Source organism: Mesorhizobium sp. Primo-A (genome assembly GCF_003997175.1).
Classification (GTDB): Bacteria; Pseudomonadota; Alphaproteobacteria; order Rhizobiales; family Rhizobiaceae; genus Mesorhizobium; species Mesorhizobium ciceri.
In genome coordinates, this window is record NZ_RZTG01000015.1 from 54,997 (window position 1) to 112,667 (window position 57,671).

Sequence of the window (57,671 nt, forward strand, 5' to 3'; positions counted from 1 at the left end):
TAATGTCGAGATCGACGGCGTCGAGCCCGACGATGCCGCCAGGAAAAATCTTCGAGACCGCCTGCAGCCGGACGAGTGGATCAGGCGCCATCGCGAACCTCGGACGGCTTCGTGGTGTTGACCCAGAGAATCTGGCACCGCTCGGCGCCCGGATTGCGGAAGGCATGCAAAAGCGTGCTCTTGAAGGCAAAGCTGTCGCCGGCCTTCAGCACGTACTTTGTCGAATCCACCACCAGTTCGACCTCACCAGCCAGCACGAAGCCGAATTCATGGCCGGCATGCGCATAGGCCTCGGCCGTGCCGCCGCCGGCTTCCACCGTCACCAGCATGCCGGTCAGCGTCGCGCCCGGGGGTGACAGCAGCGCCTTGGCAATGCCTTCCGATTTCACCGGGATTTGCCGCCGCTTGTCGGCACGCACGCAATAGAGGTCGTTCGCCGTATCGCTGCCGTCGGCGATCAGCGCCGACGGCTCGATGTCGAGGGCGGCGGCGAGCGGCCAGATCCCCTTGACGCGCAGCGAGGACATGCCGCGCTCGATCTGGCTCAATGCACCGATCGACACGCCGGCCTTTGCCGCAAGATCGGCCAGCGACAGCTTGCGCTCCAGCCGCAGCGCCCGCACCCGCCTGCCGACCCGCACATCGGCATCGTCCTTCGGCTTTTCAGCCGTTTCGTCCAGCATGTCCATGCGTTAGTCCTCGTTTGCTTTCCCTTCTCCCCTTGTGGGAGAAGGTGGATCGGCGCGCAGCGCCGAGACGGTTGAGGGGTGTTCCAGCGGAGTGAGACGCTGGTGTTCCCTGGAGCACCCCTCATCCGTCGCCTTCGGCGACACCTTCTCCCACAAGGGGAGAAGGGGGAGCTTTATCCCCCCGCCTTCACCTTCTCAAACATCTTGGCGAGGTCGTCATTCTGTTTCATCGGTCCGGTGAAGATGGTGGTCTTCAGCATCACCTCCGGGTCGGACGGCAGCTGCAATTTCTCCAGCTCCTCCTTCGGCACCGCCGCGAAGGCCGAACTGGTCGAGCTGCCATAGCCGTAGGCCTCGATCAGGTATTTGCCGGAATCCGTCTCCAGCCGGCTGTTGATGAAATCATAGGCGAGGTCGACATTCTTGGCGTCCTTGAGCATCACGAAGCCGCAGGCCCAGGTCAGCATGCCCTCCTTGGGCTTCATGAACTCGACCGGCACGCCCTGCTTCTTGAGCGAGGTGGCCGACGCGTTCCAGGTCATGGCGGCGACCAATTGGCCGCTGGCCAGCGCCTGTTCGACGGAGGTCATGTCGGTGGTGTAGTTGGAGAGCAGCGGGCGCTGCTCGCGCAGCTTCTCGGCCACCTTGTCCATTTGCTCCGGCGTCATGTCGAACGGATTGACGCCGGCGAGCAGCGCCGCCACGACAGGCGTGTCATGCACCGCGTCGATCGTCGCCATGCGACCGGCATACTGCTTGTCCCACAAAAGGTTCCAGCTCGCTTCCGGGTTCTTCACCAGATCGGTGCGGTAGAGGATCGAGGTGTTGCCCCAGTCCCACGGCACCATCCAGACCTTGCCGTCGCCAGCCTGCAGGTCTGGCAGGTTCTTGAACACCGGGAAGATCGAGTCCCAGTTCTTGATGCGCTTGGTGTCGATCGGCTGCAGCAGGCCTTCCTTGTTCCAGCGCGCCACCTTGTCATAGCAGGGATGCGCAATGTCGGGTCGGAAGCCGGCCTTGACCTTGGTGAAGGCGTCATCGTCGTCACCGAAGATCGAGGCCTCGACGCCATCGGGATGCGCGGCAAGGAAGCTCTTGTTGAAGTCGGGCAGTTCATAGCCCGACCAGGTGAAATATTGCAGTTTGTCGCCGGCGAAAGCGACGGTCGACGACAGCGCCAGCGCGAACGCCGTCAATCCAGCGCAAACAGTCTTTGCAGAGATCGATTTCAGGTCGAATGCCATTGCAGTTCTCCTCTCTTGGTTTGTTTTGGTTGTGATGGATCCGCAGGCTTTGGCGCCGTGGCGGACAAGCCGCGATGGCGCAGGATTTCAGCTGCTGCAGCGATGACGAAGGACACCGCCAGGATCGAAGTGCCCAGTGCCATCACCGTCGGCAGCGACCGGGGAAAACGCAGCTGGCTCCAGATGTAGAGCGGCAGCGTCGGCTCGGTGCCGGCCAGGAAGAACACGACGATGAATTCATCGAAGGAGATCAGGAAGGCCAGCATGAATGCCGAGACGATGGCCGGCAGGCTGAGCGGCAGCATGACCCGCCGGAAGGTCGTCCAGTCGGAGGCGCCGAGATCGAGTGCCGCCTCGCGAATGGTTTTCGGGATGGCGGCGAAGCGGCTGCGCATGATCACCACGGTCGTCGGCAGCGCCACCAATATATGGCCGAGAACGATGGCGACGCGCGATGGCCCCAGACCAACGAGGTTGATGAGGATCAGCAGCGATATGCCGACGATGACGCCCGGGATCAGGATCGGCAGCCTTGCGATGGCGCTGATGGTGGCGGCCAGCGGCGAGCGGCCGTAGAGGTCCATGTAGGATACGGTTATGCCGCACAGCGTCGCACCCGTGGCGGCGAAGGCGCCGATGGCGAGGCTGTTCAAGAGTGCACCGGTCAGCGCCGAATTGCCGAACAGCGTCGCGTACCATTGCAAGGTAAAACCTTGCAGCGGAAACGCTGCCTGGATCGAGTTGTTGAAGGAAAACAGCGGGATCAGCAGCACCGGCAGATAGAGAAAGACCAGATAGGCGGCGATATACATGCCGAGCCAGCGGCCACCTCCGTGCGTGCGTGCAGTGCTCATGTGCGGCTGCCAAATCTGCGGTCGGCGAAGCGCGCGACCAGCACCACGCACAGGATGACCAGCATGACGGCGACGGAGAGTGCTGCGCCAAACGGCCAGTCATTGGCCTTGCCGAATTGCGCCTGGATCAGCGTGCCGATCATGGTGCTGGCCGGGCCGCCGACGAGCGCCGGCGTGACATAGTCGCCGACCGTCGGCACGAAGACGACGAGGGCTGCCGCCAGCACGCCCGGCATCGAATTGGGCAGCACGATCCGGCGGAAAGAGGTGAATGGCCGCGCGCCGAGATCGGAAGCGGCCTCGATCAGCGATTTCGGGATGGTGTCCAGCGCCACGTAGATCGGCAGGATGGCGAAAGGCGCATAGGCGTGCGCCAGCGTGACGACGACGGCGGCCGGCGTGTTGAGAAAGGCCAATGTCGGCTCGGACCAGATGCCGCTTTCGATCAGCGCCGAGTTCAAAACGCCATTGTAGGCGAGCACGATCTTCCAGGCGAAGACGCGCAGGAGATAGCTGGTCCAGAACGGCAGCGTCACCAGGAACAGCAGCAGGCCGCGCCGCCGGCCGGTATGGAAGGCAAGGTAGTAGGCGACGGGATAGGCAGTGACGACCGTCGCCAGCGTGACCAGAGCGGCAATGATCAGCGAGCGCAGCGTCACCGTCCAGTACAGCGGATCGGACACCACGGTGACGAAGTTCGCGACGGTGAAACCGGCGCCGAGCAGCGAACCGTCATTGCCGCGGAAGGCGAGGAAAAGCACGAGGCCAAGCGCAAACAGGATCAGCAGGAAGGTGACCAGCGCGCCCGGCAGCAGCATGGCGACCCGGAAGCCCTGGGAAGACCGGGCCTCTGGCGCTGATGTTGCAACTAGGGTCGACATCGACCTGCCTATTGGAAATTTGAAATTGGCCTAGAGTTTTTCATATCCATGAAACTGTCAAGCAGAATCCCCTAACGGAACTCCAAGGAGATAAAGCGCCCTGGTCAGCGCTCCAACGCATCGAGCAGGCGATACCAGGCGATGGTCGCGGCGACGCCGACCTGGCGGAAGGCGTGAAACGGGATCGGCCGGATCGGCGAGACCGGGAAAGGCAATTGCCTGGCGTCGCCACTTTGGAGGTAGCCGGCGATGCGCTCGCCAAGCGCAGTCATCAGGCCGACACCACGACCCTGGCAGCCGACCACGGCGAGCAGGCCTTTCTCCGGCTCGTGGATGTGCGGCAGGTGGTCCGGCGTCATCGCAACCCGGCCGAACCAGCGCTTCTCGATGGGAACGCCGGACAGCGAGGGATAGAGCCGTACCAGCGCACGCTCGAGATGCGCCCAGTCGCCGGCGCTCGTCGGCAGCGCCATGCGGCCCCGTCCGCCAAGCACCAGCCGGCCGTCGGCGCTCTTGCGGTAGTAGACGAGGATGCGCCTGGAGTCCGACACCGCCTGCCCTTCCGGCAGGATCGTGGCCGCCAGATTGGACGGCAGCGGCGCTGTGGCGATCTGAAAGGAATGCAGCGGCACGATCGTCTGGGCGAGACCGGGGATCAGACCGTCCGTATAGGCGTTTGTCGCCAGCACGACCGCCTTTGCCTGCAATTCCAGGCCATTTTCGATCAAAATACGCCAAACACCGGCGGCATTGGCGAGCCGCACGACCCTTTGGCGCTCTGCTATCCTCACGCCAGTCGCGGTCCCGACCCGGGCAAGTTCAGACGTGTAGGCGAGCGGATCGATCACACCGGCGCGGCGGTCGAGCCAGCCGCCGAGATAACCCTGTGCGCCAGTCCTGGCTGCGGTCTCCGCTGCGTTCAGCAACCGGACGTCGGCACCGCGCGCGTGCCATTGCCGGTCGCGGTTCGTCGCCGCCTTCAGCGCGGCCTCGGTGTGCGCCGCCTGGATCCAGCCATTTCGAACGAACGGCACCGCCAGATTCTCGTCGCGGATCAGCTCGAACACCGCGTTGGCGGTCGACGCCGCGAAATTGACAAGCGCCTCGCCGCGCTCCGGGCCAAAATGCTCCAGCAACCATTCCGGATCGTATTTCAGGCCGGGAATGACCTGGCCGCCATTCAAGCCTGATGCGCCCTGGCCGATCTCGCCGGCGTCCAGCACCTGCACCGACAGGCCAAGCCGGGCGGCATGCAAGGCAGTCGACAAGCCCATGATGCCACCGCCAATGATGGCGAGATCGACCCGTTCGCCATTGGGAAGCGATTGAAACGTGGAAGCTGCCTGCGGCCTGCGCCAGATGGGATCGGAGAATGCTGTCGCCAAGGGTCACCTGAATGCGCTGCGATTGGTGAAAATCCTAGTCAGAATTTCACAATTTTGAAAGAGCACCATGGCTTTCGCCTGTGGACTGCCGCCGAGACGACCGGAGACCCAGAGTTCCGATCGCCTGCGACGGGATAGACCTTTGACGGGAATCCGGTGAAAGTGCCACGCCGATCCGGCTAGCCCACATTGTCGATCACTTCACCACATTGCCGATCACTAAGAGGACAGAGCGCCATGACGAACCCGACCCACCTGCCCAGCGAGGGCCTTTTTGTCGGACGCGCCAGAAGCAGCGGTGCTGCATACCCGCTGGTCGTCACGGTTCGCGATGGCACGGTCTTCGACATCACCTCGCGTACGGCACCGACCATGCGCGACCTTTGCGAGATGGCCGACCCGGCTGGGCATGTCCGCTCGGCCGAAGGCAGACCGATCGGTTCGCTCGATGACATCGCCGCCAACAGTTTTGAAACCGGGCGCGATCCAGCAAAACCCTACCTGCTCTCCCCGGTCGACCTGCAGGCGGTCAAGGCATCGGGCGTCACCTTCGTCGTCAGCCTGCTGGAACGGGTGATCGAGGAACAGGCGCGTGGTTCGGCTGAAAAAGCCGATGCCATCCGCGCCGACATTGCCGGACTGATCGGCCACGACCTGTCGAAGCTGAAGCCCGGTTCGCCCGAAGCGATGGAGATCAAGGCCAAGCTGATTTCGCGCGGCGCCTGGTCGCAATATCTGGAAGTGGGCATCGGCCCCGATGCCGAGATCTTCACCAAGTGCCAGCCGATGGCCTCGGTGGGCTTCGGCGCCGATGTCGGGCTGCACCCGGTGTCGACCTGGAACAATCCGGAACCCGAGATCGCCATGATCGCCGCCTCCAGCGGCAGGATCGTCGGCGCCACTATCGGCAACGACGTCAATCTGCGCGACGTCGAAGGGCGTTCGGCGCTGCTGCTCGGCAAGGCCAAGGATAACAATGCCTCGGCCTCACTTGGCCCCTTCATCCGCCTGTTCGACGAGAAATTCTCCATCGATGACGTCAAGCGTGCCGTCGTGCGCCTGAAAGTCGAGGGCGAGGACGGGTTCTCGCTGGAGGGCGCAAGCTCGATGGCCGAGATCAGCCGCTCGCCGGAGGAACTGGTCGCCGCGGCCATGGGGCCGCACCACCAGTATCCGGACGGGCTGGCGCTCTATCTCGGCACCATGTTCGTTCCGTCCAAGGATCGCGGCGAGAAGGGCAAGGGTTTTACCCACAAGGTCGGCGACATCGTCACCATCTCGTCGGAAAAATTCGGCGCGCTGGTCAACCGCGTGCAGCTGTCGCCAGACTGCCCGCACTGGACCTACGGCGCCAGCCATCTGATGCGGGAGCTGGCGAAGGCCGATCTTATTTAGCCAAGCCTTGGCCCAGGGCCACCATCAACGCAATGTTGGCGCCTTATTACTCGTGACCTCGTCGGACTGGAATCCAATGACGATACTTGATGTTCGCCGGCACACCATGAGGCGCAAGCCTGGCGCGCACCTTTCTCGAGAAGGAATCGAACTAGCGCGGTTTGTAGCCCAAGGGGCTGACTCTTATGAACTTGTTGTCACAAGCGAAATTCCACGGGCAATCGAAACCGCAATTGCGATGGGTTTCGAAGTAAATGAGTTGATTGCCGAACTTGGAATTCTTCCCAAAAATATACTCGAAACGATCTCGTGGCCGAGCCCGTTGGCGGAGGTAGAACGTGTACTCCGATCGGACGTAGACTGCATTGCATTTGCTAACACCCAAGTGCGACTGTGGACGAGCATAGCTGCCCGAGTTCCCAACGAAGCGACGGGCTTATTGGTGACGCACGGTGGGATCATCGATCTCGGCGTTGTCGCGTTCCTGATGGCCAGCAAACGTCCTATCGAGGGAGAAGCCATCGGATACTGCGAGGGGCTCCGACTAGAGTTCACCAGCGGAAGACTCACCAATGCCGAAATGCTGCGAGTGCCCGAGCATCTGCATTTGTCGGATACCTAACGGAACAAATCGCCTTGCTCGCCTGGCGGCCGATCGGCTGTGGAGCAACCTGCGCGCCGACCATGACGAGGACTATCTGCTCGGCTAGCCTCGACACCAATTATCCGACAGTCGGAAAATCACCTCAACTGATGCAATCTGATGGGACGGCTGATGACGCCCCGTCAGGCGCCCACTACACCTGCAGATGGAGGCCTGGCAGATGGAGGCTTGCCATCCGTCGAAAAAGGGGATGCTCTGACGCATCCGATCGGCGCTGGCAAAAGACGCAAAACAAGGGACGGATTTTGAACTGACGATCTACAAACGGGAGGAAATCAAATGCTGACACGGCTAAGACGCGTTCTATACGGCCTGTTGGTGGCGCTGATGGTGGTACCAGCAGCGGCACAGGCCAAGACGTTCTACTGGATTTCGCATGGCGGTCCGGCCGATCCGGTCTGGACCTACTTCCTGGCCGGCGCCAAGCAGTGGGCCAAGGACACCGGCAACACGGTCAACACCTCGTTCCACAACGGCGATGTCGCCTCGCAGCAGGAAGCGGTTCGCGCCGCCCTCTCCGCCAAGGCCGATGGCATCGTCACCACGAGCCCCGATCCGGGCAGCCTGATCGAGATCGTCAAGGAAGCGCGTGCGGCGAAAGTGCCGATCATCAATTTCAACACGCCTGATCCGAAAGCCGATTTCAACGCCTATGTCGGCGGCGACAATGTCACCTTCGGCAAGCATTGGGCACAGTATCTGGTCGACAAGGGCCTGGTGAAGAAGGGCGACTTCGTCTGGATGCCGGTCGAAATCCCCGGCGCCACCTATGGCGTGCAGGAAGAGGAAGGCATCAAGAGCGTCTTCGAGCCGCTCGGCATCACGTATGAAATCACGGAAGCGACGCTTGATCAGGCTGAAGTGATCAACCGCATGGTCGACTACCTCACGGCGAACAAGGCCAAGGTCAAGGCGATCATCGGCCTAGGCGACCTCGTCACCGGCTCGATCAAGCGGGTGTTCGACCAGGTCGGCATCAAGCCGGGCGAAATCCCGGTCGTCGGCTGGGGCAATTCGCTCGACACCACCCAGGAAGTGCTGAACGGCTATGTCAATGCCGGCCAGTGGCAGGACCCGCAGGCGACCAGCTATGTCGCGCTTTCGCTGGCCAATATGGCCGCCGGCGGCATTCCTCCGGGCTTCAACGTCATCACCGGCGCGCTCTATGAAAAAGACACCGCGCAGATCTACGACGACATCCTGTCCGGCAAGTAACATCCAATCTCAACAGTCGCGGCCGCCCAACGGTCGCGACTGGCTCTCCATTTCGCCGAGCCCTTCGCACGCGATGTGCAACGCTCAGCCTTCCACTCATGTCGCGGATTGCCTGTGGAAAATCATTCGCTCGTCCCACGCCTGATCGCACGGCCGGAATTCGGCCCTTTCGTGCTGCTCGTCGTCGAGATCGCCGTTTTCTGGAGTTTCAACCACGACTTCCTGTCGCCGCAGAACATCTCCAACACGCTGGCTTTCACGGTCGAGCTCGGCCTGATCGCGCTGGCGATGACGCTGTTGATGACGTCCGGCGAGTTCGACCTCTCGGTCGGCTCCCTGTTCGGCTTCTCGCCGGTCTTGATGTGGACCCTGTTCAACAGCGGCCTGACCTCGCTCGAAGCCGGCTTTGTCGCCGCGCTGCTGGTCGCCGCCTTCATCGGGCTGGTCAATGGCTGGTTCGTGACGCAGCTCAAGATCCCATCCTTCCTGGTGACGCTCGGCATGCTGCTGGTGGTGCGCGGCACCGCCCTTTTCGTCACCGACGGTTTTCCCCAGCGCACCTGGAGTGCGGAGGGCAGTTGGCTGGCGGAAGCGCTGGTCGGCGACTTCTTCATCGGCCCGTTCCGCATCTACATGTCACTGTTCTGGTTCATCGCCGCGGCGATCGCGCTCGGCTACGTACTGACGCAAAGCCGCACCGGCAACTGGATCCAGGCGGCCGGCGGCAACCCGAGCGCGGCGCGGGCGCGCGGCGTCAATGTCAGCGGGGTCAAGATCGGCCTGTTCGTGCTGTCGTCGGTCATGGCCTCGCTTGCCGGCGTCATCTCTTCGTTGCGCACGTCCGCCGCCAACCCCAACAGCGGTACCGGCTATGAGTTGGAAGTCATCGCCATGGTGGTGATCGGCGGTACCGCACTTACCGGCGGGCGCGGCACGATCATCGGCACCGTGCTCGGCATCCTGATCCTGCGTGTGATGCGCAACGGCATCGTGCTGATCGGCGTGCCTGGTCTTGCCTATAACATCTTCATCGGTGCCATCATCCTCGGCATGATGGCACTGCATTCATGGCTGGAACGCCGGCATCAGGCGGGGACTTGAACCATGGCCGAGCCACTGATCCGCATGACGAACATCCGCAAGTCCTACGGCCGCGTGCAGGCGCTGGAGGATGCCAATTTCCATGTCAATGAACGGGAGATCGTCGGCTTGCTTGGCGACAATGGCGCCGGCAAGTCGACGCTGATCAAGGTGCTTTCGGGTGCCGTTCCGCTGACCAGCGGCGATATCTTCATCCGTGGCAAGAAGGTGAGCCTGCGCAGCACCAGCGACGCCATCGCCCATGGCATCGAGACGATCTACCAGGACTCCGCACTGGTCACGCAACTGTCGATCGCCCGCAATCTGTTCCTCGGGCGCGAGCCGATCAAGCCGCCGCGCTTCCTCAACCGGATGGACCAGGAGGCGATGAACACGGTTGCCCGCGATTTGCTCAAGCAGGTCGGCATCACGAAGAACATCCCGCCGACGACGCCGATCGGTTCGCTTTCCGGCGGCGAGCGTCAGGCGGTGGCGATCGCGCGCGCCATGCATTTCGACAGCGACCTGATCATCCTCGACGAGCCGACCAACAATCTCGGCGTCGCCGAAACACAGGGCGTGCTGAGTTTCGTGCGCAGCGCCCGCGATTCCGGTCACTCCTGCATTTTCATCGCCCACAACATCCACCATGTCTTCCAGGTGGTCGACCGCATCGTCGTCATGCGCCGGGGCAAGGTGGTCGCCGACGACATCGACCCGAAGACGACCAGCGTGGCGGAGGTAGAGCGGATCATCACCGGCATGTCGGACAAGGAAATCCGCGATGCCATCACCGATGGCAAGCCGTCGCACTGACTGTCGGGTGATGGCGGCAATCACCGCTGCCTCAGATCGCATCGCTTGTCTGGCGCGGCATCGCAGGGCGCATAGGTAGCGGCATGAAAGCCACCGTCTCGGATATTGCCCGCAATGCGGGCTGTGGGTAGCGGCATGAAAGCCACCGTCTCGGATATCGCCCGCAATTGCGGGCTGTCGACCGCAACGGTCGACAGGGTGCTGAACAACCGGCCGGGTGCGAGTGCGGCCAACCGCCAGCGCGTCATGGAGGCGGCCAAGCAACTCGGCTACCTGCCGGTCGCCGATCAGGTGACGCTGCCCTCGCGGCCCGCCCACCTCGAATTCCTGCTGCCGATCGGCAGCAATGCCTTCATGCGCGATCTCGCCGGGCATATCGAGGACTACGCCGCGCGTCTGCCGCTTGTCGCCTCGTGCCGGATCCACAATCTCGCCGGTATCTCGCCGAACGCGCTGCAGAGCGCTGTCGAAAACCTGTCGCTCAGGGCCAATGGCGTTGGCGTGATCGCTGTCGATCATCCGCGTACGCGCAACATCCTGCGCGACATCGTCGAAGCCGGCATGCGTGTGGTGACGCTGGTGTCCGATGTTCCGACGGCACCGCGCGCGGCCTATGTCGGCATCGACAACCGGGTGGCGGGACGAACGGCGGCGCTGCTGATGGGACGCTTCCTTGGCGGCCGCACCGGCCATCTGGCGATGGTCGTCGGCTCACGTTCCTATCGCGGCCACGAGGAACGCGAGATGGGTTTCCGCTCGGTGCTCAATGAGGAGTTTCCCAATCTGACCGTCAGCAGCGCCGTCGAGATCAACGACGAGCCCGATGCCAGCTACACCGAGACCATGAAGGCACTGCACGACGAGCCAGAGTTGCTCGGCATCTATTGCGTCGGAGCTGGACATTCGGGCGTTGCAAAGGCGATCCGCGAGGCCAGGCCGAACCGCAAGCCGGTGTTCATCTGCCACGACCTGACCAAGGACACGCGCGGTCATCTCGTCGACGATCTCGCCGATGTCGTCATCGACCAGAATGCGCGGCTGATCGCCGAGCAGTCGGTCATTCGCCTGCTCGGCTCGATTGCCTCCTCCGCACCCTATCTGACGCGCAAGTTCATCGAACCGCGCTTGATCTTCAGGGAAAACGTGCCGGTGCAGTGAAGCAGGCGGCCTGCAAAAATGCCTGTTGCCGGATTTGTATGATAATTGGCACGGCAAATCTGCACAGCAGCTATGCAAGTTTCTTTGTTGCCGAATCGTTGGGCAACTCGTAGGTTCTGGTTGTCGGCCATCTACTCCTCCCAGATGCGATGCCGACGCTGAATGGGGTGCACCTCCTCCCGCGCCACATTCGAAAATCGAGCCCGCTGCCACCTCCTCCCGGCAGCGGGCTTTTTTCGTTTGGCCGCCGGAGTTTCCATACCGCCTGGGTCAACGGCGTACGCGGCCCTCCGTCATAGAGCCGTAACCCGCCAACAATCGTGGCGAATCTCAACCGGCGGCAGCGCCCCGGAACGAAACGATCAGCCCTTCGGCCATGCGCACGAACTGGGTGCTCGGACCTTCGGTACCCACGGTCTGCACGCTGACACGCGCGCCCTCGAACAACAGCGACAGCGTATCGGCGAGCAGTTCGGCCTGACCAATGCCGGCATCCCGACATAGCGTCACAAGGCGCGCGCGCTGGGCTTCCTTGAGCTCCTTGATCACCAGCCTGGCCGGATGGTCCGGCTCGGTCAGCTCAGCGGCGGCGTTGGCCATGTCGCAGCCGCGGCCGTCCGCATTGAGCATGGCAGCCGCCTTGCGAACCCAGGCATGCAGTTGGGCAAGCTTGTCACCAGGGAATTCGGCCTCGAATGCTTCCCACATAGCGCCGGCCTTGGCCGCATTGGCGCGCAGGCATTCGACGATCAGTTCGTCCTTGGATTCGAAGTGACGATAGAGCGTCATCTTGTTCGTGCCGGCAGCTTCGGTGATGGCGTCGACGCCGACGCCCTTGATGCCATGCTTGTGGAACATGTCGCGTGCCGTCTCCAGGATCCGATCCCGGGGACGAGAGCGCTCCACGATGCCGTCTGCCATCATGATCTCCTTTCGTTTCCAAAAAACCCTCGGCCACCTCTTGACTAGGGTGTTACCGGTCTGTAACTTCCAGAATGTTACTTACTGGTAACACCTATATCGTCCACCGTCAATAACAAGGCCGTGAACGGCCCTGCCAGACGAGAGGGGCGAGAAACTGCCAATCATGCGGCCTCGGCCGGTGAAGAGATGAAAACGGTTCGCGAGCACGGGCTGCGAATCGACAGACAAGGAGCCGGCCATGCCACAGCGCCGCGATCTTACCATAGATGAAGCCGTCCGGGATCCGATGATCCGGCTGGTCATGAAAGCCGATGGCGTCGACCCGCGCGCCTTCGAGACGATGTTGCGCTCGCTCGCCGATACGCAGCGTGGCGAGGTGCCGTTGCTGCGTTCGCGGGACGGCCTCGGTGACAAGCGCGGCCAAAGGCTGTCCAGGGTTGCCAGCGCCTTCGGGCGGGCAACAGCAGCCGGAGAGGCGTGCGTGTCGTGGTAAACTTTTTCATTCACCGTCCGATCTTCGCCTCGGCGATCGCCATCATCATGGTGCTCGCCGGGTCGATTTGTTATTTCCTGCTGCCCGTCTCGCAGTTTCCCGACATCACGCCGCCGCAGGTCGTGGTCAGCGCCCATTATCCGGGCGCCAGCGCACAAGTGGTGGCCGACACGGTGACGACGCCGCTGGAGCAGCAGATCAACGGCGTGCAGGGCATGACCTACATGTCGTCGACGAGTTCCAATGACGGCTCCTCGACCATCACCATCACCTTCGATGTCGGCTATTCGCTGAGCACCGCCGCCGTCGACGTGCAGAACCGCGTCTCGCAGGCCGCCTCGTCGCTGCCGGCGATCGTCAACCAGGGCGGCGTGACGATCAAGAAGCAGAATCCGAACTTCGTCCTGATCGTCAACCTGACTTCGCCCGACAGTTCGGTCGATCCGGTGGCGCTGAGCAACCTTGCCTATCTGCAGGTGGTCGACCCGCTGAAGCGGCTGCCCGGCGTCGGCGACGTGCAGATCTTCGGCGAGCGGCGCTATTCGATGCGCGTCTGGCTCGATCCCGACAAGCTCGCCAATCTCGGCATCACCGCCGTCGATGTGCAAAACGCCATCGCCGAACAGAACGTCCAGGTGGCGGCCGGCAAGATCGGCCAGTCGCCGGCACCCGCCGGCACCGCCTTCGAGATGCAGGTCAACGCCGTCGGCCGCTTGAGCGATCCCAAGGAATTCGGCGACATCGTCGTGCGCGCCAACACCGATACCGGCTCGCTGGTCAGGCTGCGCGACGTCGCCCGCATCGAACTCGGCGCGCTGCAATATTCGTCGTCTGCCTTCTTCGGTAAAGACCCGACCGTGGTGCTTGCCGTTTACCAGATGCCCGGCTCCAACGCGCTCGATCTGCAGCAGCGCGTCAAGGACAAGATGCAGGAGCTGTCGGGCCGTTTCCCGAAGGGCGTGTCCTATGCGATGCACTACGACACCACCCGTTTCGTCTCGGCGTCGATGCATGACGTGCTGATCACGCTCGGCGAAGCGCTGGTGCTGGTCGTCGCCGTGGTGTTCCTCTTCCTGCAAAGCTGGCGCACGACGATCATCCCGACCATCGCCATTCCGGTGTCGCTGGTGGCGACGCTGGTCGTCATGGAGATGCTCGGCTTCTCGCTCAACATGCTCTCCCTGCTCGGCATGGTGCTGGCGATCGGCCTCGTCGTCGACGACGCCATCGTCGTGGTCGAGAATGTCGAACGACAGCTGGAGGCCGGGCTCAAACCGCTTGCGGCGACCAAGGCCGCAATGACCGAGGTCACCGGCCCGATCATCGCCACCACCGCGGTGCTGATGGCGGTGTTCGTGCCGGTCGCCTTCATTCCCGGCGTCTCCGGCAAGCTCTACAACCAGTTCGCACTGACGGTGGCGATCTCCGTCGGCATCTCCGCCTTCAACTCGCTGACGCTGAGCCCCGCGCTCAGTGCCGCCTTCCTGCGGCATCGCGGCGAAACGCAGTTCGCCCCGTTCCGCTGGTTCAACACCGGCTTCGACAGGCTGTCGCACGCCTATGCCAATGGTGTGCGCATCCTCATCCGTTTGCGCTGGATCATGCTCGGCCTGTTCGCGGCGGGGCTGGTCGCCACCTACTTCGTCTGGCAGCGCCTGCCCTCGACCTTCCTTCCGGTCGAGGACCAGGGCTATTTCTTCGTCGTCATCCAGTTGCCCGACGGCGCATCGCTGGAACGCACCGACGCGGTGGCGCAGAAGGCACGCGACATCCTGCAGGCGACGCCCGGCGTCGACATCGTCGGCTCGATCAGCGGCCTGAACTTCCTGACCAGTGCCGCGCAATCGAATTCGGCGGTCGAATTCGCCATCCTGAAGCCATGGGAGGAGCGGGGCCCCGACCAGAGCGCATCGAAGCTCGTCGCCGATGTGCGCGGCAAGCTGATGCAGATCCCGGAAGCCTTCGCGCTGAGCTTCGATCCGCCGTCGATCCCCGGTATCGGCACGACGGGCGGCTTCGAATTCGTCGTCGAGGATCTGACCGGCCGCGGCAGTTCAGCCCTCAACGATGCGACGCAAGCCGTGATCGCCGAGGCGCGCAAGCAGCCGGAAATCAACCCGCAGCAGCTGTTCTCGCCGTTCTCGACCTCGACGCCACAGTTCAACTACGACCTCGACCGCAGCAAGGCCAAACTGCTCGGCCTCAACCTGCCCGATGTCTTCAACACGCTGCAGATCTATCTCGGCTCGCTCTACGTCAACGACTTCAACCTGTTTGGCCGCACCTTCCGGGTGACCATCCAGGCCGACAAGGATGCACGTGCAGGTGCCGCCGACATTTCGCGGCTCTATGTGCGCAATGCCTCCGGCGGCATGGTGCCGCTCTCGACGCTGGGCAAACTCGTGCCCTTCGTCGGCCCGGAGACCGTGCCGCACTACAACAACAATGCCTCGGCCTCGATCAATGGCGGCGCCGCACCGGGCTTTTCCTCCGGCCAGGCGGTTGCCGCCATGGAACGGGCCGCTGCAACCGCGCTGCCAAGGGATTTCGGTTTCGAATGGACCGGCATCACCTTCCAGGAGCTCAAGGCAGGATCGATCGCGTCCGTCGTCTTCGGCCTCGCCATTGTCTTCGTCTTCCTGATCCTGGCGATGCAGTATGAGAGCTGGGCGATGCCGTTCATGGTGCTGTTGGCGGTGCCACTGGCCCTGTTCGGCGCCTTCGCAGCGTTGTTGCTGCGTGGCATGCAGATCGACGTCTACTCGCAGATCGGCTTCGTCATGCTGATCGGCCTGGCGGCCAAGAATGCGATCCTGATCGTCGAATTCGCAAGGCGACGGCGCGAGGAAGGCCTCAGCATCGTCGACGCGGCGATGGAGGCGGCACGGCTCAGGCTGCGGCCGATCCTGATGACGGCCTTCGCCTTCATCCTCGGCGTGCTGCCGCTGATGTTTGCGACCGGCGCCGGTGCGGCAAGCCGGCAGTCGATCGGCACCACCGTGTTCGGCGGCATGGTCGCGGCGACCATCCTGTCGCTGGTGTTCGTGCCGGTGTTCTACGCGGTCATCGAACAGCTGCGTGAACGCCGCGGCAAAGACGAGCCCACCTCTCAAGACAATGAACCAACTGCTGAGCACGCTTTACCGCCCCTGGCGGAAGCGGCCGAATAAGATTGGAGACTGATCATGCGTAAATGGAAAATCGCGTTGGGAACGGCTGTCGCGCTGGGTGCGATCTCGGTGGCCAGCGTCCACCTGCTCGATATGGGCAATCTCAGCCTCAATGCCGGCACGGCAGGTGCGGCGCCCGCCCCGGCGGCGTTCGTCATGCCGGTGCCGGTGGTCAGCGTCGTCAAGAAGACGATCCCGATCTACCTCGACTATGCCGCGCGGACAGAGCCGATCCGCAGCATCACCTTACAGGCGAGGATTCCCGGCTATCTGCAGGAGCAGACCGCAGCCGACGGCGTCGACGTCCGGCAAGGCGATCTTCTCTACAAGATCTCGCCTGACGACTTCCAGGCGGCGCTCGACCAGGCCAAGGCCCAAGTGCAGCGCGACACGGCGACGCTCGACTATGCCCGCTCGAATCTTGGTCGCGGCACCGAGCTCGCCAAGAGCGGCTACCTCGCCAAGGACGGCTTCGACCAGCGCACCAGCACCTTGCGCGAAGCGCAGGCATCGCTGGCGCTGAACCAGGCGGCGGTCCGCACGGCAGAGCTCAATCTGAGCTACGCTGAAATCCGGGCGCCGTTTGCCGGGCGCCTTGGCCGCAACCAGGCCTCGGTCGGAACGCTGGTCAGCGTCGCCGGCACCGTGCTCAACACGCTGGTGCAGCTCGACCCGATCTACGTCACCTTCAACCCGAGCGAGACGGATCTGACCGAGATCGAGCAAGCCCGTGCGAACGGCCCGATCGAAGTGGATGTCCTGCTCCCCGGCCAGACCGAGGCAAGCCAGAAGGGCGAGCTTACCTTCATCGACAATTCGGTCGACCGCTCGACCGGCACGATCACGGCGCGCGCGACGATCGGCAATGGCAAGTTCACGCTGCTGCCGGGCCAATATGTCCGTGTCCGGCTGCATGTGAGAGAGCAGGCCGATGCGCTGATGGTGCCACAGACGGCGCTGGGCTCAAGCCAGCTCGGCAAATATCTCTATGTCGTCGGCAAGGGCAATACGGTCGACCAGCGGCTGGTTTCGCTCGGACCGACGAGCGGCGATCAGGTCGCCATCCTCAGCGGCGTCGCCGAGGGCGACCAGGTGATTACGGGCAATCTGCAGAAGATCGGCCCCGGAGCGCCCGTATCGCCGATACCGGAAAAGCCGGCCACCTGAACACCCCCGTCAGGATCCGGCTTCAGCGCGGCGCCCCGGCCTTCCCACAGGTCGCGGGCGCCGCTCGACTGAGCAGTTCCACCAGACCGGCAACATCGGCCCGGTCGGCCTTGGCCGGCGGCATGAATGCACAATAGGGGTGCCCGAGGTGCACCGAGACGAGGAGAGCGCAATCAGCCGACCGGCCTCCAGATCGGCGTGCGCCATGACCCGCTGGCCAAGCGCGATGCCCAGGCCGAGCCTTGCCGAGGCGATCGGCGTCGGTGAGCGCGATGCGGTTGCCGCTGCGCACGAACAGCTGCTTGCCGAACCAGGTTTCGAGATTGCGTATCTGCTGGCTGACCGCCGCCGACGAAACGCCGAGTTCAGAGGCGGCCAAAGTGAAGCCGCCGGCACGGGCGGCAACTTCAAAAGCCTTGATCGCATTCAGCGGCGGCAACCGTTCCACAGCGGCTCCATATGACTCGCCAGAGGGAATTTCGAAACGGTCTCTGCAGCGTTGGCCAATCAATTGAGATAGCCTCTTGTTAGATTGTCGACAATCTGCTTGTCTTGCTTTCGGTTTCCTGGGAGTGGCCGAATGGCGAAAGCGGATTTCAGTCCTATCGCGGATACGACGCGACGCGCCGAGATCGTTGCGCTGTTGCGGCGCGCGATCCTGACCGGCCAGCTCGCGCCCGGCCAGAAGCTCAACGAGCTCCGTATCTCCGAACAGATGCGGGTCAGCCGCGCGCCGCTGCGCGAGGCGATGCGCGAGCTGGTCCAGGAAGGGATCCTGACCAGCATCCCCTATGCCGGCACCTTCGTCATCGAGGTCACAGCCAAGGACATCGACGATGCCTATTCGTTCAACAAGGTGATGGACGAGCTGGCCATCGAGCGGGCGTGGCCGCTGCGTGACCAGCGCTTCTTCGACGAGCTCGACCGGCGCCACGAAGCCGTGAAGCAGGCGACCCGCGCATTGGACACGACACGCCAGATCGAAACCGCGCTGCAACTGCATGGCCTGATCTACGAATGGGCCGACAATTCGGTGCTGCTGGAAACCTGGCAGCGGCTGACCAGCCGGCTGCAGATGTATTTCGCGCTCCACCAGCATGCCCGCAACGAGCCGGTGCCGGCCGAAGACGTTCACGAAACCTATGTGCGGTTGCTGAAGGGCAAGGACATGCGTGCGGCCCAGCGCCATGCCAGGGAGCATATCGATCTCGACTTCGAGGAGTTGCTTGCCTACGCGCGCAGCCTCGAACAACGCCCATCGAGGGGCGCCTGACCCGTTCCCAACACCACAGACAGCGGACAAGACACGTGCAGATCGAGACCATCAAGGCCTACCACGTCATGCAGCCCTTCGTTGACGGGCTATACCGCATGTCGAAGGGGCGCGAGGCCGACGCCTTCGACGCCGTGATCGTGTCCATGACATCAGACAGCGGCATCACCGGCTGGGGCGAGATGGCGCCGCTCGGCAATTTTTACTCGGCCGCCTTCCCCGCCGGCGTTCGCGCCGGCGTGGTCGAGATCGCGCCGCATCTGATCGGCCGCGATCCGCGCGGGCTGGCCAGCATCGGGCGGCTGATGGACACGGTGTTCAAGGGCCATCCCTACATCAAGTCGGCGCTCGACATGGCCTGCTGGGATCTGGCGGCGCGCGCAGCCGACGTGCCGCTGGTCACGCTGCTCGGCGGCAAGGAAAGCGACACCGCGGAACTCTACAAGGTCGTCACGCACGGGAGCGTCGACGCCATGGCCGCGCTGGCCAAGCGCATCGTCAAGGACGGCTTCCACCGGCTGCAGGTCAAGGTCGGCGGCAATGTCCATGACGACATCGAACGCGTCATCGCGGTTGCCTCCTCGGTGCCGAAAGGCACGGTCATCTTCTGCGACGCCAATGCCGGCTGGACTCCCTATCAGGCGCGCCAATTCGCCGATGCCACGCGCGCCATCGACTACACGTTCGAGCAGCCCTGCACCACGATCGATGAAAACATGTCGGTGCGCCGCATGCTCGACAAGCCGATGGTGCTCGACGAATCCGTCACCTCGCTCGAGGCGATGCTGGAAATTCATCGCCTGGGCGCGGCCGACGGGCTGACGCTGAAGATCTCGCGCCTTGGCGGCGTGACGAAGACACGCCAGATCCGCGACATTGCCGTCGACCTCGGCTTCATGATCACGGTCGAGGACACGGGCGGCGCCGAGATCGACACCGCGGCGATGGCGCATCTGTCGCTGTCGACGCCGGAAGAGCGCCGGCTGCACGCCATCGCCTTCCATGAATGGGTGACGGTGCGCACGGCATCGAACATGCCACCGGTCACCGGCAGCCGCATGGGCATTCCAGACGGGCCGGGTCTCGGCATAGACGTCGTTCCCGATCTGCTCGGCGCGCCGTTCTTCGAGGTCGGGCGCTGAGATGAAAATCCGCAGCATCAAAGCCACGCCGATCAATTTGCGCCTCGAAGCGCCCTATGCCTGGGTGTTCGGCGAACTCGACGGATTTTCACCGACCGTCGTCGAAGTCGAGACCGAGGATGGCCTGGTCGGCCTCGGCGAAGCGCCGACGCCAGCGGCGGCCGCGATCATCAATGATGTCCTGGCGCCGCGGCTGGTCGGGCGCGATGCCTTCGACATCGCCGGCGCCGAGCATGTCTGCCTGCCCTTTTGGACCGGCGTGCAGTCGATCAACGACCGCACACGCATCATGGCTTTCGGCGCCATCGAGATGGCTTTGTGGGACCTGCGCGGCAAGGCGTGGAACCAGCCGCTCTACCAGTTGCTCGGCGGCGCCGTACGCAAGGATATCCCGTTCACCGACTATTTTTCGCTGCGCGGTGATGGGCCAAAGGTGAAGGGCGAGACGACGCCCCAGGAAGTCGCCGACTATTGCGTCGAATTGCATGAGACGCATGGAACGACTTTCTTCGAAGGCAAGTTCTCGACCGAAGATCCGAAAATCTCGCTCAGGATGGTCGAGCTGATCCGCAGGAAACTCGGCGACGATGCGATGATCCGTATCGATTCCAACCAGGCCTATTCGCTCAGCACCGCGCGGCGGCTGGCGCGCCCGCTGGAAGAATTGGGCGTGCGCAACTGGGAGGATCCGGTGGCGACCATCGAGGAGATGCGCGAGTTGCGGCGCCATTGCTCGATCCCGTTCTCGACCCACAACATCGACATTGCGCGCGCCATGGAAACCAAAGTGCCGGACGCGTTCGTCGGCAACCCGACGACGCATGGCGGCATCGGCCGGCTGTTGCGCTTCGTCGGCGCCTGCGAGCATGCCGGGATCGATTTCTGGTGCTACAGCGGCGACAGCGGCATCGGCAGCGCCGCCTATCTGCATCTGTGCGCGGCACTCGGCTGGATCAGGGAGCCGAACCAGTCGCTGTTTCGCATGCTGCCGATGGATGTCACCGAGGAAGGACCGTTTTCGCCGAAAAACAATGTCGTGCGCGTTCCGGAAGGTCCCGGTCTCGGCGTCACCTTGTCGCGCGAAAACCTCGCTGCCTGTCACAGAGACTTTACCGAGAAAGGACCGTGCAACAAGTATCATGACCCGGCAAAGCCCGGAACCTATCGCCGTTTGCCGCTGAACTAGATGACGGCTAGCGGCCAAGACCGACGGCCAGACACGAGAAGCCAACCGCCGCGATTTCGGTCGGGAAGGTTGGACAAAGACGGTGGAAGCCGTGCAACCAACAACCCCGAGCGTCCACGCCACGACTGGATGGACCGGACAAAACCGCATGCTAAAGTTCCGGTAGACAGGCCTCCGGTGCCGGGAAAATGGAGCAATCCACGAAAATTTCGTCAACCATAAGAAATAGGGGAAAGGGTAAAAACCCATGAGCAAGAACCACAGCATTCTCGACCTTATCCGGCGCAATCGCACGCCGCTTGAAAATCACCTGATCGACGGCCTCGTCGACGGCCGTGTCAGCCGCCGCGACTTCGTCCGTCACGGCAGCCTGCTCGGCCTGTCGCTGCCGCTGCTGGGCCGCATCGGCATGGCCGCCGGCCTTGGCGGCATGCCGTCGCTGGCGCGCGCCCAGGGCGCGCCGGGCGCCACCATCCGCGTCGCCAGCAGTGTGCCGGCGGCGACGATCGACCCGGTCAGCATTGCAGACGCCGGCGGCCTGCTGATCATGCAGCAGGTTGCCGAATTCCTTTGCGTCGACGGCCCCGATCTGGTGCTGCAGCCGGCCTTGGCCGAAAGCTGGAAGCCGAACGACAACGGCACGGTGTGGACCTTCAAGCTGCGCAAGGGCGTAAAATTCCACAGCGGCGGCGAGATGAAGGCCGACGACGTCGTGGCCAGCATCGACCGCCTTGCCGACCCGGCCAACTCGTCCAATGCGCTGTCGGTGTTCACCGGCATCCTGCAGAAAGGCGCTTCAAAGAAGGTCGACGACTACACGGTGGAATTCCACCTCGATGCGCCGAACGGCAACTTCCCCTACATGCTGTCGTCCGACAACTACAACGCCGTCATCATCCCGGCGAGCTACAAGGGCGACTACGAAAAGAGCTTCGACGGCACCGGGCCGTTCAGAATTGAGAAATACACGGCAAAGGTCGGCGCGTCCTTCGTCCGCAACGAGGACTATTGGGGGCCGAAGGCCTTGCCCGAGCGCACCGAATTCACCTTCTTCACCGACATGCAGCCGCAGATCCTGGCGCTGCAGGGCGGACAGGTCGACATCATCAACCAGATGCCGGTGCTGGCCGGCGTCGCTCTGCTCAACGATCCGAACATCGACATCATCAGCCTGAAGTCGTCGGCCCATCAGCAACTGCACATGCGCTGCGACGAGGGTCCGTTGAAGGATGCGCGCGTGCGCCGAGCCATTGCGCTCTGCCTCGATCGCGACAAGCTGGCCGCCGGCCTGATGAAGGGACGCTCCGCCCTGGGCAATGACAGCCCGTTCGCCGCCGTCTATCCTTCGACCGATACGAGCGTGCCGCAACGCAAGCAGGATATCGCCCAGGCCAAGCAGCTCATGGAAGCAGCCGGCCTTGGCCAGGGCTTCAAGATAACCCTGACCACCGAACGCTACCTGGAAATCCCCGAATACGCCCAGCTCATCCAGAACTGGGTCAAGGAGATCGGCGTCGAGCTCGACCTCAACATCCTCGACCAGAGCGGCTATTACGGAGACGCGGTGTTCGGCAAGTCGAACTGGCTGGATTCGGTGATGGGCATCACCGACTACGGCCACCGCGGCGTGCCGAACGTCTATCTTGCGGCACCGCTGAAGAGCGAAGGCACCTGGAATGCGGCGCATTTCAAGAACAAGGACTATGACGCGCTGGCGACCAGCTACATCGCAGCACTCGACCTCGAGGCGCAGAAGGCCGACGCCGGCAAGATCCAGAAGCTGTTGCTCGAGGAAACGCCTGTTATTTTCGGCTATTTCTACGACTATCTGACGGCGACGGCGAAGGGCGTGGCCGGCGTACAGCCGACCGCCATGTCGCAGCTGTTCCTCGACAAGGCATCGAAAGCCTGAACTAACTCTTTGTTGGAGCATGACCTTTTCCGAAAACCGGTCCCCACTTTTCGGGATCATGCTCAAAGGGAAAGCCAATCCTCTAACAGCCAGCTCCCGCATGGGGCTGGCTCCACAAGGAGTCTTAGCCATTCTCTCCTTCCTTGCCCGGCGTGTCTCGCTGTCGCTGGTGACGCTGTTCCTGCTCAGCATCATGGTGTTCCTGGGCGGCCAGGTGCTGCCCGGCAACGTCGGGCGCGCCATATTGGGTCCATTCGCCGACCAGCGCGCGGTCGACGCGCTCAATCACACGCTCGGCGTCGATCGCCCGCTGCTGGCACAGTACTGGGGCTGGATCTCCAATTTCGTCCAGGGCGACATGGGCACGTCCTACATCTTCCGCTCGCCGGTCGCGCCTTTCGTCATCGATGCGCTCGGCAATTCGATGAAGCTGGCGGCGGTCGCCTTCGTGCTGGTGGTACCGATCGGCATCCTCGGCGGCGTCGTCGCCGCGCTCAACCTCAACCGCCCGCTCGACCGCATCATCAGCCTCGGCGGTCTGTCGGTGACGGTGCTGCCGGAATTCGTCACCGGCATCATCCTGATCCTGATCTTTGGTGTCTGGCTGCGCTGGCTGCCGATATCGGCCGCATGGCCGCGCGACGCCGGCTTCTTCACGCAGCTCTACTACCTGATCCTGCCGTCGCTGCCGCTGTTCCTGGTGCTATTCGGCTACATCGCCCGCATGGCGCGCTCCGGCATGATCGAAGCGCTCGATTCCGACTACACGCGAACGGCCGTGCTGAAGGGCCTGCCCTGGCGCACGGTGATCTGGCGCCATGTGCTGCGCAATGCGCTGCTGCCGACCATCACCGTTATCGCCACGCAGACCGGCTACCTCATCGGCGGCCTTGTCGTCATCGAAACGCTGTTTCGCTACCAGGGCATCGGCTCGCTGATCTTCACTGCCGCGCGCGGCAAGGATTTCCCGATGCTGGAATCCGGCATCCTCACCATCGGCATCGTCTATGCCGTGGCCACTCTTGTCGCCGACTTCCTCTATTCCGTGCTCAATCCGCGCATCCGGCTGGGGTCAGACCAATGAGCACCATCCAGACCACCTCCTCGACACCCGACGACACGCGCCCGCGCGGCCCGCTGGCCGAGGTCTTCTTCTCGCTGCTGCGCTCGCGAACATTCCTTGTCGGTTTCGCCATCGTGCTGTTCTGGGTTGCCTGCGCGCTGTTCGGCGAGCACTTCGCACCCTACGACCCGCTCGCCGACGACATCATCAACGCGCTGGCGCCGCCTTCTTCCGAACACTGGTTCGGCACCGACCAGATCGGCCGCGACGTCTTCTCGCGCGTCATCGTCGGCTCGCGCGACATCCTGACCGTCGCCCCGCTGGCGACCTTGCTGGCGACAGTGGCCGGCACGGCGCTCGGCCTCGTCACCGGCTATTTTCGCGGCCTCGTCGACGATGTCGTCAGCCGAATCCTGGAAGCCTTCATGGCGATCCCGGTGGTCATCGTTGCGTTGCTGGCGATCGTTGCGCTCGGTACCTCGAAGACGACGGTCATCGTTGTCATCGGCTTAAGCTTCGCGCCGATCATCGCGCGCACCGTGCGCTCCGCGGTGCTGGCCGAGCGTGAACTCGACTATGTCGCTGCCGCGCAGCTAAGGCATGAAAGTGCCCTGCATACGATGTTCGTCGAGATCCTGCCCAACGTCATTCCGCCGATCCTGGTCGAAACCACTGTGCGGCTCGGCTATGCCATCTTCGCCGTCGCCACGCTCTCCTTCATGGGTTTCGGCATCCAGCCGCCCTCTCCCGACTGGGGGCTGTCGATCTCCAACAATTACGGCATGATCGGCGGCGGCTTCTGGTGGACGGTGCTGTTCGATGCGCTCGCCATCGCCTCGCTGGTCATCGGCGTCAATCTGGCCGCCGACGGCGTTCACGGAGCGCTCAATGACTAACTCCGCCAAGGCCGAAAACGCACTCGAAGTCACCGATCTTTCGGTTGCCTACCGCGTCGCCGGCCGCAACCGCGCCGTGCTGCGTAACCTCAGCCTCACCATCGGCCAGGGCGAAGCCTATGGGCTGGTCGGCGAATCCGGCTGCGGCAAATCCACCGTGGCGCTTACGGTGGTGCGCTATCTGCCGAGAAACGGTTCTATCACCGGCGGCACGATATCGCTCGACGGCCAGAACGTGATGAAACTCGACGCCGAGGCGCTCAGGCGGGCGCGGGCCGAAAGCGTCTCCATGGTCTATCAGGACCCGGGCAAGGCGCTGAACCCGTCGATCCGCGTCGGCCGTCAGTTGACCGAGATTTTTGAACTCGGCGGTATTTCGGGACAAGCGGCCACCGACCGGGCGATTGCGATGCTCAATCGCGTGCGCATCTCCGATCCGATGAGCGTGATGCAGCGCTACCCGCACCAGCTTTCCGGCGGCATGCAGCAACGCGTGGCGATCGCCATGGCGCTGGCCAACGATCCCTCGATGCTGATCCTCGACGAGCCGACCACCGGCCTCGATGCGACGGTAGAGGCCGAAGTGCTCGACCTGATCGCACAGCTGCGGCAAGAACTGTCGGCCTCGATCCTGTTTATCAGCCACAACCTCGCCGTCGTCTCCAACATGTGCGACCGCGTCGGCGTGCTCTATGCCGGCATGCTGGTCGAGGAAGGGCCGACGGAGGTCGTCTTCAACGACCCGCGCCATCCCTACACCGTAGCCTTGCTGCGCTGCCTGCCGCGCGGGGGCCAGCGCAAGGACCAGGGCCGCCTCGATACCATTCCCGGCTTCCTTCCCGGCATCGGGGTCGACATCAAGGGCTGCGCCTTCGCCGATCGCTGCGCGCTCGCCGACGACCGCTGCCGCAGCGAATTGCCACCGCTCTACGATCTGGGCGGCCGGCTGTCGCGCTGCTTTCATCACGACAAGGCGCAGGCGCTGCCGCGTGCGACACCGAGCGATGTGGCGCCTGTACCAAGGGCGGCGGCAGCGCCGGTGCTGCGCGTCACCGGGCTGAACAAGACCTATGCCAGCCATGGCCATGCACTGCGCGCCGTGAAGGACGTGTCCCTCGACCTGCGGCCTGGCGAAACGCTCGGGCTGGTCGGCGAATCCGGCAGCGGCAAAACGACCTTCGCCAGGCTGCTGCTCGGCCTTGTGCCGCCGGACGCAGGCGGCACGATCGAGCTGGAAGGCAAGGCGCTGGCGCCCAGGCTGGAGAACCGCAGCGACGACCAGATCAAGGCGATGCAGATCGTCTTCCAGAACCCGGACTCCGCACTCAACCGATCGCATTCGATCCGGCATCTGATCGGACGCGCGCTAAAGCGGCTGGCGGGCCTCTCCGGCAAGGCGCTGGAGGCTCGTCTCAACGACCTTGTCCGCTCGGTGCGGCTTACGGACCGGCATCTGGCTGTAAAACCGCGCCAACTGTCCGGCGGCCTGAAGCAGCGCGTCGCCATCGCCCGCGCCTTCGCCGGCGTCCCGCGCATCGTCGTCTGCGACGAGCCGACCTCGGCGCTCGACGTCTCGGTGCAGGCGGCCATCCTCAATCTGCTCGCCGACCTGCAGTCGAAGGAAGACGTCAGCTACATCTTCATCTCGCATGATCTGGCCGTGGTGCGTTACCTCTCCGACAAGATCGCCGTGCTCTATCTCGGCCGCATCATGGAGCTCGGACCGTCGGAGCAAGTCTTTTCCGGGCCGCATCATCCCTACACAGAAGCGCTGCTGTCGGCCGTGCCCAAACTCGACCAGACCGAGACGGCGCGCATTCGTCTCGACGGCGAAATCCCGAGCGCCACCAATCCGCCGTCGGGCTGCGTGTTCCACACGCGCTGCCCGCGCAAGATCGGTCCGATCTGCGAACAGCAGGAGCCGCCGCTGAGCGAGGCCCAGCCCGGCCATTCGATCCGCTGCCACATTCCATATGCCGAACTGGCCAGGCTGCAGAGAGCGGCCGTGACCGAGCCGGCATAGCGAGCGTCACCATCACCCGCGTGGCTTGGCCGGTCAGATCTGGCCGGCCATGCTGAGAGCACGGTCGCCTTCCGAAAAGCCCTGCCCTTCGGCCCAGTCTCTGGCCAGCGTGCGCAGGCCTGTGAGCGCGACATCCAGAACATCCGACGAGGCGGGGTTCGAGGGATAGGCGAGGTAGATCGGCCGCTGGAACACCGGCGTATTGTCGATGCGCCGCATCTCGCCGCGCTCGATATGACCGCTGACGGCGCTGAGCGGCAGATAGGCGGCGGCCTGCTGTGACAGCACGTGCTGCAGCCCGATGAAGACCAGTCCGGCCGATATGGCGGGCTTGACCATGCCGGCAAAGGCGCGGTCGTGCTCGATGCGGAACTCCAGCCCCCAATCCATCAGAATGTAGTTTTCGGTCCACGGCCTGGTCTGCGCGGCATGCTGGACAAGCACGACCTGATCGACCGCCAGCGTTTCGTAGACGATGCCGGGATGCGGTCGCGGCAGGTAGAGGATGCAGATGTCGAGCAGGCCTTCCGCCAGCTGGTCGATCGCCGAGTCCGGGAAGCTGCCCTCCAGCCGCAGCGCCACGTTCGGCCGCCTGGCGCGCATCCACTCGACCCATGGCGAGGTGATGCGGTCCCACAGATAGGCAGGCGCGGTCAGCCGCAGCAAGGTCTCGTAGCCATCGGGAACGGCGATGTCCTGCCGCGATTGCTCCCAGGTGCGGGTGATGGAAGAGGCATGTGGCAGGAACTGCCGGCCGGCCGGCGTCAGCGTGACGCCATCGCGGTCGCGCACGAAAAGCCGGCGGCCCAACTGCTCCTCCAGCCCCCTGATCCGTGCGCTGACGGTGGACTGCGCGAGGTTGAGCCGGCTGGCTGCGACGGTGAAGCTGCCATGGGTGGCGACTTCGAGAAAGCTGCGCAGATTTTCAGTGTCCATGCCCACCTCTGCATCGAAAATTTCGATGACCCCTATCAAAAAATATCGCTTTCCGGCGGCAGTCAACAATGAACTAGATGGCCGAACCCCAAGACACGCGAGGAATCCAGCCATGCCCAAGCATTTCCGGATGATCGACAACGCTCGCAGAACGCTCACTGCAATCGAAAATTCCGCTGTCGACGAATTGCTGGCCGGCAGGATGGACCGCCGCGACTTCCTGCGCCATGGCAGCGTGCTTGGTCTCTCACTGCCGTTCCTGGGCAGCCTTGTCGCGGCCGCCGGCCTCGGCACGCAGCAAGCACGCGCGGAGGGCAAGCCGGGCGGCACGGTGCGCGCCGGCGTGGCGACGCCGGGCGGCGCCATCGATCCCGTCACCTATTATGACAGCGGCAGCTACCAGCTGGTTTTCCAGACCGCCGAATTTCTCTGCATCACGCAGCCGGACCTCACCTTGAAGCCGGTGCTGGCGGAGAGCTGGGCGCCGAACGAGGACGGCAGCGTCTGGACGTTCAAGCTGCGCAAGGGCGTGAAATTCCACAATGGCGAGGATTTCAAGGCCGACGACGTCGTCGCGACCTTCGACCGGCTGGCCGACCCCAAAGGCGCTTCTAATGCACTTTCCGTGTTCAAGGGGCTGCTGTCGAAAGGCGGCACCCGGAAGGTCGACGACCACACCGTCGCCTTCCATCTCGATGCGCCGAATGGCAGCTTTCCCTATTCGGTGTCGATCGACAATTACAACGCCGTCATCCTGCCGGCGAGCTACAAGGGCGACTACGAAAAGACGTTCGAAGGAACCGGGCCATTCCGGCTGGAGACCTACACGCCAAAGGTCGGCGCGACCTTCATCCGCAATACCGACTATTGGGGCGAGAAGGCGCTGCCTGACCGGCTCGAATTCAAATTCTACGGCGACGTGCAACCGCGCATCCTGGCGCTGCAGGCCGGCGAGGTCGACATCCTCGACGCCGTTCCGCTCGATGTAAGCCAGGTGGTGCTGAACAGTCCTGATATCACGGTGCTGCGTGTCGCTTCGACCGCGCACCGGCAGCTTCACATGCGCTGCGACACCGGCCCCTTCACCGACAAGCGCGTGCGCCAGGCGCTGGCGCTGTGCATCGACCGCTCCAAGCTGGTCGACGGGCTGTGCCGCGGCATGGCGGCGACCGGCAATGACAGCCCCTTCGCACCCGCTTTCCCCGCAACCGACAAGACGGTGCCGCAGCGCGTCCAGGATATCGCCAAGGCCAAGCAGTTGCTGGAGGCGGCGGGCCTTGCCAGTGGTTTCGACATCACGCTAACGACGCTGCGCTATTCCGACATTCCCCGCTACGCGCAATTGTTCCAGAATTTCGCCAAGGGAATCGGTGCCCGCATCTCGCTCAACATCGAAGACCAGGACAAATATTACGGCAAGGCGGTGTTCGGCCAGTCGGACTGGCTGGACAGCCCACTTGGCATCACCGACTACGCCCATCGCAGCGTGCCGAACGTCTTCCTGAAGAGCCCGCTGGTCAGCGACGGTCCGTGGAATGCGGCGCATTTCAAGAGCCCGGCCTATGACGGCATGGTCACCAGCTATCTCAAGGCGCTTGATGTCGGCGCGCAACGCGCTGCCGCCTCCGACATCCAGAAACTGCTGCTCGACGAGACGCCTGTCATCTTCAGCTATTTTCCCGATCTGCTGGTGCCGGTGCGCAAGAATGTCAGCGGCTTGCCGCCGATCGCCGCCGGCCTGCTGCTCGATCGCGTGTCCCTGAGCTGATCGTGCCTCAACGCCCGATGACAAAAGAAACTAAACGGGAGACTACCATTCGCAAGCCTCATCTGCGCGGCCGCGGGCCGCATTTTCCGCTGCTCGACAGCATCGTGCAGTACGACTTCGAGCCGGGCTACATAGCCTTCACCATGCCGACGCAGAAGCGCCTGCGTGTGCAGGTGGGGTCAATGACCGTGGCCGATACGACCAACGCCTTGGTGTTCTACGAATCCGATCATCTGCCGGTCTACTATTTTCCGATCGGCGACGTTCGCGAGGAGTTCCTGCTGCCGAGCAAGACCACGACAGAGGACCCATTCAAGGGCACAGCCACCCACTATTCGCTCAACACCGGCATCACGCTGGTCGAGGACGCGGCCTGGCGCTATCTCGATCCGGTCAAGGGCTGTCCGCCGATATCGGACTACATGTCGTTCACCTGGAGCAAGATGGGGCACTGGTTCGAGGAGGACGAGGAGATCTTTGTCCACGCCCGCGATCCCTTCCGCCGCGTCGACTGCCTGCCGTCGTCGCGGCGCGTGCAGGTCATCCTCGATGGTGAGCAGGTCGCCGATTCACGCCGCGGCGTGTTCCTGTTCGAGACCGGCCATCCAGTGCGCCACTATCTGCCAATCGCCGACACGCGGCTCGATATGTTCGCGCCCAGCCGCTACATCTCGCGCTGTCCTTACAAGGGCATCTCCAACTATTATCACGTGACGACCAAGGCCAAGCGTCACGAGAACCTCGTCTGGTATTATCCTGAGCCGGTGCACGAGGCGGAGCGCATCAAGGGGCTGGTCTGTTTCCACCACGAGCTGGTCGACAAGATCCTGGTCGATGGCGTCGAAATCCCGAAGGAAGCCACGGCCGCGTCGAGCGGTTATTTCTAGGCATCGACGCCGCTTGCGCGCGGGCGCTTGATCGAAGCACGGGTCAGCGCATACCCTCCCTGGGACAGGGAGGACACTCGATGGATCTTTTCAAGCTGGATGGCGATGTCGCGCTGGTCACCGGCGCCGGCAGCGGCATCGGCCAGGCCATCGCGATCGGGCTGGCCGAGGCAGGCGCCGACATCGCCTGTTTTGGTCATGCGTCGAAAGGCGGGCTGGATGAAACGGCGCACCGGATCACGGCACTCGGCCGCAAGGCGCTGGTGCTGAACGGTACAGTGACATCGCAGAGCGATCTGGCGGCGGCGATCGATCGAGTCGAGAGCGAACTCGGTGCGCTGACCGTTGCGGTCAACAATGCCGGCATTGCCGGCTCCGACCCCGCCGAGACGATGCCGCTGGAGACGTGGCAGAAGGTGCACGAGGTCAATGTCGCCGGCGTGTTCCTGTCCTGTCAGGCCGAAGCGCGCAAGATGCTGGTGCGAGGCAAGGGCTCGATCATCAACATCGCCTCGATGTCGGGCACCATCGTCAACCGGGGCCTGACGCAGGCGCACTACAATTCTTCGAAGGCCGCCGTCATCCACATGTCCAGGAGTCTCGCTATGGAGTGGGCCGATCGCGGCCTGCGCGTCAATGTCGTCAGCCCGGGCTACACACTGACGCCGATGAACAAGCGGCCTGAGGTGGCCGAAGAGGTGAAGATCTTCAAGCGCGACACGCCGATGGGGCGGATGGCGGCGCCGGAGGAAATGGTCGGACCGACGGTGTTCCTGGCCAGCCGCGCAGCGAGCTTCGTCACCGGCCTCGACCTGATTGTCGATGGCGGCTACGTCTGCTGGTAGAGGTTCAACTTCGCCTGCAGTCTGAATTTATACGCCTCGCGCGGTGTTAGTCGTTGCGCGACATGAACCTTGATATATATAATTTCATCCCATGAAACTGGCTTGGCGAGATGGCGCTTGCCGGGTCGACAGCCGAGAACATGAGACCTTGATGGCTCGCACCTTGCAAGGCGCCGCAAGACTGGCAATCGATCCGCAGATGACCGCCCCCGCAGCGATCCGTCGGCAACCATGACGCCGACACTGCAGTCCTGTTCCATCATCACTAGAATTGAGCACCATCTTGCCTGCGTCGGCCAAAGCCGGGGCAATAATCTGGCGCCGACGGCCTTGCGCAAAGACCAGCCTTTCCAACACAATCAAGAAAAGCCGCAAGAAGGGAACGAACGATAATTTTCACAGCTTGAAGGAGAACAAGCATGTCACTTCGCAGTGTGATTTCGAACTTAACAATGGGAACCTTCGCACTCGCCGCGGCGAGTGCACTGACACCTTCCGCCCAAGCCGCCGCACCAGAATCCAACGATCCGATCAAGATCGCGCTGTTCGACTGGACCAGCGTCAATCTGAACGCCAAGATCCTTGGCGGTATCCTGGAAAAGCTCGGCTATACCGTCGAGTATCCCACGGCCGACTACCTCTCCAGCCTGACCACGGGCCTCACCAATGGCGATCTTGATGTCGGCCTGGAGTTCTGGGACACGACCGCCGGCGAAGCCATGAAGGCCTCCGATGCGACCGGCCAGACCGAACGGCTGGGTAAGCTCGGACCCAAGGCCAAGGAAGAATGGTGGTTTCCGGAATACATGAAGGAGAAATGCCCGGGCCTGCCCAATTGGGAAGCGCTGAAGGACCCGAAATGCGCCGAAGCCTTCTCGACGGCGGAGACCGCACCGAAGGGACGCTATCTCGGCGGCCCGGTGACATGGGAAGGCTTTGACGACGAGCGCGTCGAGGCGCTGAAACTGCCCTTCACCGTCATCCATGCCGGCACCGACGCGGCGATGTTCGCCGAGCTCGATTCCGCCTATCAGCGCAAGGCGCCGATCATGCTGTGGATCTATTCGCCGCATTGGGCGCCTGCCAAATACAAGGGCGAGTGGGTTGAATTCCCGGAATACACGCCCGAGTGCTACAACGACCCGAAATGGGGCGTGAACCCCGACGCCAAATATGACTGCGGCAAGCCGCATGGCGAGATCTGGAAATACTCCTGGTCCGGCATGAAGGACAAATGGCCGGTCGCCTACAAGGTGGCCAAGGCCTACACGATCGACACCGATGAGCTCAACAAGATGAGCGGCGAGATCGATCTCGGCGGCAAGACACCGGAGGACGTCGCAGCTGCCTGGATCGCCGCCCACGAGGCCGACTGGAAAGCCTGGGCGCAGTGATCGTTCCGACTGGAAAAATGAGACCCGGCTGCTGACCAGCCGGGCCTCACTTGTTGATATTCCAGAGGGACGTTCGAATGACGGACAGGACTGAACAGGAGCCAAACACGGCGGGCGCGCCAAAAGACGCCCGTCCGGTAAAGCTTGCCTGCCGCAATGTCTGGAAATTGTTCGGATCGAACGCGGCCAATTTCATCCGCGAACGTGACGGCAAGGCCAGCATAGCCGACGTCACGGCTGCCGGGCTGGTCGGCGCGGTGCGCGCCGTCGACCTCGAAATCCGCCAGGGCGAGATTTTCATCATCATGGGCCTGTCGGGCTCCGGCAAGTCGACGCTGGTGCGCTGCATGTCGAGGCTGGTCGAGCCGACCCACGGCAAGGTCGAATTCGAGGGCAATGACCTGCTGAAAACCTCCGATGCAGCACTCATCGAATTGCGACGACACCGCATGGGCATGGTGTTCCAAAATTTTGCGCTGTTGCCGCATCTCAACGTGCTGGAGAACATCGCCTTCCCGCTCAGCATCCAGGGGCAGGACCGGGCGACACGCGAAGCAAGGGCGCGCGAGGTCATCGAGCTTGTCGGCTTAAGGGGTCGCGAGCATTTCTATCCGCGCGAACTGTCCGGCGGCCAGCAGCAGCGTGTCGGCATCGCCCGCAGCCTGGCGACAAAACCGGAAATCTGGTTCCTCGACGAGCCGTTCTCGGCGCTCGATCCGCTGATCCGCCGCGAGATGCAGGACGAGCTGATGCGGTTGCAGATGATGCTGCACAAGACCATCGTCTTCATCACCCATGATTTCGACGAGGCCATCCGGCTGGCCGACCGCATCGCCATCATGAAGGATGGCGAGGTCATCCAGATCGGCACGCCGGAGGAACTGGTGGTCAATCCGGCGACCGACTACGTCGCCGAGTTCACCCGCGACGTCGACCGCGCCAAGGTGATCTCGGCACGCAGCCTGATGCGCGCCTGCGACGGCTCGGAGCACGGCGGAACGGTGGCGCCGGAGGCCAAGATATCCAGCTTTTCCGCCAGCATCGTTGCCGCCAACAAGCCGTTCGCGGTCGTCAACGGCAGCGGCAAGCCGATCGGCGAGGTGACGCCGCAAGCGGTGATCGATCTGCTGGCCGGCATTGAGCGTTCCGGAGCCGGCACATGACGGTGACGGCAAGCGCCGGCGAAACACGGTCGCGCCCGGTTCAGGTCTGGCTGCTCGTCTGGGCGGTGGCACTCGCGGCCGTGCTTGTCGTGTTCCTGTTGCGAGACCGCCTGTCCTGGGCGGTCAATTATCCGGCCAGCGCCGTCGTGCCGGTCGCCGATTGGGTCAGCGCGCTGATGCGCTGGATCAAGTCGAACCTGTCGTGGCTCACCCGCTCGATCACCGCGGTGCTCGGCGTTCCGCTCGATTTCGCGCTCAATCTGCTGGCCAAGAATTTCAAGATCGGTCGGGGCGCAGAAGCCTATGTCCTGCCGCGGCTGTCCTGGGTCGGCGTCTGCGCTGCCGCCTTCATCGCGGGGCATGCCGCCGGCGGCAGAAAACTCGGCCTGCTGGTCGGCGGCTGCTTCCTCTACATCGCGCTGTTCGGCCAATGGACCAGCGCCATGCTGACGCTTGGGCTGATCTCCATCGCCGTGCCGTTCTGCATCGTCACCGGGCTGTTCGCCGGCATCTGGGCGTGGCGCAAGCCGTGGGCCGAAAGGCTCATCGTCTCCCCTGCCCTCGACCTGATGCAGACGATCCCGACCTTCGCCTATCTCATCCCAATGCTGCTGCTGTTCGGCAACAGCCCAGTCTCGGCGATGATTGCGACCGCCATCTTCGCCACCCCGCCGATGGTGCGAGCAACGATGCTCGGCCTATCGCGGGTGCCGTCGGAGATCGACGATTTCAGCGAAATGGCCGGCTGCACGGCGCAGCAGAAACTGTGGCGGGTGCTGCTGCCGTCGGCGCGGCCGACATTGATGGTCGGCGTCAACCAGGTCATCATGCTGGCGCTGAACATGGTGATCATCGCTTCGATGATCGGTGCCGGCGGCCTCGGCTACGACGTGCTCCTGGCGCTACGCGCGCTGAAGGTCGGCGAGGCGATGGAAGCCGGCCTTGCCATTGTGGCACTCGCCATCGCACTCGACCGGCTGAGCCAGGCCATCGCGCACAGCCAAGCAAAGGGCCATGTCCATCAGGAGGTAAGCCCGAGCCTCTGGCGGCGCTACCCCAACCTGACGCTGGCCATCGCCATCCTTGTCGTGACAACACTGTCCGGTCTGTTCGTGCCGGCCTTGGCAGTGGTGCCGAAAGCGATCACTTTCACCACGGCGCCGCTGTGGAAGGCGGCGGTGAACTGGGTGACCATCAATTTCTTCGACACGATCGAAGCGTTTCGCGTGGCGCTCATCCTCAATCTGCTGAACCCGCTGCGCGCCTTTTGCGAGGGCTTTCCGTGGCTCGGCGCCGTCTTCCTGCTCGGCCTTGCCGGCTATCAACTCTCCGGCCTGCGTCTCGCCGTCCTCGTCGCCGCGCTGACCGCCTTCTGCGCCATCACCGGCCTGTGGGAAAAGACCATGGCGACGGTCTATCTCTGCGGTATTTCGGCCTTCATCGCCTGCCTGATCGGCATCCCGATCGGGCTGATGGCTTCGCGCAGCGACCGGTTCGAGAAGATCGTCACGCCGGTCATCGATACGCTGCAGGTGCTGCCATCCTTCTGCTTCATCATCCCGGTGGTGATGCTGTTTCGGGTCGGCGACGTCACCGCGATGATCGCGACGATCGCCTTCGCCGTGGTGCCGGCGATCCGCTACACCAATCACGGCATCAGGCAGGTGCCGCCGGCGCTGATCGAGGCGGCCAAGGTGTCGGGCTGCACGCCGCGCCAGACCTTCTTTCGCGTGCAACTGCCGCTGGCGCTGCCGGAAATCATGCTGGGCGTCAACCAGACGATCCTGATGGCGCTGGCAATGATCATCATCTGCGCCATGGTCGGCACCCGCGATCTCGGCCAGGAAGTGTTCATCGCGCTGTCCAAGGCCGATTCCGGCCGCGGCATCGTCGCCGGTCTCGCCATCGCCTTCATCGGCATCGTCGCCGACCGGCTGTTCAACGCCTGGACGGCGAAGGCGCGCGCAAGGCTGGGTTAGGATTAGCCGCCCCGATACAGGAGAGAATGATGACTGGCCGGATCGCTCACTGCACCTGCGGCCAATTGCAGATCCGCTGCCCGCAAGAGCCGGCCAAGGTCTCGCTTTGCCATTGCCTGGACTGTCAGCGGCGGACCGGCACTCCGTTCGGGATCGCCGCTTTCTTCGATGCCGCCGAGACCGAGATCAGCGGCTCATTCCAGACATTCCAACGCGATTCCGACAGCGGCTTTCCCGTCACCTTTCATTTCTGCGGAACGTGCGGCTCAACGGTCTTCTGGTATCCGTCACGAAAACCGGCGGCGGTAGCCGTCGCAGTCGGCTGCTTCGGAGACCCGGCATTTCCGGCGCCGACGCAGTCTGTCTATGGCGAGAGTCGCCACGGTTGGGTCGAGGCGCCGGCCTGACGGCGCCCACTCGTTATTCCGCCGCAACGCCCTTCACCTCAAGATAGCTCTCCATCGAATCATCGAGCGCCTGCAGCCACGGCGTATGATGCAGCGGCGCCATGGTGCCGGTCATCAGCGAGCGGTAGGCGTGGTCGCGGAAGCTCATAATGTCTTCGCCCTTGTGGTGTTCCCATTCCATGAAGGTCTGGTTGACCGCCTCGACGTCGAAACCGGGATAATCGGTCTGGTCCATCAATTCCTTGGTGTAGTCGCCCTGGAACCAGATCATCTGCTCGGCGTCTTCCAGCGTTTCCTCACGCGCGCGCCACTTCGCGCCGTGAGCGGCCATCGCCTCGGCCGAGGGCAGCTTGATGCGGCCCATGATGACGTCGCGGGCAAACCAGGCCTGCGCGTCGAACATATTGAAGGTGTAGAACTGATCCTGCATGCCGATATAGGAAAGCTGTGGGTTCTTCTCCCAGACGACGCCTTCATAGAGATCGAGCGGCCACATGCGGTTGGCTGTCTTGAGCTTCAGATCGTCGGTCAGGAAGGGGAAGGAATGCAGGTACCCGGTGCACAGGATGATGGCGTCGACATCCTTGGTCGTGCCATCCTTGAAATGCGCGGTTTTGCCGACGACCTTCTGCAGCAGCGGCACCTCTTTCCAATTCTCCGGCCATTTGAAACCCATCGGCTTCGAGCGGTAGCTGGAGGTGATGGATTTGGCGCCGTATTTGTAGCATTGCGAGCCGATGTCCTCGGCCGAATAGGAGCGGCCGATGATCAGGATATCCTTGCCCTTGAACTCCATCGCGTCGCGGAAATCATGGCTGTGCAGGATGCGGCCATTGAAGGTGGAGAAACCCTCGAAATAGGGCACGTTGGGTACCGAGAAATGCCCGGAGGCGACGACGACATTGTCGAACTCTTCCGAGTAGGTGACGTCGTTGGTGCGGTCATGCGCGGTGACGGTGAATTTCTTCGTCTCGTCCGAAAACGTCACCATGCGCACCGGGCTGTTGAAGCGCACCCATTTGCGCAAGCCTGATTTCTCGACGCGCCCCTTGATGTAGTCCCACAGCACGGCGCGCGGCGGATAGGAGCCGATCGGCCGGCCGAAGTGCTCCTCGAAAGTATAGTCGGCGAATTCCAGGCATTCCTTTGGTCCGTTCGACCAGAGATAGCGATACATGGAACCGTGCACCGGATCGCCATGCTCGTCGAGACCGGTGCGCCAGGTGTAGTTCCACAGGCCGCCCCAGTCCGACTGCTTTTCGAAGCAGACGATCTCGGGAATGTCGGCGCCCTTGTCGGCCGCCGATTTGAAGGCCCTGAGCTGTGCCAGGCCGGATGGGCCGGCTCCGATGACGGCAACGCGACTTTTCATGGCAGGCCTCCCGATCTGGTTTCGACTTTTGCCTTGACGCAACTCCCAAGGGGAAAGCGCTATGCGCTTTTTCCGGAATTGCTCTTACGAAACAAATTTCACTCACAGGGACAGTAATTGGCCCTTTCGTGCTGTCAACAGCCCGGTGCGGAAACAACGTTCCGCCGATGTGGATTTCCCGCAAAAAACCGGACGCGGCCAAACGCCGGATCGTGCGCATGTGCTTTCAGGCGACTTGCCGTCGCAGTTGCGCTGCTGTATCGGCACCTGACATGTTCACCTAGAGTGAAATAAATCCGCAGGAGTGCCGGGGGCGACATGGCGAAGAAGGTTTCCGATTCCAAGGCTGGTCCAGCCGGTGCAAAGGCCAAGCCGCAGCCAAAGGTCTCGGCCGACGGGAAAACCATCCGCGCGCCGCTGACGCAGAACCCGCATGCCATTCGCGACACGCGCGAAAAGGTGCTGGAGGTGGCGATCGGCCGCGAGGTGCGCGCCTTCCGCAAGAAGCTCGGCATCACCGTCGCCGATCTGGCGGTCGCCACCGACATTTCGCTGGGCATGCTGTCGAAGATCGAGAATGGCATCACCTCCCCGTCACTGACCACCTTGCAGGCGCTGTCGCGGGCGCTCGGCGTCCCGGTGACAGCCTTCTTCCGCCGCTTCGAGGAAGAGCGCAGCGCCGTTTTCGTCAAGGCCGGCCAAGGCCTCGATGTCGAGCGCCGCGGCACGCGCGCCGGTCACCAGTACAATCTGCTCGGCCATATCGGCTCCAACACCAGCGGCGTCGTCGTCGAGCCCTATTTGATCACGCTGACCGAGGATTCCGACGTGTTTCCGACCTTCCAGCATGAGGGCATGGAATTCCTCTATATGCTCGAGGGCGAGGTCGTTTACCGGCACGGCAGCAATCTCTACCCGATGAAGCCCGGCGACAGCCTGTTCTTCGACGCCGACGCGCCGCACGGGCCGGAACAGCTGACGAAACTGCCGATGCGGTATTTGTCGATTATCTGCTATCCGCAGAGCGCGGGTTGAGCGGGACTCGATCTCCCCCCACGAGGGGGAGATCGGCAGCTTCGCGGGCGTCGCTCAATCCGGCCCGAACCCAGGGCTCGTCGGGCTGCCGTCGTCGAGCTTCGACAGCCACTCGACCAACGTTGACCTATATCGGGTCAGGCCCTTGTAGTTGCCGAGTTCGTCGGGCAGGTCGCGGATGACACGGTGCAGGCGCCGGGCCCATTTTGGTTGCGTCACCAGCTCATCCATCTTGATCAGATAGCAGCGGATCGGAAAGACGATGCCGTTCGAGCGCGGCAGGCGCCAAAAACTCTGCAGCTCGACGCGCAGATGCACTTTGTCGCCGACATTCTCCGGCGTCACCGTAGCCCGGTCCGGACCCCATTTGTGATAGTTTTCGGGGCTGGTGTCGAGGCGCGGATTGATGGTCATCGTCCAGTTCAGGCGCCTGGCCGGCTTGCCTTGCTGGATGTTGGTGAGGAATTTCAGCGCCCTGACAAAAATCCCCTTCTCATGCGCCAGCGGCACCGGCGCGTGCCATTCGAAAAAGTTCATGCCGATGTCGAAATCGAGCGACCAGTCGGCTTGGGTGGTGACCATGCCGGCATCCATCCACAGATTGCCGTCGCGCTGGTCGAGGATGCAGAAGTCGCCCTGGCTCTGGCGGGTGATGTACTCCATCGGGCCGTAAGGCAGCGTCGAGGTGTCGCCGAAGGTGAAGGTGTCGTCGATGCCGAGCGGCCGGTTGATCCAGCGCCAGCGGTCGCCGTCGCGGGTCAGTGTGAAATGTTCGGGATAGCCCAGCGCCTGCTGCTCCATCAGCAGTTCCAGCAGGTCCCAGCCGGCCAGCGTCATGTGCGGCAGCGACTGGCAGCGCAGCGGGTCCTCGGCCAGCACCAGCGCCCGGTCCTGCATCTCGGCGACATAGTGCTCGTCGACGTCGATCAGGTTTTCCAGCACGCTGCCTTTCGGCCCGACGACATGCGGCTCGATGTTGACCGCATACATGTAGGCGTCTTCGTGGAAAGGGAACGGGAAGCGCCTGATGTGCTCAGGGCTGTTCCTGAAGGTGAAGTCGTCGCGGAACGTTTCCTTGCGAAAGGTGATGCCCATGATTTCCTCCTAGCGCTCCAGGACCAGCGACCGGCCCTCGAAGCGCGACACGCACGGCATGATCTTCTTGCCCGAACGGTGCTCTTCCTCGCTCAGCCAGTGGTCGTTGTGGATGAACTTGCCGTCGCAAGAGATGACGTTGGTTTCGCACTGGCCGCAGACGCCGCCGCGGCAGAGATAGGGCGGATCGACGCCGGCCGCTTCGATCGCTTCCAGCAGGCTCTGCTGCTCATCGACGCGGATCGTCTTGCCGCTGACGGCAAGCGTCACGTCGAAAGGCAGGCCAGGCTGGGGGGCCGCGAAATGCTCGAAATGCACGGTTTCCGATGGCCAACCGAGGCTTGCCGCGCGATCACGCACCCAGTTGATCATGCCGGCCGGGCCGCAGACATAGAGATGCGTGCCGAGCGGCTGCGTCGACAGCAGCCGGTCGAGTTCGATGCGCTCGTCAAGGTCGTCATGATAGAGCCTGACCCGTCGGTCGTAGCGCTCGCGCAGCACATCGGCATAGGTGCCGAGCGATGCGGTGCGGCAGGTGTAGTGCAGTTCGAAATTGCCGCCTTCCGCCGCAAGCTGAGCGGTCTGCGCCATGAACGGCGTGATGCCGATGCCGCCGGCCAGCATCAGATGTTTTTTGGCGCGCAGGTCGAGCGAGAACAGATTGACGGGATAGCTGACCACCATCTCCATGCCGGGCTTGACGTTCCGGTGCATGAACAGCGAGCCGCCGCGGCCGACATCGTCGCGGCGCACCGAGATCGTGTATTCGCGCGTGTCGAGCGGCGAGCCCATCAGCGAATAGGGGTTGAGCCTGGTGCGTTCGCCGTCGCGCATCTCGACCACGACATGGGCGCCGCCGGAAAAGGTCGGCAGCAACTCGCCGTCGCGCCGGCGGAAATGGAAGCGGGTGACGAGGTCGTTGACCGGGACGACGTCGCTGACCACGACATCGAGTTTTGTTGTTCCGGCGCTCATCGGAAAACCTCCTCCATCGGAGGAATCTCGCTGCGATCCTCGGCGTTGATGCAGACGCCCTGGAACGCCGCGATGCGCCTGGAATAATGATCGCGCACCAGAAGCAGCAGGCCGCAATGCGCGCAGGTCGCCGGCTGCGTCGTCACATTCTCGGTGATGCCCTTGCAGTGGACGCATTGCATGCGCCGCGCCAGCGAACCGCGGTGCTCGGTCTGGATCGAAGTGTGGTCGATGCCGGCTTCAAGCGCCACCTGCATCGCCTGGCCGATCAGGCCCTCAGTGCCGGCGAGATAGAGGCGCAGGCCCATATGCGCATTTGCCAGTGTCTGCCTAAGCCGTGGCAGCAGGCTGGCGAAGGATGGCGACAGATGAAACTGCACCGGTCTCAGCGCTTCGAGGGCTGCGGTGTGTTTGCCGTCAGGCCCGGGAATGAAGACGATGTCGGCGTCGTCGAAAAACCCGGGCGGCGCCCTCCCGGCCATCTCCGCTATCGCCAGCGCCCCTTCCGCATCCGCGATAAAAAGATGATGCTTGCCGGGCTGCGGAGACAAGGTTCCGTAAACAGGCCGGCTGATGATGCTTTTGGCTGCCATTTAAGTCTTCGTGCCTTCGAGCGCTTCACCGTTTCATAGAAACGGCGGACCGCTCTATCTCTTTGCTTTGACGCAATTCCGGACGGAAAACCGTTTCACACTTTTCCTGGAATTGCTCGAACCCCTCGCCGTCGACTATGCCTCAACCTTTCGCCGTGCGCTTGGTCTTCTTGGGATCGTCGAATGGCAATGGCTGGGCGGTGGCCTTGATGGCGCCGCTCCTGTTGCGGATTTCGAGCTTGGTGTCCTTGACCGCGCAGTCGACGTCGAGGCGGGCGATGCCCATCGATTTCTCGACCAGCGGCGAATACATGGCGCAGGTCACCACGCCCACCTTCTTGCCGTCGCGATAGACCAGCGCACCCTCATCGGCCGGCTCCTTGCCGTCGAGCAGAACGCCGTAGATCTTGAAGCGCTCCTTACCCTTGAGGCGATAATGCTCCTCGGCGCCGCGAAAGCCGGTCTTTCCGGGGCTGACGGTGAAGTCGAGGCCGAGTTCCCACAGCGTGTCGCCGGGTCCTTCGTTCTCGAACGGGTATTTCTGCGAATTGTCGTAGGGGTAGAACAGCAAGTAGCTTTCCACCCGCAGCATGTCGAGGGTGGTGAAGCGGCACGGAATGATGCCGGCGCTCTTGCCCTCGTCGAGAATCCTGTCCCAGATCGTGCCGGCATCCTGGCCGCGGCAGAAGATCTCGTAGCCGCGCTCGCCGGTGTAGCCGGTGCGCGAGATCATGACGGGCAAACCGAACAGTTGCGTCTGCATATGATGGAAATAGTTGAGGTCGCGAATGCCCGGCACGTGCTTGGCCAGATAGTCGACGGCGGTTGGCCCCTGCAGCGAAAGATCGTGCAGATTGTCGTCGAAGCGCAGCGACACGTCGCGGCCCATAGCCGCCCGCTGCAATTCTTCATGGCCGGTGCCCGAACCATGCACGACCATCCAGGCATTGGGGCCGGTGCGGTAGAGGATGCAATCGTCGGTGAATTTTCCCGCCTCGTTCAGCATGCAGGCATAGGCCGACTTGCCGGGATAGATCTTTTCGACGTCGCGCGTCGTCGCCAGGTCGATCAGGTGTGAAGCATGCGGCCCGGTGATGTGCACCTTCTTGAGGCCGGAGACATCCATCAGGCCAGCCTTGGTGCGGATGGCGATGTACTCCTCGTCGGCATCCTTGTCGTAGGTCCAGGCGGTTCCCATGCCGCTCCAGTCTTCGAGCTTCGAACCGAGCGCTCGGTGGCGATCCGCCAGGGTCGAAAATCTCCAGGATGCCGTCATCCGCTCGTCCTCCGTTTCGATAATGCTCTGCTGTTCCCTGCCCCCTGCGCAGTGGCGGGAGCTTTGACCGAATATTGATCGCAAACGCCAGGACGCCGCAATACCCATAAGCAATTAATTTCATTGTCAGGCAAAATCCACCGCGCAAAGCAAACAGTTAACCTCACGTAAATCGCGCTTGACAATTGCGGGATTCGGACTGAATTTATGAAAAAAATTTCACTCTCTTGAAAGAGGGCAGCGGCCGGCCAATTCGGGGCCTGGCGTTGGAAAAAGGGGAAAACCGATGTCAGACATGCAACAGCGCATCGAAGCGCTGTACCGCTCCGACGTGCGCGGATCTGCGCTCCTGATCGTCTGCCTGTGGGCGACGATCCTCTTCGTCCTGCTCATGACATGGCCCTACATCCCGCACAGCGGCATCAAGGCCGTGGTCGCGATCGCCGCCGCCGCCGTGCTGATCTTCAACACGGCCGCCATCCTGGCGATGGTCAAGCACTACAAGGAAGACAAGGAATTCATCTACGGGCTCGACATCAAGAACGCCGACGCATTCCGCAACCGCAAGTCCTGAGGGGTAGAAGAAATGTCCCGCTACACGCCGCCGGAGCAGAGCAAGGCCGGGCAGGTTTTCGACATCGCCGTCGTCGTCGTCGCCATTTTCGTGGCGCTGTGGCTGCCGCTGAAACTGGGCCTCGCCGGTGCGGCGAAATCCATCGACGCGCTCGACGCCAAGACGTGGGAAGCGCTCGGCCAGAACCCGACCATGGCCTCGATCTGGGAAAAGCTCGGCTACACGCCCGAGACCGCGCACGACATCATCCAGAACCGCTTCCATTATGTCATCGACTGGCCGACGCTGATCATAATGGCTGCGGTGCTGATAGGCTATTTCGTCTTCCTGTTTCGCGCATCCGACCGCGAATATCGCGACGTCATCAACGAAAAATTCGACGACAAGTAAGAGTTCTGAGGACGATTTAATTCGGGGACACGATCATGTGGGTGGCACTCTCTTACGCATGCTGGGGCATCTCGATCGTGCTCGCTTTGTGGATGCTTTACGACTGGTTCAAGGTCGACACGACCTTCTCCGAAGAGGTGCTGACCTCGTCGCGCGAAGGCGAACTGGAAGCCACTTCCGAAAAACACCGGATCTGAGTGAGGATTGAACAATGACGATCGCACTTGAACCGGCTGCCCCGGCTGTCCAAGGGGACAGAGTTTCACTCCTGCGCGTGCTCGGACCGGCCCATGTCTGGGCGCTCGGCGTCGGCATCGTCCTGGTCGGCGAATTCACCGGCTGGAATTTCTCGGCGGACAAGGGTGGCGCGCTGGCCGCGCTCATCGTCTGCTGGGTCGTCGGATTGCTCTACACCTCGGTCGCGATGATCGATTCCGAGGTGACATCGACCGTGGCCGCCGCTGGCGGCCAGTATGCGCAGGCAAAGCACATCGTCGGACCGCTGATGGCGTTCAACGTCGCGCTGTTCCTGGTCTTTGCCTACACGATGCTCGAAGTGTCCGACGCCATCCTGCTCGGCGACACCATCGTCGCCAAGGCCGGCGTCGAAGGGCTCACCCACAATTCCTTCATCGCCGCGACCATCGTCGTGCTGGCGTGGCTGAACTATCGCGGCGTGCTGATGACGCTCAACGTCAACTTCGTCATCACCGCGATCGCCTATATCTCGATCGTCATCCTGTTCTTTTCGGTCAGCCCGTGGACGCAAGGCGCGGTGCTGAAGCTGAACGAACTGGTCACCCCAGGCAATGCGCTTCCCTATGGCTGGATCGGCGTCATCGCCGCCTTCCAGTTCGGCATATGGTACTATCTCGGCATCGAAGGCACCACACAGGCCGCCGAGGAAGTGCGCTCCCCGGCCCGCTCGCTGCCTTACGGCACCATGGCCGGCATGATCACGCTTTTGATCGCGGCGGCCATGACCTGGTATGTCTGCGCCTCCCTGATGCCCTGGGAATATCTCGGCATCACCTACTATCCACTGTGGGACGCCGGCAAGCTGACCGGCAGCCCGCTGCTCGAGAACCTGTTGTTCGTCGCCACGCTGCTCGCCGCGCTGGCGTCGGCCAATGGCTGCATCAACGATGCGGCGCGCGCCTGGTTCTCGCTCGGCCGCGACCGCTATCTGCCGACATGGTTCTCGGCCGTGCATCCGAAATATCGCACGCCCTATCGCTCGATCCTGTTCCTGCTGCCGATCGCGCTGGCCTTCGCCTTCATCGCCGACCTCAACCAGGCGATCACCTTTTCGATCCTGTCGGGGGTGCTGCAATACACGTTCATGAGCATCAACATCATCATGTTCCGCAAGAAATGGCCGCTGGGCTCGATCCGCCGAGGCTACACCCACCCCTTCCATCCGATCCCGGCCATGGTGCTGTTCTGCCTGTGCGTGGTGACCTTCTTCGCCATCTTCCTCGGCTTCGGCTCGCAGCTGATCGCCATGGTCGCCTTCTACTTCCTGATCTCGCTGTGGTTCCACTTCTACCGTTACAAATTCGTGCGGCGCGGCGACCAGTTCACCATGCCGTGGCCAAAGCCGCAGGGTTATTGATGGGAGTAGGCCCGTCCGGATCCCGGGCGGGCCTGGCATGAGAAAATGTCCGATCTGACATCAGCACTGCTGGCCGGGGCCATTGTCCTGGTTGTCGTTCTCCACCTTGCCTGGCAAGCGCGTGCCAGCCGCAGCAGGGCATCGATGGCGCTCGCCGTCGAGCAGGACCGCATCCGCACAATCATCGCCGATGCTGCCAATGTTTCGGATGGCACCGCCGGCGTCATCACCTGGGAAGGATCCTGGAACAGCAAACGTGTCCAGGTGCGCACCATCGTCGATACGCTGGCGACGCGCAAACTGCCGGCGCGCTGGCTCAGTGTTTCGATCACCGAAGAGGTCGCGGTACCAGCCACCTTCGACATGATGATGCGGCCGGGCTCGCCGACGACCTTCTCCAATTTCGATCATCTCGAGCATACGCTGCCCAAGGCTCCGGGATTTCCCGCCGAGTCGGTGCTGCGCACCGACCGCAGGGCGGCGCGCTTTCCGCAAGGCCTGATCGCCAGCCATATCGAGATCTTTTCCGAAGGGCGCGCCAAGGAACTGCTGATCACGCCCAAGGGTATACGCATCGTCTGGCTTCTGGCCGAAGCCGAGCGGGCGCGCTATGGCGTTTTCCGGCAGGCCGAATTCGGCGACGCCGCACTCGATCCCGCGCTGATCGAAAGGCTGCTGATGTCGGTGTCGGCGCTTCGCGACGCGATCAACAAAAGCGAACGGCAGGCCGCATGACCAGTTCCGCCACTGCACCCGCCAATCCCTATCTGGTTCTCGGCGCCGCAATCGTGCTGCCGGGAAGCGGGCACGTCATTCTGGGCGTGCCGGTGCGCGGCCTTCAATTCCTTTTCTTCATGGTGATCCTGGCATGGGTGACGGCCAAGATCGCGCCGCCCGATGCCAGCTTCGTCGGCCGTCACGCCGGCGGCTTCCTGATCTATGCTTTGTCGATCCTGGACGCCTACAAGCTCGCCCGCATCCGCACCGCCAAATGGGTTCACAACGCCCGGCAAGGCAACGATAGTGGGCAGAGCGGCATTGAGACGCATAGGTAATTAGAGGAATATTTTTTTCATACGATTGAATTTGCGGACCTCATTCGATACATCATTTTCAGAGTTGCAAACGATCTCTTAGCTACAAAACGTCGGGAGGCTGACATGTGTGGAATTGTCGGACTGTTTTTGAAGGACAAGTCGCTGGAACCCCAGCTTGGCGCGATGCTGTCGCAGATGCTGATCTCGCTCAGCGATCGCGGTCCCGATAGCGCCGGCATCGCCATCTATGGCGCGCCGTCCAAGAATGAGGCCAAGATCACCATCCAGTCGGCCAAGCCCGACCGCGATTTCCGCGGCCTCGAGGCGGAGCTCGCCAAGGCCATCGGCACGCCGGTGACGATCGCGGTGAAATCCACCCATGCAGTCGTCAGGACCACCCCCGCGAAGATCGATGAAGCGCGCGAAACCATCCAGGCGCTGCGCCCCGACATCCGCATCATGGGCGCCGGCGACGTGGTCGAGATCTACAAGGAAGTCGGCCTGCCCGAGGCAGTCGTCGATCGCTTCGATGTCCGCAAGATGACCGGCACACATGGCATCGGCCATACCCGCATGGCGACGGAATCGGCGGTGACGACGATGGGCGCGCATCCGTTCTCGACCGGCGCCGACCAGTGCCTGGTGCACAATGGCTCGCTGTCGAACCACAACAATGTCCGCCGCGAACTGATCCGCGAAGGCATGACCTTCGAAACCGAGAACGACACCGAAGTCGCTGCCGCCTATCTCTCGTCACAGATGGCGCATGGCAAGAATCTCGGCGAGGCGCTGGAAGGCACGCTCTCCGACCTCGACGGCTTCTTCACCTTCGTCGTCGGCACCAAGAACGGCTTTGGCGTGGTGCGCGATCCGATTGCCTGCAAGCCAGCCGTGATGGCCGAAACCGACCAATATGTCGCCTTCGGCTCGGAATATCGCGCGCTGACCAAACTGCCCGGCATAGACAATGCGAGGGTCTGGGAACCCGAGCCCGCAACCGTCTATTTCTGGGAGCATTGAGTTCATGCCGGCAACCACGCTTTCAAAAACCGCGGCACACGACCCTCGGGTCTTCGATCTCGACCAGTTGTCGCTGCGCGAACTCAACCAGGCGCTGCACAATCTGGCTCCCGGCTCGAACGAAACGGCATGGGAAGTGCTGAACCCGAAAGGCAGCCATTCGGTGGCCGTTGGCGTCGACCAGCCTGTTGCCATCGATGTGCGCGGCAGCGTCGGCTATTACTGCGGCGGCATGAATTCCGGCAGCACCATTACCGTGCATGGCTCGGCAGGGCCTGGAGTCGGCGAGAACATGATGTCGGGCTCGATCACCATCAAAGGCGACGCCAGCCAGTATGCCGGCGCCACCGGCAAGGGCGGCCTGCTGGTCATCGAAGGCAACGCCTCGTCGCGCTGCGGCATTTCGATGAAGGGCATCGATATCGTCGTGCATGGAAATATCGGCCATATGTCGGCCTTCATGGCGCAGTCAGGCAATCTGGTGGTGTTGGGCGATGCCGGCGATGCGCTCGGCGATTCCATCTACGAGGCGCGGCTCTTCGTGCGCGGCAAGGTCGACAGCCTCGGCGCCGACTGCATCGCCAAGGAAATGCGGACCGAGCATCTGGAATTGCTGCAGGGCCTGCTCGACCGCGCCGGCGTCACCGGCGTCAAGCCGTCGGAGTTCAAGCGCTACGGCTCGGCGCGTACCCTCTATAATTTCAATATCGACAACGCCGACGCGTATTGAGGCAGCATGACCTACAGGAACCCGCCGACGACGCCGCGCAAATCCGCGACCTTCGACGACTACACGCTTTCCGAGATCCGCCGTGCCGCGGCGACCGGCATCTATGACATCCGTGGCGCCGGCGCCAAGCGCAAGCTGCCGCATTTCGACGACCTACTGTTCCTCGGCGCCTCGATCTCGCGTTACCCGCTCGAAGGCTATCGCGAGCGCTGCGACACATCGGTCGTGCTCGGCTCTCGCCATGCCAAGAAGCCGATCGAGTTGAAGATTCCGATCACCATTGCCGGCATGAGCTTCGGCTCGCTGTCGGGTCCGGCCAAGGAAGCGCTCGGACGCGGCGCTACCCTGTCGGGCACCTCGACCACGACGGGCGACGGCGGCATGACCGAGGAGGAGCGCGGCCATTCCAAGCAACTGGTCTATCAATATCTGCCGTCGCGCTACGGCATGAACCTGCGCGATCTGCGCCGCGCCGATGCGATCGAGGTCGTCGTCGGCCAGGGCGCCAAGCCGGGTGGCGGCGGCATGCTGCTTGGCCAGAAGATTTCGGATCGTGTCGCCGAAATGCGCACGCTGCCGAAAGGCATCGACCAGCGCTCGGCCTCACGCCATCCCGACTGGACCGGACCCGACGATCTCGAGATCAAGATCCTCGAATTGCGCGAAATCACCGACTGGGAAAAACCGATCTACGTCAAGGTCGGCGGCGCGCGCCCCTATTATGACACGGCGCTTGCCGTGAAGGCCGGCGCCGATGTCGTTGTCGTCGACGGCATGCAGGGCGGCACCGCCGCCACCCAGGAAGTGTTCATCGAAAATGTCGGCCAGCCGACGCTTGCCTGCATCAGGCCGGCCGTGCAGGCGCTGCAGGACCTCGGCATGCACCGCAAGGTGCAGTTGATCGTCTCCGGCGGCATTCGCAACGGCGCCGATGTCGCCAAGGCGCTGGCGCTCGGCGTCGACGCGGTCTCGATCGGCACGGCGGCCCTTGTCGCGCTCGGCGACAACGATCCGCGCTGGGAGGCGGAGTACAACGAGCTTGGCACCACGGCCGGCGCCTATGACGATTGGCACGAGGGGCGCGACCCCGCCGGCATCACCACGCAGGATCCGGAACTGATGAAGCGGGTCGATCCGGTGACTGCCGGGCGCCGGCTGGCGAACTACCTCAAGGTGATGACGCTTGAGGCTCAAACGATCGCCCGCGCGTGCGGCAAGAACAGCCTGCACAATCTCGAACCCGAGGACCTGGTCGCGCTGACGATCGAGGCAGCCGCCATGGCCGGCGTGCCGCTGGCCGGCACCAACTGGATACCGGGGAAGAACGGCTTCTGATCAACGAAGGGCCGATTCCCGCATACTCGGGAACAACAATCGATAAAAATGGGGAACTACCGTGGCAACTGATCTTGCTGAATTCGCAAGGGCGAAAAACGTCAAATATTTCATGATTTCCTACACTGACCTGTTCAGTGGCCAGCGTGCCAAGCTGGTGCCGGCGCAGGCGATATCAGACATGCAGAAGGACGGCGCCGGCTTTGCCGGTTTCGCCACATGGCTGGACCTGACGCCGGCGCATCCCGACATGCTTGCGGTGCCGGATCCGGATTCGGTGATCCAGCTGCCGTGGAAGCCTGAGGTCGCCTGGGTGGCGGCCAACTGCATCATGGACGACAAGGAGGTCGACCAGGCGCCGCGCAACACACTGAAGCGGCTGATCGCGGAAGCCGCCAGCGACGGCATGCATGTCAAGACCGGCGTCGAGGCCGAGTTCTTCCTGATCTCGCCTGACGGCAAGACGATCTCCGACGAATACGACACGGCCTCAAAACCCTGCTACGACCAGCAAGCGGTGATGCGGCGCTACGACGTCATCGCCGAGATCTGCGACCACATGCTGGCGCTCGGCTGGGGCGCCTATCAGAACGACCATGAGGACGCCAACGGCCAGTTCGAGATGAACTGGGCCTTCGACGACGCGCTGGCGACCGCCGACAAGCACTCGTTCTTCAAATTCATGGTCAAGTCGATCGCGGAAAAGCATGGCCTGCGCGCGACCTTCATGCCGAAGCCCTTCCAGGGCCTGACCGGCAATGGCTGCCATGCGCATATCTCGGTCTGGGACAAGGCCGGCAAGACCAACGTCTTCGCCGACAATTCGATGGAGCTCGGCCTGTCGGCCAAGGGCAGGAATTTCCTCGGCGGCATCATGAAACATGCCTCCGCACTGGCCGCGATCACCAACCCGACGGTGAATTCCTACAAGCGCATCAACGCGCCGCGCACCATTTCGGGCGCGACCTGGGCACCGAACACGGTGACCTGGACCGGCAACAACCGCACCCACATGGTGCGGGTGCCCGGCCCCGGCCGCTTCGAGCTGCGGCTGCCGGATGGCGCCGCCAATCCCTATCTCCTGCAAGCGGTCATCATCGCCGCCGGCCTCGACGGCATTCGCTCGAAGGCCGATCCTGGCAAGCGCTACGACATCGACATGTACCAGCATGGCCATACGGTAAAGGGCGCGCCAAAACTGCCGCTCAACCTGCTCGACGCCTTGCGCGAGTTCGACAAGGACAAATCGCTCAAGGCGGCGCTGGGTGAGGATTTCTCGTCGGCCTACCTAAAGCTGAAGCACCAGGAATGGAATTCCTATGCTTCGCACTTCACGCAATGGGAGCGCGACCACACGCTGGATATTTGACCACCAGCGCGACGCGAGCGACCTCGGAATGAACTGATGAAATATTCGATCTTCTCGCTCGCTCGTGCCGCCCTGTCCGGCCACAAGAACTGGCAGCGCACCTGGCGCGACGCCACGCCGAAGGATCGCTACGACGTGGTGATCATCGGCGGCGGCGGGCACGGGCTGGCCACCGCCTGGTTCCTCGCCAGCGAGTACGGCATCAAGAATGTCGCCGTGCTCGAAAAAGGCTGGATCGGCTCCGGCAATGCCGGCCGCAACACCACCATCATCCGCTCCAATTACGGTCTGCCCGGCAACACCGGCTTCTACGAATTGTCGATGAAGCTGTGGGAGCGGATGGAGCAGGACCTCAACTACAATGCGATGGTCAGCCAGCGCGGCGTCATCAACCTCTACCATTCCGATGCGCAGCGCGACGCCTATGCGCGGCGCGGCAACACTATGCGCATCAACGGCATCGACGCCGAACTGCTCGACCTCGCTGCCGTCAGGAAGATGATCCCGTTCCTGAACTTCGACAATGCGCGCTTTCCCGTGCAAGGCGGGCTGTTGCAGCGGCGCGGCGGCACGGCGCGGCACGATGCGGTGGTCTGGGGCTATGCGCATGCGGCGAGCGAACTCGGCGTCGACATCATCCAGAATTGCGAAGTCACCGGTTTTGTCAGGGACGCCAATGGCAAGGTGACCGGCGTCGAGACGTCGCGCGGCAAGATCGGCGCCGGAAAGGTTGGCATGGCGGTCGCCGGCTCCTCGTCGCGCGTCGCAGCAATGGCCGGTCTGCGCCTGCCGATCGAGAGCCACGTGCTGCAGGCCTTCGTCTCCGAGGCGATCAAGCCGCTCATCCCGGGCGTCATGACCTTCGGCGCCGGCCATTTCTACGTCAGCCAGTCCGACAAGGGCGGCCTCGTCTTCGGCGGCGATATAGACGGCTACAATTCCTACGCCCAGCGCGGCAACATGCCTGTGATGGAAGACGTCTGCGAGGGCGGCATGGCGCTGATGCCGATGATCGGCCGCGTGCGCCTGCTGCGCCAGTGGGGCGGCATCATGGACATGTCGATGGATGGTTCACCGATCATCGACAAGACGCCCGTCGACGGGCTCTATCTCAACGCGGGCTGGTGCTATGGCGGCTTCAAGGCGACGCCAGGGTCCGGTTTTGTCTTTGCGCACCTCCTGGCTCGCGACGAGTCGCATGAAGAAGCGGCACGGTTCCGCCTAGACCGGTTCCGAACTGGCGCCATGATCGACGAAAAGGGCCAGGGCGCCCAACCGAACCTGCATTGAAGGCGGTTTAGAAGAAATGCGCATTGCCTGTCCTTTCTGCGGTGAACGCGAACTCGGCGAGTTCACCTATCTCGGCGACGCCAAGCCGGTGCGGCCCGAGGCCGGCGCCTCGGAAGACGAGGTCTTCGACTATGTCTATCTGCGCGACAATGTCGCCGGCGCGACCAGCGAATATTGGTACCATGGCGGTGGTTGCCGGGCTTGGCTGAAGGTCACCCGCAACACGCTGACGCACGAGATTTCCTCCATCGAACCGGCGGCTGGTGCCGGCGCTGCGAAGGTTGGTGCGTGATGGCCGGCGCGCAGACACACCGGCTCGGCAATCGCGGGCTTGTCGACCGCTCGGCACCGCTGAACTTCCGTTTCGACGGCAAGGCTTTCTCCGGCTTCCAGGGCGACACGCTCGCCTCGGCGCTGATCGCCAACGGCGTCAAGCTGGTCGGCCGCTCATTCAAATACCATCGCCCGCGCGGCATCCTGACTGCGGGCTCGGAAGAACCCAATGCGCTGGTTGAGCTGCGCACCGGGGCACGGCGCGAGCCGAACACCAAGGCGACGACGGCCGAACTCTATGACGGGCTCGAGGCCGCCAGCCAGAACCGTTGGCCGTCGCTGCGCCACGACGTGATGTCGGTCAACCAGCTGTTCGCGCCGATCTTCGTTGCCGGCTTCTACTACAAGACATTCATGTGGCCGGCGAAGTTCTGGGAAGCGATCTATGAGCCGGCGATCCGCCGCGCCGCAGGCCTTGGCCGTGCCGCCGGCCTTGCCGATCCCGACCACTACGACAAGGCATGGGCGCATTGCGACGTGCTGATCGCCGGCTCCGGCCCGGCTGGTCTGGCCGCGGCGTTGGCAGCCGGCCGCGCAGGCGCCCGCGTCATCCTGTGCGAGGAGGATTTTGTCCTCGGCGGCCGTCTGCTGTCGGATGGCGGAATGATCGACGGCGAACCTGCGGCCGAGTGGATTTCGCGGACGCTGGCTGAACTGGCTGGTATGCCCGACGTCCGCGTCATGACCCGCACGACGCTGTTCGGCGTCTACGATGGCGGCACCTATGGCGCCATTGAGCGGGTCAACGACCATTTGCCCTCGCCGCCCGAGCACCAGGTGCGCCAGCGCCTGTGGCGGATCGTGGCGAAGCGCTGCGTCGTGGCAGCCGGCGCCATCGAACGGCCGATCGTCTTTGCCGGCAACGACACGCCCGGCGTGATGATGGCCTCCGCCATGCGCACCTATGTCGCGCGCTACGCCGCTACACCGGCAAAGCGGATCGCACTTTTCACCAACAATGAGGACGGCTGGCGCACCGTCGAGACGGCGCTCGGTGCCGGCCTGCAGATAGCGGCGGTCATCGATGCACGGCCCGAAATATCGCCGGCGCATCGTTCGCTGGCCTCGAAGGGCGGCTTCCCGGTGCTGCACGGTTCCGTCAGTGGCATCGACGGCGGCAAGGATGGCGTCAGGAAAATCGCGGTGTCGCTGACCGGCGGCGCGCGCGCCGAGGTCGAAGCGGACGGGCTCGCCGTTTCCGGCGGCTGGAACCCGGCGGTCGGGCTGACCTCCTATCATCGCGGCCGGCCGAAATGGCGCAGCGACATCTCCGCCTTCGTGCCCGACGGCGCGCCTCCAGGCATGGTCGCCGCGGGTGCCGCCAATGGCGATTTCGGGCTCGGCGCCTGCCTGAGCCAGGGATTTGCCGCTGGCGCGGCAGCGGCCCGTGACACGGGGCACAATGGTACGGCGGGCGCCGCGCCTGCCGCCGATGACGAGGCTTTTTCGCTGACGCCGCTCTGGCATGTCGCCGGCAAGGGCAAAGCCTTTGTCGACCAGCAACACGACGTCACCGCGTCCGACATCGAGCTGGCGCAGCGCGAGGGTTTTGAATCGGTCGAGCATCTGAAGCGCTACACCACGCTCGGCATGGCGACCGACCAGGGCAAGACCTCGAATGTCGCCGGCCTCGCCATCATGGCTGCGGTCAGCGGCCGTTCGATCCCCGAGACCGGGACAACGATCTACCGGCCGCCTTACGTGCCCGTCGCCATCGGCGCCTTCGCCGGCCATCACCGCGACGAGACTTTCCATGCGACGCGGCTGACGCCGTCGCATCACTGGGCCGTGGAACAAGGTGCTGTCTTCGTCGACACCGGCCTGTGGAAGCGGGCGCAGTGGTACCCCCGCGCGGGCGAGAAGGACTGGCTGGAATCGGTGACGCGCGAGGTCAAGGCGGTGCGCTCAGGCGTCGGATTCTGCGATGTCTCGACGCTCGGCAAGATCGACGTGCACGGTCCGGATGCCGGCGCCTTCCTCGACCGCGTCTACATCAACACCTTCTCCAGTCTTGCAGTGGGCAAGGCGCGCTACGGTCTGATGCTGCGCGAGGACGGCATCGTCTATGACGACGGCACCACGTCGCGGCTGGCCGAAGACCACTATTTTCTCACCACCACCACGGCCAAGGCCGGTCTGGTGATGCAGCATCTCGAATTCTGCCGCCAGGTGCTGTTCCCGGAGCTCGACGTGCAGCTCACTTCCGTCTCCGACCAGTGGGCGCAGTTCTCGATCGCCGGACCGAGCGCGCGGGAGTTGCTGAAACAGATCGTTGATGAGTCCGAGGACCTTTCCAACGAAGGCTTTCCGTTCATGGGCGCGCGCGAAGTGACGTTGCGCGGCGGCCTCAAGGCGCGGCTGTTCCGCATCTCGTTCTCCGGCGAAATGGCCTTCGAGATCTCGGTACCGGCACGCTTCGGTGATGCGATGGCACGCAATCTGATGCTGGCCGGCGCGCCATTCGGCGTGACGCCTTACGGCACCGAGGCGCTCGGCGTCATGCGCGTCGAAAAGGGCCACATCGCCGGACCGGAACTGAGCGGCACGACGACAGCGGCCGATCTTGGTCTGGGCAAGATGATGTCGACCAAGAAAGACTATATCGGCCGCGTCATGGCCGGACGCGAGGCGCTGGTAGCCCCAGATCGCCAGGTCGTCGTCGGCATCAAGCCGACGGACGAGACACGCCGGTTGCGCTCCGGCGCACACATCATCCCGAAGGGGCAGACGCCCGGCCCCGGCAACGACCAGGGCTATGTCACCTCGGTCTGCTTCTCGCCGACGTTGGATCAGTGGATCGGGCTCGCGCTTGTCGAACGCGGCCGCGAACGCATCGGCGAGATCGTGCACGCGCATGATCCATTGCGCGGCGAAGACTATGACGTCGAACTCTGCAATCCCGTCTTCTACGACCCGGATGGAGGGCGCCAGCGTGGTTGAGTTTTCCTGGGTTTCTCGCAGCCCACTCGAGCATGCGCTTGTCACCGGTACAGATGGCGCACGCGGTATCGAGGCCGGCATTTCGCTGACCGAGATCCGCAATTTTGATCTGATCCAGGGGATGGCGCGGCGCGGCCAGGCGGCCGAGCTGGGACAAGCCGCCAAGGCTCGGTTTGGTGTTGCTGTCCCTGATGCGCCGAAGGCGGTGCGGACTTCGGACGCAACGCTGATCTGGTCGGGACCGGACCAGTTCTTCGTGCTGTCGAAGGGCGGCAAGCACACGATGCAGACGCTGGAGCCCGCATTGTCCGGCTCGCTGTCGGACCAGTCGCATGCGCGGGTTCTGGTCAGCATCTCCGGCGCCAAGGCGCGGACAATGCTGGCGAAACTGTCGTCGATCGATTTGCATCCCGATTCGTTTCCGGTTGGCGCCGCCGCCGCGACGTCGATGGATCACACCAGCGTCACGCTCTGGCGCGACAGTGATCGGACGGATGGGCAGGCGGTGTTCAACGTTCTGATGTTTGCGACGTTTGCCGAGAGCCTTTGGCATACGATGCTGGATTCGGGCGCGGAGTACGGCGTCGACATCAACCATACAGAGAGACTGGCTTAGCCTTGGCTAGTCTTCCCTTCTCCCACAACAAGGGGAGAAGGCAAAGCGCGCCACCTCCGCCTTGCCAAACCCAACCGCACTGCTATTCTTGCTGCTAAAATAATTTCACGCACAGGCAAACTTGTTTCTCGAACCGCAAGGCTGAGATGAGCCAGTCGCCCTACCCCGCAATTGCTGCCGGACCGCCCAAGCCTAGCCTCATCCTGAGGCCGGGCCAGATCGCGCTGCCGCCGGGCATGGAGCGTTATACGATCCAGGGCAACGGCGCGGTGCTGATCGACATCGAGGCCGGCGACGCGATCACCGTGCGCAATGTCGAAGGCGGCCAGGCCTGCGAACTTCTGGCCTGGGACAGGACCGGCGCGACCGATCCCGGCATTTTTGGTGAAGCATCGAACAGCAACGCTGCCGGCATCAAAGCGCTGCTCATAGAGGGCGACGACAGTCTCGCATCCCTGCGGAGCGGGCTCGCCCGCCGGCAGGTGCAGCTTGACCACGCCAGGGCGGTGCGGGTGTTCGGCGTCACGACACCGGCCGGCACCGAGCAGGCTTTCACCGTCGCACGCGATGGTGCGGTGCTGATTGCCGCCCCCGGCGGGCCGATGCTGGTCGATGGTCATGACACGGCGACACCGCTGACCGTCTTCGTTCGCCGCGCCACGATCCGCCCGGCGGCGAAATCGGTATTGGCTGATCCGCTTGCCGACCCGGTGCTCGATTTGCGCGTCCATTCGGCGACCGCGGAGGCCTATTTCGTTGGGGCTGGCGACTATCTGCAGATCATCGATGTCGACGGGCGCCAATGCACCGATTTCCAGTGCTTTTCGGCGCGCAAGCTGGACAGGGGACTGGATCATCCGCTCGACGTGACGACGACGCGCACGCTCATGGGTGCGAGCTACCCGATGCCCGGCCTGCATTCCAAATACTATGACCAGGACATGGAGCCGCTGGTCGAGGTGGTGCAGGACACATGCGGCCGGCACGACGCCTTCGCGCTCGCCTGCGCCGCCAAATATTACGACGACATCGGCTATCCCGGACACACCAACTGTTCGGAGAATTTCAACGGCGCTCTGGCCGGCAAGGGCGTCAATCCCCGCGCGGGCTGGATGGCGATCAACTTCTTCTTCAACACGGCGATCGACGCGCATGGCGTCATGGTGTCCGACGAGCCGTGGTCGCGGGCGGGCGACTATGTGCTGCTCAGGGCGCTCACCGACATCGTTTGCGTTTCCTCCGCCTGCCCCGACGACACGACGCCGGCCAATGGCTGGAACCCGACCGACATCCATGTGCGGACCTATTCCGGCCAGCACAAATTCTCGCGAGCGATCGCCAGACGCATGACGCCCGATTCGGAACCGAAAATGACCCGCGAGACCGCTTTTCATTCGAGCTTTGCCAAGCACACCCGCAACTTTCAGGAGTACAAGGGCTATTGGCTCGCCAATTCCTTCGCCAAGGACGGGCCGATCGCCGAATACTGGGCCTGCCGCCAAGACGCGGTGATCATGGACCTGTCGCCGCTGCGCAAGTTCGAGGTCACCGGCCCGGATTCCGAAGCGCTGCTGCAATACACGCTGACCCGCGACGTCAAGAAGCTTGGCGTTGGCCAGGTGGTCTATTCGGCCATGTGCTACGAGCATGGCGGCATGATTGATGACGGCACCCTGCTGCGGCTGGGCAAGGACAATTTCCGCTGGGTCGGCGGCGACGATCTGTCTGGCGAGTGGCTGCGCGAGACGGCGACAAAACTCGGCCTCAATGTCCTTGTGCGTTCCTCCACCGACCAGATGCACAATGTCGCCGTGCAGGGACCGAAGAGCCGCGACATCCTCAGGGAGGTGATCTGGACCTCGCCGCTGCAGCCGTCGATCGACGAACTCGAATGGTTCCGCTTCGCCGTCGCCCGCATTGGTGGCGGCAACGGCATTCCGGTCGTCGTCTCGCGCACCGGCTATACCGGCGAGCTCGGCTACGAGATCTGGTGCCATCCGCGCGACGCCGAAAAAGTCTTCGACGCCATCTGGGAAGCCGGCCAGCCTCACGGGCTGAAGCCGATGG

General features: G+C 63.2%; 53 protein-coding genes (2 of these 53 only partly in view). 39 read left to right on the forward strand and 14 right to left on the reverse strand.

What is annotated here, in order from left to right:
* The 6 genes from EOC83_RS25960 to EOC83_RS25985 form a co-directional block, all read right to left on the reverse strand.
* Window positions 1–91, reverse strand: partial view of an ABC transporter ATP-binding protein gene (locus EOC83_RS25960; RefSeq protein WP_027164193.1) — the 5' end (the start) only. 995 nt of this gene lie to the left of the window's left edge; only the first 91 of its 1,086 coding nucleotides appear in the window; it begins with the start codon at window positions 89–91; the stop codon falls past the left edge of the window.
* Window positions 81–689 (reverse strand): cupin domain-containing protein, encoded by a 609-nt coding sequence (locus EOC83_RS25965; protein ID WP_127325994.1) that lies wholly within the window; start codon window positions 687–689, stop codon window positions 81–83. The genes EOC83_RS25960 and EOC83_RS25965 overlap by 11 nt, the downstream gene beginning before the upstream one ends.
* A 173-nt stretch (window positions 690–862) precedes the next feature.
* Window positions 863–1,933 (reverse strand): ABC transporter substrate-binding protein, encoded by a 1,071-nt coding sequence (locus EOC83_RS25970; protein ID WP_024502621.1) that lies wholly within the window; start codon window positions 1,931–1,933, stop codon window positions 863–865.
* Window positions 1,918–2,787 (reverse strand): ABC transporter permease, encoded by an 870-nt coding sequence (locus EOC83_RS25975; protein WP_063167637.1) that lies wholly within the window; start codon window positions 2,785–2,787, stop codon window positions 1,918–1,920. The genes EOC83_RS25970 and EOC83_RS25975 overlap by 16 nt, the downstream gene beginning before the upstream one ends.
* On the reverse strand, window positions 2,784–3,668 hold the full coding sequence (locus EOC83_RS25980) for an ABC transporter permease (protein ID WP_063167636.1): 885 nt from the start codon (window positions 3,666–3,668) through the stop codon (window positions 2,784–2,786). Before EOC83_RS25980 ends, EOC83_RS25975 begins: the two co-directional genes overlap by 4 nt.
* Before the next feature lie 104 nt (window positions 3,669–3,772).
* On the reverse strand, window positions 3,773–5,053 hold the full coding sequence (locus EOC83_RS25985) for an FAD-dependent oxidoreductase (RefSeq protein ID WP_063167635.1): 1,281 nt from the start codon (window positions 5,051–5,053) through the stop codon (window positions 3,773–3,775).
* Between the two features lie 237 nt (window positions 5,054–5,290).
* Here EOC83_RS25985 and EOC83_RS25990 point away from each other — a divergent pair, with 237 nt between their 5' ends.
* The 6 genes from EOC83_RS25990 (at window position 5,291) to EOC83_RS26015 (ending at window position 11,381) form a co-directional block, all read left to right on the forward strand.
* Complete coding sequence (locus EOC83_RS25990; protein ID WP_063167634.1) at window positions 5,291–6,448, forward strand: fumarylacetoacetate hydrolase family protein; 1,158 nt, start codon at window positions 5,291–5,293, stop codon at window positions 6,446–6,448.
* 76 nt (window positions 6,449–6,524) lie between these two features.
* Entirely contained in the window at window positions 6,525–7,070 is a 546-nt protein-coding gene (locus tag EOC83_RS25995; RefSeq protein WP_064995104.1) for a hypothetical protein, read from the forward strand.
* A gap of 321 nt (window positions 7,071–7,391) precedes the next feature.
* Entirely contained in the window at window positions 7,392–8,327 is a 936-nt protein-coding gene (locus EOC83_RS26000) for a substrate-binding domain-containing protein (RefSeq protein ID WP_063167633.1), read from the forward strand.
* A gap of 114 nt (window positions 8,328–8,441) precedes the next feature.
* The gene (locus tag EOC83_RS26005; RefSeq protein ID WP_013532869.1) at window positions 8,442–9,428 is read left to right on the forward strand and encodes an ABC transporter permease; all 987 of its coding nucleotides are present in this window, start codon (window positions 8,442–8,444) and stop codon (window positions 9,426–9,428) included.
* A gap of 3 nt (window positions 9,429–9,431) precedes the next feature.
* Entirely contained in the window at window positions 9,432–10,223 is a 792-nt protein-coding gene (locus EOC83_RS26010) for an ATP-binding cassette domain-containing protein (RefSeq protein WP_063167632.1), read from the forward strand.
* A gap of 135 nt (window positions 10,224–10,358) precedes the next feature.
* Window positions 10,359–11,381: a LacI family DNA-binding transcriptional regulator gene (locus EOC83_RS26015; RefSeq protein WP_063170185.1), complete on the forward strand. Its 1,023-nt coding sequence runs from the start codon at window positions 10,359–10,361 to the stop codon at window positions 11,379–11,381.
* A 330-nt stretch (window positions 11,382–11,711) separates the two neighbouring features.
* Here the strand turns inward: EOC83_RS26015 and EOC83_RS26030 are convergent, their stop codons facing one another.
* Complete coding sequence (locus EOC83_RS26030) at window positions 11,712–12,302, reverse strand: TetR/AcrR family transcriptional regulator (RefSeq protein ID WP_013532873.1); 591 nt, start codon at window positions 12,300–12,302, stop codon at window positions 11,712–11,714.
* A 241-nt stretch (window positions 12,303–12,543) separates the two neighbouring features.
* On the opposite strand from EOC83_RS26030, the gene EOC83_RS26035 reads away from it, so the two are divergent.
* The 3 genes from EOC83_RS26035 to EOC83_RS26045 are packed head-to-tail and all read left to right on the forward strand — an operon-like array spanning window position 12,544 to window position 17,135.
* Window positions 12,544–12,798 carry a hypothetical protein gene (locus tag EOC83_RS26035; protein ID WP_024502614.1) on the forward strand — a complete coding sequence of 85 codons (255 nt, stop codon included), beginning with the start codon at window positions 12,544–12,546 and terminating at the stop codon, window positions 12,796–12,798.
* Window positions 12,792–15,968 carry a multidrug efflux RND transporter permease subunit gene (locus EOC83_RS26040; protein WP_024502613.1) on the forward strand — a complete coding sequence of 1,059 codons (3,177 nt, stop codon included), beginning with the start codon at window positions 12,792–12,794 and terminating at the stop codon, window positions 15,966–15,968. Before EOC83_RS26035 ends, EOC83_RS26040 begins: the two co-directional genes overlap by 7 nt.
* Before the next feature lie 15 nt (window positions 15,969–15,983).
* Window positions 15,984–17,135 (forward strand): efflux RND transporter periplasmic adaptor subunit, encoded by a 1,152-nt coding sequence (locus tag EOC83_RS26045; RefSeq protein WP_013532876.1) that lies wholly within the window; start codon window positions 15,984–15,986, stop codon window positions 17,133–17,135.
* A gap of 22 nt (window positions 17,136–17,157) precedes the next feature.
* Here EOC83_RS26045 and EOC83_RS33615 read toward each other — a convergent pair whose 3' ends face one another.
* Window positions 17,158–17,583 carry a LysR family transcriptional regulator gene (locus EOC83_RS33615; RefSeq protein WP_275955645.1) on the reverse strand — a complete coding sequence of 142 codons (426 nt, stop codon included), beginning with the start codon at window positions 17,581–17,583 and terminating at the stop codon, window positions 17,158–17,160.
* Between the two features lie 132 nt (window positions 17,584–17,715).
* Between EOC83_RS33615 and EOC83_RS26055 the strand changes: the two genes are divergently transcribed.
* From EOC83_RS26055 to EOC83_RS26085, 7 genes are all read left to right on the forward strand, one after another.
* The gene (locus tag EOC83_RS26055) at window positions 17,716–18,408 is read left to right on the forward strand and encodes a GntR family transcriptional regulator (RefSeq protein WP_063167630.1); all 693 of its coding nucleotides are present in this window, start codon (window positions 17,716–17,718) and stop codon (window positions 18,406–18,408) included.
* Between the two features lie 35 nt (window positions 18,409–18,443).
* A complete protein-coding gene (locus EOC83_RS26060) occupies window positions 18,444–19,550 on the forward strand; it encodes a mandelate racemase/muconate lactonizing enzyme family protein (protein WP_063167629.1) in 1,107 nt (368 codons plus the stop codon).
* A 1-nt stretch (window position 19,551) separates the two neighbouring features.
* The gene (locus EOC83_RS26065) at window positions 19,552–20,736 is read left to right on the forward strand and encodes a mandelate racemase/muconate lactonizing enzyme family protein (RefSeq protein WP_063167628.1); all 1,185 of its coding nucleotides are present in this window, start codon (window positions 19,552–19,554) and stop codon (window positions 20,734–20,736) included.
* 247 nt (window positions 20,737–20,983) lie between these two features.
* Window positions 20,984–22,648: an ABC transporter substrate-binding protein gene (locus EOC83_RS26070; protein WP_013532880.1), complete on the forward strand. Its 1,665-nt coding sequence runs from the start codon at window positions 20,984–20,986 to the stop codon at window positions 22,646–22,648.
* 100 nt (window positions 22,649–22,748) lie between these two features.
* Window positions 22,749–23,732: an ABC transporter permease gene (locus tag EOC83_RS26075; protein ID WP_181172681.1), complete on the forward strand. Its 984-nt coding sequence runs from the start codon at window positions 22,749–22,751 to the stop codon at window positions 23,730–23,732.
* Complete coding sequence (locus EOC83_RS26080) at window positions 23,729–24,607, forward strand: ABC transporter permease (RefSeq protein ID WP_027163828.1); 879 nt, start codon at window positions 23,729–23,731, stop codon at window positions 24,605–24,607. Before EOC83_RS26075 ends, EOC83_RS26080 begins: the two co-directional genes overlap by 4 nt.
* Window positions 24,600–26,630 (forward strand): ABC transporter ATP-binding protein, encoded by a 2,031-nt coding sequence (locus EOC83_RS26085; RefSeq protein ID WP_063167627.1) that lies wholly within the window; start codon window positions 24,600–24,602, stop codon window positions 26,628–26,630. The genes EOC83_RS26080 and EOC83_RS26085 overlap by 8 nt, the downstream gene beginning before the upstream one ends.
* Window positions 26,631–26,663: 33 nt before the next feature.
* On the opposite strand, the gene EOC83_RS26090 is transcribed toward EOC83_RS26085, so the two are convergent.
* On the reverse strand, window positions 26,664–27,566 hold the full coding sequence (locus EOC83_RS26090) for a LysR family transcriptional regulator (RefSeq protein ID WP_063170184.1): 903 nt from the start codon (window positions 27,564–27,566) through the stop codon (window positions 26,664–26,666).
* 112 nt (window positions 27,567–27,678) lie between these two features.
* Between EOC83_RS26090 and EOC83_RS26095 the strand changes: the two genes are divergently transcribed.
* The 7 genes from EOC83_RS26095 (at window position 27,679) to EOC83_RS26125 (ending at window position 36,009) form a co-directional block, all read left to right on the forward strand.
* Window positions 27,679–29,334 carry an ABC transporter substrate-binding protein gene (locus EOC83_RS26095; RefSeq protein ID WP_063167626.1) on the forward strand — a complete coding sequence of 552 codons (1,656 nt, stop codon included), beginning with the start codon at window positions 27,679–27,681 and terminating at the stop codon, window positions 29,332–29,334.
* Entirely contained in the window at window positions 29,331–30,221 is an 891-nt protein-coding gene (locus EOC83_RS26100) for a DUF427 domain-containing protein (protein ID WP_164745786.1), read from the forward strand. Before EOC83_RS26095 ends, EOC83_RS26100 begins: the two co-directional genes overlap by 4 nt.
* Before the next feature lie 80 nt (window positions 30,222–30,301).
* Window positions 30,302–31,066: an SDR family oxidoreductase gene (locus tag EOC83_RS26105; RefSeq protein WP_127325996.1), complete on the forward strand. Its 765-nt coding sequence runs from the start codon at window positions 30,302–30,304 to the stop codon at window positions 31,064–31,066.
* A 419-nt stretch (window positions 31,067–31,485) separates the two neighbouring features.
* Window positions 31,486–32,460 (forward strand): ABC transporter substrate-binding protein, encoded by a 975-nt coding sequence (locus EOC83_RS26110; RefSeq protein WP_027163833.1) that lies wholly within the window; start codon window positions 31,486–31,488, stop codon window positions 32,458–32,460.
* A 77-nt stretch (window positions 32,461–32,537) separates the two neighbouring features.
* A complete protein-coding gene (locus tag EOC83_RS26115) occupies window positions 32,538–33,623 on the forward strand; it encodes a glycine betaine/L-proline ABC transporter ATP-binding protein (RefSeq protein ID WP_063167624.1) in 1,086 nt (361 codons plus the stop codon).
* Entirely contained in the window at window positions 33,620–35,602 is a 1,983-nt protein-coding gene (locus EOC83_RS26120; protein ID WP_063167623.1) for an ABC transporter permease subunit, read from the forward strand. The genes EOC83_RS26115 and EOC83_RS26120 overlap by 4 nt, the downstream gene beginning before the upstream one ends.
* Window positions 35,603–35,631: 29 nt before the next feature.
* Window positions 35,632–36,009, forward strand: a complete 378-nt coding sequence (locus EOC83_RS26125; protein WP_063167622.1) for a GFA family protein — start codon at window positions 35,632–35,634, stop codon at window positions 36,007–36,009.
* 13 nt (window positions 36,010–36,022) lie between these two features.
* On the opposite strand, the gene EOC83_RS26130 is transcribed toward EOC83_RS26125, so the two are convergent.
* Complete coding sequence (locus EOC83_RS26130; RefSeq protein ID WP_013532892.1) at window positions 36,023–37,381, reverse strand: NAD(P)/FAD-dependent oxidoreductase; 1,359 nt, start codon at window positions 37,379–37,381, stop codon at window positions 36,023–36,025.
* Between the two features lie 318 nt (window positions 37,382–37,699).
* Here EOC83_RS26130 and EOC83_RS26135 point away from each other — a divergent pair, with 318 nt between their 5' ends.
* Window positions 37,700–38,416 carry an XRE family transcriptional regulator gene (locus EOC83_RS26135; RefSeq protein ID WP_013532893.1) on the forward strand — a complete coding sequence of 239 codons (717 nt, stop codon included), beginning with the start codon at window positions 37,700–37,702 and terminating at the stop codon, window positions 38,414–38,416.
* 54 nt (window positions 38,417–38,470) lie between these two features.
* On the opposite strand, the gene EOC83_RS26140 is transcribed toward EOC83_RS26135, so the two are convergent.
* The 4 genes from EOC83_RS26140 to EOC83_RS26155 all read right to left on the reverse strand — a co-directional run bounded on the left by EOC83_RS26140 (window position 38,471) and on the right by EOC83_RS26155 (window position 42,355).
* Window positions 38,471–39,511, reverse strand: coding sequence for a DUF3445 domain-containing protein (locus EOC83_RS26140; protein WP_063167621.1), 1,041 nt, complete (start codon window positions 39,509–39,511; stop codon window positions 38,471–38,473).
* A 9-nt stretch (window positions 39,512–39,520) separates the two neighbouring features.
* Window positions 39,521–40,486, reverse strand: a complete 966-nt coding sequence (locus EOC83_RS26145) for a PDR/VanB family oxidoreductase (RefSeq protein WP_063167620.1) — start codon at window positions 40,484–40,486, stop codon at window positions 39,521–39,523.
* Window positions 40,483–41,079 carry a dimethylamine monooxygenase subunit DmmA family protein gene (locus EOC83_RS26150; protein WP_063167619.1) on the reverse strand — a complete coding sequence of 199 codons (597 nt, stop codon included), beginning with the start codon at window positions 41,077–41,079 and terminating at the stop codon, window positions 40,483–40,485. The genes EOC83_RS26145 and EOC83_RS26150 overlap by 4 nt, the downstream gene beginning before the upstream one ends.
* 142 nt (window positions 41,080–41,221) lie before the next feature.
* Entirely contained in the window at window positions 41,222–42,355 is a 1,134-nt protein-coding gene (locus EOC83_RS26155) for an aminomethyltransferase family protein (protein ID WP_063167618.1), read from the reverse strand.
* A 286-nt stretch (window positions 42,356–42,641) separates the two neighbouring features.
* Here EOC83_RS26155 and EOC83_RS26160 point away from each other — a divergent pair, with 286 nt between their 5' ends.
* The 15 genes from EOC83_RS26160 to EOC83_RS26230 all read left to right on the forward strand — a co-directional run.
* On the forward strand, window positions 42,642–42,929 hold the full coding sequence (locus EOC83_RS26160; protein WP_013532898.1) for a hypothetical protein: 288 nt from the start codon (window positions 42,642–42,644) through the stop codon (window positions 42,927–42,929).
* Between the two features lie 12 nt (window positions 42,930–42,941).
* A complete protein-coding gene (locus tag EOC83_RS26165; protein ID WP_013532899.1) occupies window positions 42,942–43,319 on the forward strand; it encodes a hypothetical protein in 378 nt (125 codons plus the stop codon).
* A 35-nt stretch (window positions 43,320–43,354) separates the two neighbouring features.
* Complete coding sequence (locus EOC83_RS26170) at window positions 43,355–43,516, forward strand: hypothetical protein (RefSeq protein WP_013532900.1); 162 nt, start codon at window positions 43,355–43,357, stop codon at window positions 43,514–43,516.
* Window positions 43,517–43,530: 14 nt separating this feature from the next.
* On the forward strand, window positions 43,531–44,934 hold the full coding sequence (locus EOC83_RS26175) for an amino acid permease (RefSeq protein WP_024502594.1): 1,404 nt from the start codon (window positions 43,531–43,533) through the stop codon (window positions 44,932–44,934).
* A gap of 45 nt (window positions 44,935–44,979) precedes the next feature.
* On the forward strand, window positions 44,980–45,669 hold the full coding sequence (locus tag EOC83_RS26180) for a hypothetical protein (RefSeq protein WP_024502593.1): 690 nt from the start codon (window positions 44,980–44,982) through the stop codon (window positions 45,667–45,669).
* Window positions 45,666–45,989 (forward strand): hypothetical protein, encoded by a 324-nt coding sequence (locus tag EOC83_RS26185; protein WP_063167617.1) that lies wholly within the window; start codon window positions 45,666–45,668, stop codon window positions 45,987–45,989. The genes EOC83_RS26180 and EOC83_RS26185 overlap by 4 nt, the downstream gene beginning before the upstream one ends.
* A 105-nt stretch (window positions 45,990–46,094) precedes the next feature.
* A complete protein-coding gene (locus EOC83_RS26190) occupies window positions 46,095–46,991 on the forward strand; it encodes a glutamine amidotransferase family protein (protein ID WP_063167616.1) in 897 nt (298 codons plus the stop codon).
* Between the two features lie 4 nt (window positions 46,992–46,995).
* Window positions 46,996–47,721, forward strand: coding sequence for a GXGXG domain-containing protein (locus EOC83_RS26195; RefSeq protein ID WP_013532905.1), 726 nt, complete (start codon window positions 46,996–46,998; stop codon window positions 47,719–47,721).
* 6 nt (window positions 47,722–47,727) lie between these two features.
* Window positions 47,728–49,056: an FMN-binding glutamate synthase family protein gene (locus EOC83_RS26200; RefSeq protein WP_063167615.1), complete on the forward strand. Its 1,329-nt coding sequence runs from the start codon at window positions 47,728–47,730 to the stop codon at window positions 49,054–49,056.
* 61 nt (window positions 49,057–49,117) lie between these two features.
* A complete protein-coding gene (glnT, locus tag EOC83_RS26205) occupies window positions 49,118–50,425 on the forward strand; it encodes a type III glutamate--ammonia ligase (RefSeq protein WP_063167614.1) in 1,308 nt (435 codons plus the stop codon).
* Between the two features lie 36 nt (window positions 50,426–50,461).
* Entirely contained in the window at window positions 50,462–51,715 is a 1,254-nt protein-coding gene (locus tag EOC83_RS26210; RefSeq protein ID WP_013532907.1) for a sarcosine oxidase subunit beta family protein, read from the forward strand.
* Between the two features lie 16 nt (window positions 51,716–51,731).
* Complete coding sequence (locus EOC83_RS26215) at window positions 51,732–52,007, forward strand: sarcosine oxidase subunit delta family protein (protein WP_024502588.1); 276 nt, start codon at window positions 51,732–51,734, stop codon at window positions 52,005–52,007.
* The gene (locus EOC83_RS26220) at window positions 52,007–54,988 is read left to right on the forward strand and encodes a sarcosine oxidase subunit alpha (RefSeq protein ID WP_063167613.1); all 2,982 of its coding nucleotides are present in this window, start codon (window positions 52,007–52,009) and stop codon (window positions 54,986–54,988) included. The genes EOC83_RS26215 and EOC83_RS26220 overlap by 1 nt, the downstream gene beginning before the upstream one ends.
* Window positions 54,981–55,604 carry a sarcosine oxidase subunit gamma gene (locus EOC83_RS26225; protein WP_063170183.1) on the forward strand — a complete coding sequence of 208 codons (624 nt, stop codon included), beginning with the start codon at window positions 54,981–54,983 and terminating at the stop codon, window positions 55,602–55,604. The genes EOC83_RS26220 and EOC83_RS26225 overlap by 8 nt, the downstream gene beginning before the upstream one ends.
* 146 nt (window positions 55,605–55,750) lie before the next feature.
* Window positions 55,751–57,671, forward strand: partial view of an aminomethyltransferase family protein gene (locus tag EOC83_RS26230; RefSeq protein WP_063167612.1) — the 5' portion only. It continues 449 nt past the right edge of the window; only the first 1,921 of its 2,370 coding nucleotides appear in the window; its start codon is at window positions 55,751–55,753; the stop codon falls past the right edge of the window.

Bases quoted from the DNA above. Each gene is read 5' to 3' on its own strand.
- EOC83_RS25965 (WP_127325994.1), bottom strand. From the start codon at position 689: ATGGACATGCTGGACGAAACGGCTGAAAAGCCGAAGGACGATGCCGAT.
- EOC83_RS25970 (WP_024502621.1), bottom strand. From the start codon at position 1,933: ATGGCATTCGACCTGAAATCGATCTCTGCAAAGACTGTTTGCGCTGGA.
- EOC83_RS25975 (WP_063167637.1), bottom strand. From the start codon at position 2,787: ATGAGCACTGCACGCACGCACGGAGGTGGCCGCTGGCTCGGCATGTAT.
- EOC83_RS25980 (WP_063167636.1), bottom strand. From the start codon at position 3,668: ATGTCGACCCTAGTTGCAACATCAGCGCCAGAGGCCCGGTCTTCCCAG.
- EOC83_RS25990 (WP_063167634.1), top strand. From the start codon at position 5,291: ATGACGAACCCGACCCACCTGCCCAGCGAGGGCCTTTTTGTCGGACGC.
- EOC83_RS25995 (WP_064995104.1), top strand. From the start codon at position 6,525: ATGACGATACTTGATGTTCGCCGGCACACCATGAGGCGCAAGCCTGGC.
- EOC83_RS26000 (WP_063167633.1), top strand. From the start codon at position 7,392: ATGCTGACACGGCTAAGACGCGTTCTATACGGCCTGTTGGTGGCGCTG.
- EOC83_RS26010 (WP_063167632.1), top strand. From the start codon at position 9,432: ATGGCCGAGCCACTGATCCGCATGACGAACATCCGCAAGTCCTACGGC.
- EOC83_RS26015 (WP_063170185.1), top strand. From the start codon at position 10,359: ATGAAAGCCACCGTCTCGGATATCGCCCGCAATTGCGGGCTGTCGACC.
- EOC83_RS26030 (WP_013532873.1), bottom strand. From the start codon at position 12,302: ATGGCAGACGGCATCGTGGAGCGCTCTCGTCCCCGGGATCGGATCCTG.
- EOC83_RS26035 (WP_024502614.1), top strand. From the start codon at position 12,544: ATGCCACAGCGCCGCGATCTTACCATAGATGAAGCCGTCCGGGATCCG.
- EOC83_RS26045 (WP_013532876.1), top strand. From the start codon at position 15,984: ATGCGTAAATGGAAAATCGCGTTGGGAACGGCTGTCGCGCTGGGTGCG.
- EOC83_RS26055 (WP_063167630.1), top strand. From the start codon at position 17,716: ATGGCGAAAGCGGATTTCAGTCCTATCGCGGATACGACGCGACGCGCC.
- EOC83_RS26065 (WP_063167628.1), top strand. From the start codon at position 19,552: ATGAAAATCCGCAGCATCAAAGCCACGCCGATCAATTTGCGCCTCGAA.
- EOC83_RS26070 (WP_013532880.1), top strand. From the start codon at position 20,984: ATGAGCAAGAACCACAGCATTCTCGACCTTATCCGGCGCAATCGCACG.
- EOC83_RS26075 (WP_181172681.1), top strand. From the start codon at position 22,749: ATGGGGCTGGCTCCACAAGGAGTCTTAGCCATTCTCTCCTTCCTTGCC.
- EOC83_RS26080 (WP_027163828.1), top strand. From the start codon at position 23,729: ATGAGCACCATCCAGACCACCTCCTCGACACCCGACGACACGCGCCCG.
- EOC83_RS26085 (WP_063167627.1), top strand. From the start codon at position 24,600: ATGACTAACTCCGCCAAGGCCGAAAACGCACTCGAAGTCACCGATCTT.
- EOC83_RS26090 (WP_063170184.1), bottom strand. From the start codon at position 27,566: ATGGACACTGAAAATCTGCGCAGCTTTCTCGAAGTCGCCACCCATGGC.
- EOC83_RS26095 (WP_063167626.1), top strand. From the start codon at position 27,679: ATGCCCAAGCATTTCCGGATGATCGACAACGCTCGCAGAACGCTCACT.
- EOC83_RS26105 (WP_127325996.1), top strand. From the start codon at position 30,302: ATGGATCTTTTCAAGCTGGATGGCGATGTCGCGCTGGTCACCGGCGCC.
- EOC83_RS26110 (WP_027163833.1), top strand. From the start codon at position 31,486: ATGTCACTTCGCAGTGTGATTTCGAACTTAACAATGGGAACCTTCGCA.
- EOC83_RS26115 (WP_063167624.1), top strand. From the start codon at position 32,538: ATGACGGACAGGACTGAACAGGAGCCAAACACGGCGGGCGCGCCAAAA.
- EOC83_RS26120 (WP_063167623.1), top strand. From the start codon at position 33,620: ATGACGGTGACGGCAAGCGCCGGCGAAACACGGTCGCGCCCGGTTCAG.
- EOC83_RS26125 (WP_063167622.1), top strand. From the start codon at position 35,632: ATGACTGGCCGGATCGCTCACTGCACCTGCGGCCAATTGCAGATCCGC.
- EOC83_RS26130 (WP_013532892.1), bottom strand. From the start codon at position 37,381: ATGAAAAGTCGCGTTGCCGTCATCGGAGCCGGCCCATCCGGCCTGGCA.
- EOC83_RS26135 (WP_013532893.1), top strand. From the start codon at position 37,700: ATGGCGAAGAAGGTTTCCGATTCCAAGGCTGGTCCAGCCGGTGCAAAG.
- EOC83_RS26140 (WP_063167621.1), bottom strand. From the start codon at position 39,511: ATGGGCATCACCTTTCGCAAGGAAACGTTCCGCGACGACTTCACCTTC.
- EOC83_RS26145 (WP_063167620.1), bottom strand. From the start codon at position 40,486: ATGAGCGCCGGAACAACAAAACTCGATGTCGTGGTCAGCGACGTCGTC.
- EOC83_RS26150 (WP_063167619.1), bottom strand. From the start codon at position 41,079: ATGGCAGCCAAAAGCATCATCAGCCGGCCTGTTTACGGAACCTTGTCT.
- EOC83_RS26155 (WP_063167618.1), bottom strand. From the start codon at position 42,355: ATGACGGCATCCTGGAGATTTTCGACCCTGGCGGATCGCCACCGAGCG.
- EOC83_RS26160 (WP_013532898.1), top strand. From the start codon at position 42,642: ATGTCAGACATGCAACAGCGCATCGAAGCGCTGTACCGCTCCGACGTG.
- EOC83_RS26165 (WP_013532899.1), top strand. From the start codon at position 42,942: ATGTCCCGCTACACGCCGCCGGAGCAGAGCAAGGCCGGGCAGGTTTTC.
- EOC83_RS26170 (WP_013532900.1), top strand. From the start codon at position 43,355: ATGTGGGTGGCACTCTCTTACGCATGCTGGGGCATCTCGATCGTGCTC.
- EOC83_RS26175 (WP_024502594.1), top strand. From the start codon at position 43,531: ATGACGATCGCACTTGAACCGGCTGCCCCGGCTGTCCAAGGGGACAGA.
- EOC83_RS26180 (WP_024502593.1), top strand. From the start codon at position 44,980: ATGTCCGATCTGACATCAGCACTGCTGGCCGGGGCCATTGTCCTGGTT.
- EOC83_RS26185 (WP_063167617.1), top strand. From the start codon at position 45,666: ATGACCAGTTCCGCCACTGCACCCGCCAATCCCTATCTGGTTCTCGGC.
- EOC83_RS26190 (WP_063167616.1), top strand. From the start codon at position 46,095: ATGTGTGGAATTGTCGGACTGTTTTTGAAGGACAAGTCGCTGGAACCC.
- EOC83_RS26195 (WP_013532905.1), top strand. From the start codon at position 46,996: ATGCCGGCAACCACGCTTTCAAAAACCGCGGCACACGACCCTCGGGTC.
- EOC83_RS26200 (WP_063167615.1), top strand. From the start codon at position 47,728: ATGACCTACAGGAACCCGCCGACGACGCCGCGCAAATCCGCGACCTTC.
- EOC83_RS26210 (WP_013532907.1), top strand. From the start codon at position 50,462: ATGAAATATTCGATCTTCTCGCTCGCTCGTGCCGCCCTGTCCGGCCAC.
- EOC83_RS26215 (WP_024502588.1), top strand. From the start codon at position 51,732: ATGCGCATTGCCTGTCCTTTCTGCGGTGAACGCGAACTCGGCGAGTTC.
- EOC83_RS26220 (WP_063167613.1), top strand. From the start codon at position 52,007: ATGGCCGGCGCGCAGACACACCGGCTCGGCAATCGCGGGCTTGTCGAC.